A 57,671-nucleotide genomic window follows, 5' to 3' on the forward strand; every position below is an offset into this window, starting at 1 on the left:
TTGGTCGAACATAATGATGATGGCGAGGTTACTAGTATCGCTTATGACCGTGTTGCTATCGCTTTGTTACCCGCTTTATCAAATATGAGAGAAGAACTAGCTGAACTGAAGTTTAAGATGGAAGTAATTATGGAGGGGAAAAATGAGTAAGTTAGTGGATAATATCAATGTTAGAAATATTTCAAAAATTCAAGAGGACAAAGTTCTAATTTCGTTTAACTATAATGATGAAGAAATTAACTTCAACGGTAAAGTCACATATAAAGGGGACATTGATACTGTGAATTTACAAACTGCTAAGCCAATTATTTTAAATAAACTAAAGACGATTTTGGAGGAGAACTAATCATGGATGTTTCAGTAGAAGAATTATATAGTGCAGTACTACAGGAGTTATCAGATGTACAACAAGAGAATCGAGCCTTAAAAATTATGAATAAAAAGCTGAAAGAAGCAGAACAAAATGAAGCGCCTAATAATGATGAAAATTAGGTGCTTTTAATTTACACAAAAAAAGGAGTATGGGAATGAAAATTGAAAAGACAACTCAGTTTAGCGCAGATTTGAAAATTGACGAAGAATCGACGTCATTTGTCACTTTTAGTGGGACAGTAGATGCGGATGGTAAGCCAAACGTCAATTTCTATATTAGTGATATGGCCATTTATATGGCGCATACAAATGAATTTATGTCTGCCTTTACAAAATTCCAAAGTGAAGTATTTGATTATTCGAATGAAATGCTTAAAAAAGAGACACCTAGTAAGGAGGCGTAATGGACGTTTTACAACATATGGCACAATCATTTGACAAAGGATGGACCTCGCATTATTACATGCTTTTAGTTGGCTTAGTGTTTGCCGATTTATTTTTGGGATTCAGTCGGGCTATATCGCTTAAAAAATTTAATTCAACAATTGGATTAGCGGGGATTACAAAACATGTCACTGTTTTGGTAGTTCCAATGTTGCTCTATCCGTTTGTAGATGTGATGGGTTATGGATCAGTTGCAGATGGAATTATTGCATTTCTAGCCTTATCAGAAGGTGGGAGTGTGTTAGAAAATTGGATTGCGATGGGGCTACCGTTTAAAGAAGAGTGGCGTCGATTCTTTGATGAAAAGAAGTTAGAACAAAAAGAACGTGTGGGAACTGTTCATACAGATGAAGAACTACCACACGAAAACGATAAACGACTTTAAGGCTACCAACTAGGTAGTCTTTTTTTATATAGGAAGGAATTTAGTATGGCAGATTTATATTCAAAAACAGTAACGAGCAAGAATTCAAAGGCTATGTACAATGGTGGCTTACGTAGTGGAGCTGTTCGATACATTGTTATTCATCATAATGCGACAACTAATAAGGATGTTGCAATGAACACTTGGGTCCAAGGTACTGGATCATATACATCAGCACACTATGAAATTACAGATAATGAGATTATTGGATGTGTAGGTGAAAATTATGTTGCCTATCATTCGGGTGGAACAGGGGGAAGTGATGTCCCTAAGATTGCAAACATCAATCAACTTTCCATTGGATTGGAACATGTCAATTCAACTGGTGCACCTACCTGGGGTGTTTCGGATAAGACCTTGCGTCAATCCGCTAAATTGATTGCGGATATTTGTAAGCGATACAACTTACCAATTGACCGTTCAACAATCAAAACACATGGCGAAATTACGGCAACAGCATGTCCCGGGGGCATGGATGTTAACAAACTGGTGAAGTATGCTAAGGAAGCAGCTGGACAAACAACGTCTGAAAATGACGTTGAGTATATGCGTAAATACGGTAATGTAACTTGGAATAAGAAATGGTTCCAAATTGACGAGACGGCAACAATTTCAGGATTGAAACAAGTATTATCATATACTTTGGCTGGCGGAAATATTAAGAAACCAGCTAAGAATGAAGTTTGGTTGAATAATGGTATTCCGGTTGATGGCATTATTCGTGACGGAAATAAGTTACAATTTAAGCAAGATCAGATGAAAATTGTGGATTACGACACAGCAAGTAATGGAATCGCAGTAATGGTAGCTGGGTATAAAGTTTGGGTAAGTGCAACAACTGCTCGAAAGGCATAACAGAATAAAATTAAAAGCCTAGTAGGTATCTCTTAATTGAGTTACTTACTAGGCTTTTTTATTTTGTGGTCAAATTGTGGTCAAAACACCCTAGAACCCTGATGCATAAGCATTTCTAAAGTTCAACAAGAAGTATGGTTTGAAGTAATCATACTTTCTTATAAACGCTGGTATGACGGTATAAACGCCGTTATATCAGCGTTTTTCTTTTGCCTAAATGAGTTTCAAACGGTTCTAAAAAGTTCAAAAAAAAGTGGTCATTTGGTGGTCATTTAAAATGTTTCGCCACATTTTTGCCACAACTGGCAAAAAACTATTTTTCTTTATCTCTTTTATCTTATATCAGATGAAATTAAGCGTATTTGTTTGAAGGTATGTATTTCTAATCTCGTTAGTATCTTAATTTTCCATAGTAATAATGCCGTTATTTACGATTAAAGGGTGATAATAGGCCACATGAAACGTGATTAATTTAACGTTTGTAGATGCTATTCTAATTATCAGTCGGCATATTGCACGTTTTAGGGTAGTTGTAAGCGTAATAATAGTATTGTTGAAAAATAATTAATTCAACACGGACATGCAGAAATCACTCTGTGTGTTTTTTTATTCCAAAAATTCGGGGCCCCGTTTCTAACGGAAGGATATTTGGAGGAAAAAATGACTTTATACGCAAATACTTTAGCCTTTTCACGAGCCGATGGTAGCATTGACGACAGCATTTATACGGATGCTGAATTAAAACAATTAACAACCATTGCATATGGTGATCAATTTAATGGGAATGCTAATTTTGAACGCGTTTATACGGAGCGCGTTTATAAGAATGGCACAAGTAAGTATAGTAACTTAGTTGGTGCAGATGGTGTATTGAAACTTTATAATGATTCCAAAATGTTACCAAAGGCTGCTGAGTCAGCAGTTGCTGATTTTTGGAATCATGTTGCTGGGGAAGAAGTTGTCCGATTTGTCAATGTTGTTGAGAATAGTGATGAGGTTATTCATGATGTTGCTGGGGATAACGGAGTTCTAGGTGCACAAACTTACAATGGGAATGGATTAATTATGTATCCGGATTCTTGGCATATTGATCATTTGACCGCGGAACAGCAAGAAAATTATCATATGGCAACCGTGATTCATGAAATTGGACATGCATTAGGAATTCCACATTTAGGCGGCGGAAATGATGGAACCAATGCAGCAAATGCAGTTAGATTTGGCAACGAAGTAATGGGGCCATGGTCTATCTTAGATCATCCGGACGGCATTCAAAATACCCTTGTTGATGCTGCTGCACTTGCAATTGCTGCATTGACATGGCGTAAGCCACGCAAGTTAGCAACATGGATTTTTAGTGATAATGCGAGCGAAAAGTATGTGATATACAAAAATCGTGGGGTTAAAACTAATCTTTCAATGAAGCCATCAGTCAAAAATGACTGGGGTGTTAAGTTTGATTGGAATTTAATTCAATCGCCAATTGTGACATATCGTACGATTGCTAAAAACTACAATTTGTATCAATTTGAACCAGAGCAAATTGATGGTAAGACTTATTCAGTTGCCAAGCAAGTTGGGTACACGGGTAATCCTAATCAATATCGAATTGGTATGACGATTAAGATTTTAGCAGTTTATCCGACTGATGATCCACGTGTGCGGGTTGTGCGCTTCAAGGATGGGGATGAAGAACTGACCATGTATGAAGCGGCTTTGGATCAACCAGTTTAATTTAAGGTGAAGTCGTAAGGTAGATATGTAGCTTAATGGTAAAGCATTATCGTGTGATATGTATGCAGGTTCGATGCCTGTCATATCTATTACGCTAAGGCATCATAACGCATGAAAATATTATTTGAACATTCATAAAGCAGATGCTCATTGGCCAAGTGAATAAGTGTCACTTAAAGAACATGTCGATTTCTGGAAACGGATATGTTTCGGGAATCTTGAGCAGTTAAACGAAAGCAGGTAAGTAGGATGGATGAATTAGATTTAAAAAATTATCAATTAGGAAAGCAGCAGGTTTTAGGGGCCTATATGGGTCTTGGTAATAATAACCATATCAAGACTTATTTAACACCGATGGTCGCTGATAAAGCAAACCCTTTTGATTTAAATGATGTCCGACAAGAGAATATGGATGTTATTTTTGATGGAGAAGAAGCGTTTAGTGGTGATGTGCCATGTGCAAAAAAAGAGATGAATTACGCGCGTTTAGAGTACCGTTGGGTGCAAGCCGAATCAGTTAATCGATTGTTTGAACGCCTGACACTGACAAGTACGCCAGATCCGCAAGTGTGGGTGCGTAAGCATACGGGGACTACTTGGAGTCAATGGGTTTCGATGACGCGTAATACGAATGTTGAAAAGTTTGAAAACTTTACTAAAACAAAAACAGCAACCATTGCGAGTGATTATTTTGATCGGCCAATGCAACTGTCCTTAAAGTCAGGAGTTTTAGTTTTGACTTTTGGTGGGTACTTGACCAAAAAGGTCAATGGTGGTGATTATACGATAGCTGATACGAGTTCATTAAAAGACTTTCCGCTACCTAATTTGCGATATCAAACAGCGATTGTTGATGTATCTTATCCAGACTCAGCCGGTGGTGTTTTGGGATCGATTCGTTGGGATGAAAAAGGAAGAATTAATTTGAATTTGAATAAAGCATTTGAGGATAAACCCAAACCAACTCATTATCTCGAATTTGGTTTAACAGCACTAACAAATCAAGACTTTACGTCTTTAATGTGACCCCTGCGGCGACCGACTTAACGATTGGGGATGGGTTAGTTGGCCAAGGGGTTGCGTTTTCTCCAGAATATTATGCCATGGTTACGGTTAGCAAAGAGAAAGATACCGCATTGTTACTCTATAATAAGAAAACAAAGAAGCAATTTGTTCTAGGAGATTTTGGAAAACATGATTCAGGACAAGTGGGACACGCCAATGATGTTAGCTTTTTAACACCGACCATGCAAAACGAAAAATATTTAGCTGTTGCACACATGAAGGTGGGTGGCATTGTACCAGTGATTAAGATAATTGGTGAAACAAATGCACGTGTTGTGAGTCAATTTAAGTTAGTGGACAGTCAGGGGGCTCTTTTGCCGATTGGTGTGACCAGCACAGAAGTTATCGGTAATGAACTATGGGTATCAGGGGCTTATTCTGGTGTAAAAAGTTCTTGGTGGCATGGATCATTTAATCCAAAAAATCTAGATACAAACCAAAATATTGTATTAACGCGAGAGTGTTTGTACCAACCTGAGCGTAGGGATATTGATATGTTAATTGGTACCTATGAGCCTCAAAACAGAGGCGGACAATCTGATTTTATTCATGAAGGGTATCATTATAAAGTGACGACGACAAAAATGGAACTGAACACAATCAGTAATGATGAGATGAATGGGCATGAAGTGAGACGTTCGATTGGGAATCCATATGGACAACTGGTTGTGCAGATGAAAAAGCCAGATAATCCGAATCAGGCGCCGAAGATAACGGGGCGTTATTGGTATCAGGATGCAGAGTGGGATGGTGATCGCCATTTGATTTCAAATGAGTTTGAAAAAGTTTTTATTGAAGATGGCATGGTCAAAGTAAATAATATTCGACGCTATGCGAATGGGGCAAACAAAACAGTTATTACGACCCTAGGCGCATTATAGTGTGAAAAAGAAGGTGGTTAATTGATCAATTAGCCACCTTCTTTTTGCCGTTCACGTAAAGAATGTTTGCGACGTAAAAGCCAATAAAAATATTGTTTATTTATATTTTTGTGATTTTTTTAATCAAAATAAAAAAGGTTCACTTTCATTTAGGAAGTGGCCAAGTTATACTGAAAGCAATCAAATAGAAACGGAGGATGTGATTATGAGTTTGAAAGATCAAGTTAAAGGTACTGCTGATGAATTTTCAGGTAAAGCCAAGGAAACAGCTGGTAAAGTGACGGGTGACAAGCAAACAGAAGCAAAAGGTAAGGCTGAAAATCTTGCTGGTAAAGCTGAGCAAGCCTTCGGTTCTGCGAAAGAAAAAGCAGCTGAATTGACAGGAACGATAGCTGACAAAGCAAAATCATCGTTAGATGAAGGGACAGATAACGTTAAAGATTCAGAATAGGGGGATGCATTATGCATACAATATGGATGCTTATTATCGGGGCAGTGATTGGGGCCATTGGTGGTGCGATCACAAGTAAAGGCGCTTCAATGGGATGGATTGCAAATATTGCTGCTGGATTAGTTGGATCATGGTTAGGTGAAAGCCTACTGGGTTCATGGGGGCCTAGTTTGGCAGGAATGGCATTAATTCCATCAGTGCTTGGAGCAATGATTGTTGTTATTGTTGTTTCATGGTTAGTTGCTCGAACAACAAATTAAATGTATGAAAAAAAGGATACCGATTTTCGGTATCCTTTTTTATGCGTTAAAAAGCGATAAAAAGTGCATAATTCGATTTTTTATGCATTTATACATGGAAAGTTTGCGTAAATATACATTTCGTGGTAAAGTAAGTCATTCTAAAAAATAAGAGGCATGATTATGGCAGAACAAACACAACCTGAAGAATTATCAAGAGGTCTATCTCAAAGACATGTACAAATGATGGCGATTGGTGGAACCATTGGAACAGGATTATTCCTGGGCGCTGGTGATACAATCAGTCTGACAGGACCTTCCGTTTTATTGGTGTATCTGATTACGGGTGGTTTTCTATTTTTCATGATGCGAGCAATCGGTGAAATGCTCTATGTTGATCCAGATTCTAGCTCATTTGTTAGTGTCGTATCGAAATATTTAAGCCCAGAATCGGGTTATTTTGTTGGGTGGTCATATTGGATTACCTTGATTTTACCAGCGATGGCTGAATTGACAGCGATTGGCCATTATGTGCAATACTGGTTACCGAATGTGGCAACTTGGAAAACGGAATTAGTCATTATGGCCATTTTGATTATTCTGAATTTAACAGCAGTTAAGTTTTTCGGTGAAGCAGAGTTCTGGTTTGCGTCAATTAAAATCATTGCCATTTTATCGATTATCGCAGTCGGTGCCTATATGATTATTACAGGATTTAAAACACCCGGAGCACATGGCGGCCAAGTTGGATTCCAAAATATTACGAACGGCTTTTCGTTCTTCCCAAATGGATCAATGAATTTCTTGCAAGCTTTTCCAATGGTGTTCTTTTCATTTGTTGGGATTGAGTTTGTGGGATTGATGTCAGCAGAGACGATTAATCCACGTGTTGTCATTCCAAAAGTCATTAACAGTGTTCTGATTCGAATTTTGGTCTTTTATATTGGTGCCTTAGCTGTAATCATGGCTATTTGTAATTGGCGCTATTTACCAGCTGGTGAGAGCCCATTCGTTATGGTCTTTCAATTGATTGGGTTGCATGGTGCAGCCGCAATTATGAACTTTGTCGTGTTGACAGCAGCTTTGTCAGCATTGAACACACTTATCTATTCAGCAGGTCGTGATATTTTTGCATTGGCCCAAGAAAATGATGGCCCAGTTGAACGTTTCTTTACAAAACTATCAAAGACGGCTATTCCGGCCCGTGCAATTCTGTTTTCAGCTGGTTTGATTTGTGTAACGCCACTAATCAAGTTGATTCCATCGTTGACATCTGCATTTAACTTTTTTGCTTCTGCAACCGCAGCCATTACAGTTGTGATTTATACGTTAATTATGTTGGCACATCGTCAGTATAAAAAGAGTGATGATTATTTAGAAGACGGATTTAAGATGCCGGCGTATCAAATTACAAGTCCATTAACAATTTTATTCTTCGTTTGCATTTTCTTAATGCTATTCCTAACACCATCAGATCGGATTGCCGCATTTGCTGGGATCGCATGGACTGTGTTGTTTGGAACCTTTAGTTTTTATTATGTAAAACGTCATTAAAAGCACATTTGTGCTTTTTTTTGTGAAATAGTGTAAAATATTAGAAAATGATGAGATTGAAAGGTGGCTTTATTTATGACAGAACTAACAGGTACAGATTTACGCAAGAATATGAAAGAGCAAGCACTGCTTCAAGAAAATATGGCTTTGGCAGAATGGGACCAATTAACTGGGATGCCAGTTGAAGGGAACGAATTTCGTGCGGAATTAAGTAGTTATTTGAGTGGTCGTTTCTTTCAAGTTGCAACAGGCGCTGAAGCTGCAGATTTAGTTAAATATTTTAAAGAAAATAAGGAAGCATTAACGGCTGATGAACAAGCTTTGTTTGATCGTTATGTAAAAGACTATGAAGAAGTCGCAGCAATTCCTGAAGATGAATACGCAGCATTTGGTCATTTGACTTCAGAGGGACAAGACGCATGGACTAAAGCACGTGAAGCAAATGATTATCAAATTTATGCACCCGCGCTAAAGGCATTAATTGAAACCAAAAAGCAATTTATCAAATATTGGCGAAAGGATGAGGCAACCCCTTATGATGTCTTATTAAATCAATTTGAGCCTGGTTTGACTGTTGAAAAATTAGACGGTATTTTTGATAAGCTTAAGCAAGGAATTATCGACTTACAAGCTGATTTAAAGGCGAATGGAACGGCACCTCAAGCCGATTTCTTGAATCGTGATATTCCAGTGACATTACAACGTGAATATGTGTGGGATGCCGCACAACGTTTGGGTTACGATGCAAACAAGGGGCGTTTAGATGATACCATTCATCCCTTCATGCAAGATTTGAACCGAAATGATGCTCGAATTACAACACGATGGAATAAGAATGATTTCCAAATGGCTGTATTAGGCATTTATCATGAAGCTGGACATGGCATGTTCGCACAAAATGTTGCTGAAAAATGGGACTATACACCATTTAACAAAGGAATTTCAATGAGTATTCATGAATCACAATCTTTGTTTAACGAAGTGATGTTGGGCCGTTCAAAAGACTTTTGGCAACATGAGTACCCAATTATGCAAGCTGCTTTTGAAGGCCGCTTAGACGATGTGGCGTTTGATGATTTCTATAAAGGCTGGATGCTTTCAAAGCCAACATTAATTCGAACAGAAGCAGATCCAATTACGTATCCTTTGCATATCATTATTCGTTACGAAATTGAAAAAGCTATTTTCAATGAAGACTTCAATGTTGCTGACATTGAATCACTTTGGAATGCTAAATATGAAGAATATCTTGGTATTCGTCCTGAAACAGCAGTTGAAGGTGTATTGCAGGATATCCATTGGGCTGGTGGCGACTTTGGGTACTTCCCATCATATGCGTTAGGTCATCTTTATGCTGCACAGTTCTATCACACATTGACCCAAACTTTTGATGTACCAGCGCTCCTTCAAGCAGGGGATTTGCAACCAATCATTGATTGGCGCCGTGAACATGTTTGGCAGTTTGGTGCTTCAAAGAGCCCAGCAGCGGTGCTAAAGGATGCAACTGGGGAAGCGTTAAACCCACAATATTGGTTGGATTTGCAGCGTGAGCGCTATGCCGACGTCTATGATATCTGATAAGCTTACTTTTTGTAAATAAATTTTGTCTAAAGTGTTTACTTACTTTTTGTAATGTACTATACTAAGTCTTGTAGAGAACGAAACACATTAAAGGAGTTTTTAATCATGGCAGAAAATACATTTTTAGATTTACAGACAGCACGTCGTTCATTTTATGCATTGGGGCGTAATGTAGATTATTCAAACGCTGAGTTGGAAGAGATGTTCAAAAACACCATTAAGCAGACACCAAGTGCTTTCAATAGCCAAACTGTACGAGCAGTTTTTGCTTTTGGTGAGCAACAAGATGCTTTGTGGGATATGATTATTGAACGTATGCGTCAAGTCGTTGGTGATGCCGATGCCTTTGTTAAGACTGAAGAAAAATTGAATGGTTTCAAGAATGGTTATGGAACTGTTTTGCTTTATACAGATACTGATGTCGTTAAGAACCTTGAAGAGAATGTTCCAGCCTATGCTGCTAATTTCTATGATTGGTCAGAGCAAACGCTTGGTATTTCAGCTTATTCATTATGGTTGACAGCACGTGAGCACAATCTTGGTGGAAATCTACAACACTACAACCCAGTGATTGATGAAGATTTGCAAGCAGCCTTTGATATCCCTGCAAGCTGGCGTTTGCGTGGACAATTTGTCTTTGGTTCAATTGAAGCCGAAGCAGGCGATAAAGACTTCATGAATGATGATGAGCGTTTTATTTCATTAAATAAATAATAGTTGATCAGGTAAAAGACACTGTGATGATTTTTTTCATCGTTACAGTGTCTTTTTATTTGAATTTTAAATTTGTTTTACATTAACGAAGGTACTAAGCCGGTTGTTTATGAGCGTGATAGAATTAGGGCATTAATTCACAAGCAATTGAATCGGGGGAAAACATGTTTAAGCAGTTGAGATTTTTGAGTGCGCTATTTTTAGGATTGACATATGCAACCGGCGCAAGTGCGGCGGTAATCACGCCTGATACTCAGATGGGGGCGGCCGTCACAATCCAAGCGCAAACAGGTCAAGTGTTGGCCGCGAAAAACGAGAATGAGCGGTTACCCATTGCATCACTATCAAAAATGATTGTGCTCTATATGGTTGAACAAAAAATTGCAGAGGGTGATCTAGCGATGGATCAAGAAATTAAGGTCCCTGCTGACCTTGCCACATTTAGTCAGGATGCAAGTATTGCCAATATACCTGTATCAACTGATCGAACATACACGGTTAAACAATTGTCTGACGCAATGATGGTTGCATCATCTAATTCAGCGGCAATGGTGTTAGCCAATTTAGTTGCTGGCTCACAAGAGAATTATTATCATCAGGCTGACCAGCTCTTGGCTAAATGGGGCATTAAGGATCCAAAAATTTATTCGGCGTCTGGTTTGGCTAATGGTGATTTGCGGGCTTTTAAAAATAAGCAGATTAGTGATAATGATGAAAATAAGTTGTCTGCCCGGGAAACGGCAATTGTTGCACAGCATCTGGTGAACGACTATCCAGATATTTTAGAAATTACGAAACAAAAGCAGGCGTATTTCCCGGATAAAGACGGTCAAAATCAAACCATGGAAAATACAAATATGTTACTTGGGAACAAAAACTATCAGATTGATGGCTTAAAAACAGGCTTAACACCACACAATGGTAGCAATTTGGTCACACATGGTTATGTTGATGGACAACCGGTTATTACAGTTGTATTGAATACGAACAAATTGCCACGTGAAGCAATTGGAACTGAAACGGTCCGGATGTTAAATCAAATTGTCGCGCAAACAAAGCTGGTTACGCCAACGGTTGATGAGTCGGTTAAAATTGATAATGCCAAAGGTGACAAAGGGATGGTGGCAGTCACAACAAATTCAGATGCCAAATACTTTGTGAATGATGAAGGTAAGCAAAATGTTAAGATTTCAAAGATTAAGCCTAAATCAGATGCAAAAGCCCCCCTTAAAAAAACGGATACGATTGCCACGGGTCAGTTGAATTTTTCAACGAAGACAGATGACGACTTTGTTAATGACAAAAGTTCGAATCTAAAGCTTTTCCCAAAGCAAGATGTGGCACAAGCAAACTGGATTACAACCATGATTCAAAAAGTTTCTTAGAAATTTTGTTGACAAAAAGTAAAAATGAAAGTAATATTAAAAACATTAAATCAGTAGGTGATTAAATTGTATGTCAGAGAGGTCGTGTATTGCTGGGAGCGACGCAGGTTTAACCACTGAATTATTTACATGCGAATAACTTATCAAAGAGGTATCGGGCTTATTTAGCTTGGTATAATTTTGGGTGGTACCGCGGATTAGTCGTAACTAATATCGTCCCAACTATGTTTAGGCATAGTTGGGACTTTTTTTGTATCTAAAAAGGAGGAATTGTTCGATGGGGTATTTGAACTAAAACAGTCGTCAGGTGGGTTGATTCGATATTGTCTTTAATTAGCAAATTAGACCAACAAAACACAATTTAACTAAATGGAGAAGTATCATGCAATCAAAACATCGTTTTTTATCAGTCACAATTTTAATGGCCGCGTTGGTCACAATTTTTGGCGTTAGTATCATTGGCTTTCATTTGCCACCATTTGTGCCGTTATTCGCCGCAATTATGCTTACCATGTTATTTGGTAAATTAAATGGCTTTACCTGGAATCAACTGCAAGACCAATTATTAAAAGGAATTCAAACGGGACTTGCACCACTATTCTTATTCTTATTGATTGGAATGCTAATTGGTTTGTGGATGGCCATCGGGGTTATTCCAACCTTACTTTGGACGGGGCTTAACTTGGCCAATCCAAGCTGGTTCTTACCAGCAGCATTCTTAATTCCAGCAATTATTGGAACGGCTATTGGTTCTGCCTTTACAACCATGGCAACGGTCGGGGTTGCATTGATGGGCGTTGGATTAACTTTTGGTTTTCCAGCACCTGTCTTAGCCGGTGCAATTGTTTCAGGTGCAATCTTTGGTGATAAGAGCTCACCTTTGTCTGATTCAACTAACTTGGCCGCCTCAATTTCTGGAACAGATTTATTTGACCATATTAAAAACTTAATGTGGACGACGTTACCAGCTTTCTTTATTTCTTTAGTGGCATTTGCCGTAATCGGATTACGCCATCAAGAATCAGCTAGTTTATCAAGTTTAACAGCACTTCAAAATCAATTGAATCCAAATTTCTGGATGCTATTATTACTTGTTTTGTTGTTTGTAATGGCTTGGTTTAAAATTCCAGCGATTCCAACATTGATGATTAATATCGCTATTTCAGCAGTCATTTTCTTACAAAGCCATTCATTAACTGCATTGAATGATACTTTGGTTAATGGATTTACAACAGCCTCACAAGACCAAACCTTGCAGGCCCTTCTAAATCGTGGGGGGATGCTATCAATGATGCCAACCGTGATTATTATCATGTTAGCTTTGGCCTTAGGTGGTTTGCTCTCAGAAGAGAATATTTTGCAAGACTTTATGGCACCAATTATTGAGCGTATTCGTTCACAAGCAATGACGATTACAGGTACTTTGTTAACTGGAATTCTTGCGAACTTCATGATTGGTGAACAATACTTAGCAACAATCTTGCCAGGACAATTATGGAAGCCAGTTTTCAAACGTGTGAAGCTATCACCATTAGCGCTTGGTCGTAGTTTAGAAGATTCTGGAACGGTTGTGAACTACCTGGTCCCTTGGGGTGTAGCTGGTAGCTTTGCTGCTCAAACATTGAATGTTCCTGTTACAAGCTTTGCCGTCTTTGCTATTTTCGCTTGGGTTTCACCAATTTGTTCTTTGCTTTCAGCCTGGACTGGAATTGGCGTTAAGCAAGCAGCAACTGAAGAAGGTTAATTAAAAAAAAGAGCCGCATGGCTCTTTTTTTGTTTATCAATTTAAGAAAAAACACGTCGATCCTTTTAAAGGTCGACGTGTTTTTTGCTGTTAGTCAAATAATTGTAAATATTTACCGTAGCCGGCATCAGCTAACTGATCCTTAGGTACAAAGCGTAGGGCTGCAGAGTTAATGCAATAACGCAAACCACCTTGTTCTGTAGGTCCGTCATTAAAAACATGGCCTAAGTGTGAATTGGCATCTTTTGAGCGAACTTCAGTACGAGGACGCAAGAGCTTGTAATCAGCTTCTTCAATTAAATTGTGATCATCAATTGGACGTGTAAATGAAGGCCAACCACAACCAGCATCATATTTATCAGTGGAACTGAATAAGGGCTTACCATCGACGACGTCAACAAAAATCCCATCATCCCACCAATCATCATATTTTCCGCTGAATGGACGTTCAGTAGCGGCATTTTGTGTGACATCGTAGGCTTCATCGCCTAAACGTTGCTTAAGTTCTTCTGCTGATTCATTTTCTGACATATTAGAACCTCCTAGGTTGTTCAACTTGGCACTATCATACCGCTTTAACTAATAAAAAGAAAGTGGATTAACGGCGAATTTTGGCAATTAAAGCACTACCAGCTAGTGCGACAGCAACAAGGCAAACTGTATCAAATGCTGATATACCGACATATGTATCGGTGTGTGGTGTTTTAACGCTAATTTTCAATAAGTCCTTATCCATATGGCAATTCCTCTTTTTCTAAATCGATGATTTGTTCAAAATATGGGTGATAATTGGCTGTTAAGTCAGCAAAGGCACTATTCGCAAAAATCGTAAAGGTTTTATAGGTAGGACCTTGCGTAAATAATGTGTGTAAAATATGTTGCTTTTGGGAATCCCAAGTGCGACTTTCAAAATCATCAATAATGACAATGGTTAACATTGGGTTAGGGGTGTTTAGATTTGTTTGTAACTGTTGTTCAAGTTGGTCGAAAAATGTGTTTGTCGGTACGAGTCCTTCAAAAAGATGATCGTGATTGTTGAAATCACTGATTTCGGCATAAGGTGTGTCATCATTTTCTTCATAAATCCAAATTTTTCCAGGAATATCACCGGCATCGTTTTGCCACTGTTGAATGACTTTACGGATTGTTTGGACCATTTGTCCTTGATCACCGTTTTTAATTAGCGTGTTTTTAAAATCAACCATACTTGTGTACCTCCAGTTTTGGAATGATAGTTTTCAATAGTATAGTCGAATTTGGCTTGAAAAGAAATAGATATAAAAATAAAAACAGTTCAGACGATAAGTCTGAACTGTCAATTGTTTTAAAGGGGTGGGAGTGCTTGTTGGGCGAGCTGATGGGCACCGTGATTTTGTTTTTCAGGGATCCAATTCACAATGACATTTGCATATGGTTCTAATTGCGTATTAATATGCCTAAGCTCATCCATAAAATGCTTCGCATAGCCTTTGCTCAAGGCATCAATAACAATTTTAGAATCGCCATTCAGCATCAATGTATCATCAGCTTGCGCCATATTTGCGACACACTCTAATGCAAATGCCATCGCTTTAAATTCAGCCAAGTGATTATTCATTTCAGGCAAGCTACGTTTAAACTGAAATTGTTGCTGTTGCGTTAAAATGAGAACGCCAGCGGAACTTGGACCATTCTGTCCGCGAGTTGCTGCATCGACATATATTTTAAAAATCATGCTTTATTTATGTGAATCATGGGTTTGAATTGATGATGAAGCGGGTGTACGTTCAACGTTTTGATTCATGTTTTCAACGTAATTGACACCACCACCAATGAGAATTAAGGCAACACCAACCCAACCTAAAACGGCCATTGTTAACGACTGTTTTACGCGATCATGGTGACTGATTAAGATATTAATTACCCAGATTAAGATTGCAATCCATCCCAAGATTGTAAAGCTCATACTTAAAAGTTCAAGTTTCATAACTGCCATCCCAAATTTATTTTCTTAATTTCATTATAAGCAAGCTATATGGCAAAACAGGCGTTTAATCATTACATATTCATGTCAATAAACTTATTTTTGTCATAATTTGGAAATGGAGCAGTTAAGCTTCTTTAATTGTTAAGCATGGTATAATACTGCAGAGAACACATTGAGGAGAAATTTATGCGTGGTTATTACCAAATTGCGGGGTTGCCAGGACGTGTGCTTTGGTCGTGGTTACTGATGTTGCCAGTCGCTGGTATTATTATGTGGCTTGAAGCAACAAAATTTAATCAAGTGACAGCTATCTTGTTTTTAATTTTTTTGGCGATTGCTGGTGGTATATTCTATCGGCAACGAGTGGAATTAAGCGAAGATAGTTTGCGTTTACGTCCGGCTTTCGGCGTCCATTCTGATTGGATTCTGTTGACCGAAATTAAATATGTCCAATTTACTAAGCGAACAATTTTATTTACTTATGCCGGAGAGCAATATGCATACTGGCTATCACCAAGTATTCATGCGGCTTTGAAAGTAAAGTTAGCGGATGCGACGCACCAATTGAAGGAAGATTATGACACAAGAGCAATTAACGATTGAAAATCAAACAGGACGCTTGGATAAAGTCGTCGCAGATGCATTTGAGCAGTATACCCGAACGCAGGTGGGGCATTTTATTGCTGACGGACAATTGACCGTCAACGGTGCTAGCAAGAAGGCTAATTATAAAGTTAAAGCTGGGGATGTCATTAGCTTTGACATACCTGAACCGGAAGTGTTGAAAGTTGAAGCCGAGGATATTCCATTAGATATCGTCTATGAAGATGATGATTTATTGGTTGTTAATAAGCCTCAAGGTATGGTGGTGCATCCGGCAGCGGGACATCCCTCAGGTACATTGGTGAATGCATTGATGTATCACACAAAATTATCAGATATTAATGGTGTTATTCGTCCAGGTATCGTGCATCGAATTGATAAGGATACCTCAGGGTTGCTAATGGTCGCTAAAAATGATTATGCCCACGAAGCCTTATCGGCCCAGTTGAAAGATAAGAAAAATTTGCGACAATATTATGCTTTGGTGCACGGTGAATTTAAAGAAAATAAGGGAACCATTAACGCGCCATTAGGCCGTTCAAAAGCAGATCGCAAAAAACAAGCTGTTGTTGCTGATGGACGAGAGGCCGTGACACATTTTGAAGTGGTTAAGCGTTATGTGGGATTCACGTTATTGCGGGTAACTTTAGAGACGGGGCGGACCCATCAAATTCGTGTACACATGCAATACATTAATCACCCAGTTGCTGGAGACCCGCTATACGGGCCTTCTAAGACATTGGCAGGGAATGGGCAATATTTGCATGCTGCAACCTTAGGCTTGACGCAACCAACTTCTGGTGAGGAATTACAATTTGAAGCGCCGTTACCAGATTATTTTGAAACAGCCTTAGCGAATTTGACACCCTATTTTGATGAAAATGACACGATGAACCAGTAACAAAGTGTGTTAAAATGATAGCGGAAGTATCTTCTTAAAAACATCCTGTGAGGTGTAAAGGGGGTAACGCATATAATAAATGATTTATGAACTCGCGTTATTCACTGTTTAAGGTGAATAGCGCCTTTTTTTATGAATGAGGAGCATATGATTAATGGTTAAAGAAATTGTAGATGCAATGGCAATGCAACGTGCACTAACACGCATTACGTATGAAATTATCGAAAAAAATAAGGGAATTAATAATCTGGTAATTGTTGGAATTAAGACGCGTGGCGTCTATATTGGTAATCATATCGCAGAACGTTTACAACAATTGGAAAGTGCTGAAATTCCAGTGGGACAATTAGATATTTCATCATATCGTGATGATTTAAATGAAATTACTGATAAGCAACCATTAGATGTGAATGTTGATGGCAAGCGCGTTATTTTGGTCGATGATGTGTTGTATACCGGTCGTACAATTCGGGCTGCTTTAGATGCTTTGATGGATAATGGACGTCCTGCTGTGGTTAATTTGGCAGTATTAGTTGACCGTGGACACCGTGAACTACCAATTCGGGCTGATTTTGTTGGAAAAAACATTCCAACGTCAGCAATGGAACGGATTCAGGTGAATGTGGAAGAAATTGATGGACGTGATTCAGTCGAGATTGAATAGAGAACGTACTAACGTAAGCGTTTGTACAAATAAGGTAAGGTAGAACGGACATGACAAAACGATATTTAATATTAGAAGACGGGTCCATCTATGAAGGTGAAGCGTTTGGCGCACCAGCAACAACGTTTGGTGAAATCTTTTTTCACACAGCAATGACCGGTTACCAAGAAATTATGACGAATCCGATTTATCACAATCAAATTGTGGTGTTCACAGTGCCGATTATTGGCGCAGCAGGGATTAATCACCGTGCGGATGAAGCGATTGGCCCAATGGTTAAGGGTGTCGTTGTGCGTGAAATTGCAGAAGTCTCAACCAATCGTTTACAGACAATGACGGTGCATGAATTCTTACTCCGGCACAATGTACCGGGGATTTCACAAATTGATACCCGGGCATTAACACGCCATTTGCGTGAAACGGGTAGTCAAAAAGCATCAATTGTCGATTTTCCAGATGATCATGCTTTTGATCAACTACGGGCACTTGTCCTGACTAATCAAGAGGTGCAACAGACGTCGACGCCACGTGCTTACGTAAATCCAGGCGATGGGGCAAATGTTGTCGTTTTGGATTTTGGTTTGAAGAATGGGATATTACGGATGCTGAATGATTATGATGCGAACGTAACCGTGTTACCCTATAATGCAACTTTAGATGAGGTGTTGAATTTAGATCCAGATGGAATTGTTTTGTCATCAGGACCAGGTGATCCACATGCAGTCCCAGAGTCGATTCTAGAATTAATTCGAACTTTGCAAAAGCAATTACCATTGTTTGGAATTGGACTTGGCCATGAGCTGTTTGCGTTAGCGAATGGTGTTGACGTGGAAGTGATGCCAATTGAACATCATGGGATGAACCATCCAATTCGAGAATTAATTACCAATCGCATTATGTATGCCACACAAGCGCAAGGCTATGAAATTAGCACGAGTTCAATTAAGGGTACAGATGTCTTTGTAACGCATGTGGACTTGACGGATGGATCAATCCAAGGATTGCGACACCGTAATTATCCTGCGTTTAGTGTGCAGTTCTTTCCTGATACAGCACCAGGACCAGTTGAAGCGGTCGAACCATTTGATGATTTCATGGATATGGTTACAGTACGCCGAGGAGGGTAGTGTATGGCAGATAAAATATTATTAATTGGTGGATCAGCGAATGGTTTTGGCCGAGAAACTGAAAGCGATGCTGCAAGCTATCAAATGGTCTCAGCGTTAATTCGAAGAGGTTACGAGGTCTACTTTATTGATGATAATCCGTATAGTTTTACGGCAAGTCGTGATGATGTACATGTTGAAGTTTTAGAGTTGACGGCTGATAATCTCGTTAAAGTGATTATTGCAAACGGTATTACATCAATTGTTGCGACGGTTGGTGGCGCTGTTGCGACACGTTTAGCCCTTGAGGTCCAAGAAATTTTAGGCGATCAAGGCCCTAAAATTGTTGGATTAACGAGTGCTGTCTTGTCGGCGGCCCAAAACACCAAATATTTGCAAGAACGGTTGCAACAATGGCATTTGCCGGCTGTTAAAACGCGGTTGGCTAGTACGGCTAGTGAAGTTTTTGATGCGGCCCGTGAATTGGAATTTCCAGTTGTGGTCCGTTCAATTGCGCCACAAGGGCAAGCGTTACGTATGCAAGCTGAGGACGCCGAAGAACTCGATCAGGTGGCAGAATTAGCATTGGAACGTTCTTTAACGCACCAAGTAAATGTCGATAAAAGTATTCGAGGCCACAAAGAAATTGCGATGGTCGTAATGCGTGACTTACGCGATACGAAAGTCTTAATTGGTGGGGTTGAAGATATGGATCCAGTGGGTATTCATACAGCTGATTCCATTTCAATTACACCAATTCAAACCTTATCGGACCCAGTCGTTCAGACGTTGCGCGAAACGGCTTTTAAAATTGCGCGTGGATTCAATGTGCATGGTCTTTTACAAGTCCGTTTTGCTGTTAATCCCGAAGATGACAGCTACGTGGTAACACGTATTATTCCTTATTATGATCGTAAAGTATCATTAATTGAGGGCGCAACTGGCTATCCAATGGTGCCGGTCATGACGGGATTGATGCTAGATGAACGTGTTGAGCGTGTCCACATTTCAAGTCGTTATGCCGAGCACACAGCGTTTTTGGAACCAACAATGGATCATATTGCCGTTCGATTCCCTGTCTTTACATTTGGTGAATTAGAACTAGGTGGTATTGAAACGAATCGTCGTTTGGATACGATTCAAAAGTCAGTTGGTGCTTCAATTGGAGTGGGACGTAGTTTGGAAGCAGCACTTGAAAAAGCTTTGCGTGCGGCCCACTTTAGTAATCGTAGTTTTTCGCCTGATTTAATGGGTGAATTAACGGATAGTCAAGTGATTGAGCAATTGATTCATCCGCAAGACAATCGTATTTTACTTCTATTAGAAGCCATTCGACGTGGCTATACTGTTGATGAACTAGAAGAATTGACCCATATTGATGCGTACTATTTCTATAAGTTAGAACGGATTATGAAGCTTGAAACTGAAGTGCGTCAGCACCCTTGGGATATGGAAGTGTTGAAAAATGCGAAGTATTACGGATTATCAGACGGCTTAATCGCAAAATTATGGGGTTCAGTCTACGATAGTGTTCGTCGTTATCGTTGGGATAATAACATCCTACCAACATACAAAACATTTGAGCCGTCAGCAGGTGAGTTTGAGGAATCTGTGTCACAATTTTATTCAACGTTTGAAGTTGAAAACGAAAGTGAACGTTTAGGTCAAGAAACGATTCTTATTATCGGAACAGGGGCCTTTCGTTTAGGGGATGGTGCTTCCGCTTCTTATGTGTTGGCGACAATGATGGATGAATTTAAGCGTCAAGGTTATCAAACAGTATTGGTGAATAATAATCCCTATGATTTGACATTTATCCCGCAATTGAGTGATAAACAATATTTCGAACCGCTTGAAATTTCAGATATTATGAATATTATTGAGGTTGAACAACCAACGCGGGTCGTTGTACCAGGAAATCGAATTAAATTGATTAACAGCTTAAAGGCAACGGGATTGGATGTTCAGGTTATTCCACGTGAAAAATATTTGGAATCAACATTAACCGAACATAAAGATCAATTGCTATATAATTATTTCTATGATGGTAACGAGCTGCATCCAATTGTCGTTAGTCATCAAACCAATCGACAAATTAAAATTGAAGAAGATGAACAATCGCATTTAGCACAGGCGATTACGCCTGAGATGCCTTTTGACGAAGTTGGCTTATATCAATTTGTTTGTGAAGCATACGATGAAACATCAAATGTGATGCAGGGACGGATGCGCCCAATGCCATTTACACATGTGGCCTTTTTAGATAAAGTGAGTCAACATGATTGGTTACGTATGCTTGTAAGGTATATGTTAAATACACCAACAGAAGCTGATATTACTTTGCTTGAAAGTTTACCTAATTTTGAATGGGCATACCATCGGGCAACGTTGCGTTATCAAGATGGCGAGTTTAAAGAACATCTGAACATTCAAAAGACTTTGGATAATGGTCAATTTGCAATGGCTGCCACGTATGAAGTAGAATAACTAAGCTTAAATTAATAATTTATGGTACACTAAAATAATAGTTAAAAAATAGAAAGAGGCCCATGAATATGTGGAAAAAAGTATTAGCTGTATTAGTTGTAGTTGGTGTTGGAGCCGGACTTGCAATCTGGGGCGCCGGACCAAAAACAATTGCAACATCAGATGAGGGAAATGTAACCGAATCTAAATACTATAAGCAATTAAAGCAAACGCCCGTTGGGCAACAGACGTTAGCTGACATGGTTGTGACAGAAGTCTTAGACAGTGAATATGGTAAGAATGTTTCTAAGAAAGATGTTGATAAGAAATATGATGAAACACGTAAGGAATTAGGCGACCAATTTGAGCAACAATTAGCTCAAACAGGGATGTCAGCTCAAAATTATCGTGATTCAATCAAACTTGATTTATTGAAGCGTGAAGCTGTTAAGGCGAACACCAATTTTTCAAAGGCAAGTCTTGAAAAGATCTATAACGATTACCAACCTAAGACAAGCGCATCTGTAATCTTGCTTGGTAGTGAAGATGATGCCAAAAAGATTATTAAGGAACTTGACGACAAGGATGGCGACTTCAGTAAGCTTGCTAAGAAGTATTCTGGTGATACAGACAGTAAGAAGAATGGTGGTAAGCTAGACGATTTCGATTCAACAAGCACAAAGGTTGATTCGAACGTTAAGAAGGCTGCTTTTGATCTTGAAAATGGTAAGTATTCTGAAAAGCCAGTTAAGGCTGCTTCTAACTCAGGTTACTATGTTGTTAAGCGTAACACGCAAGAAAAGAAGCCTTCATATGATGATATGAAGAATGATTTGAAGAACTTGCGTGTTGATGAAATTATGTCTAATGAAGATGACGTGAATGTGATTATTGGTAAGGAACTTGGTAAGGCAAATGTTAATATCAAGGATCCTGATTTGAAGAATGCATTGGCTAAGTATACACAAGCTGCTGCTTCAGATGCTGCTGATAAGCAAAAGAAGAACGATAAGTAAAATTAATGAAAACCCATAACGCTGGTGATGCCACGTTATGGGTTTTTATTTTTTATGGAAGTGTTGTTCGCTTTATTTATGTCGAAAATGAGAATTAAAATGGTTAAGTTCGTAAAAATAAAGTATAATATCAGATATAAAGTTTTGTAATTCGTGTTTAAAAAGGAGCGCAAATATGCTGGAACGTTATACTAGTCCTGAAATGGCCAAGGTATGGTCACTACAAAATCAATATCAAACATGGTTAGACGTCGAAATTGCAGTTACGGCTGGTTGGGTCGCTGAAGGGCATGTCCCACAAGCTGATTTAGATGCGATTCGGGAGAAGGCTAAATTTGACCCCGAAAGAATTGCTGAAATTGAAAAAGAAACGCGCCATGATGTGGTGGCATTTACACGAAATGTTTCCGAATCATTAGGTGATGAACGTAAATGGATTCACTATGGATTAACGTCAACTGATGTTGTTGATACGGCGCAAGCATTACGTATCAAACAAGCTAATCAATTGATTAAACAAGATTTGGTTGCTTATCGCGACGAATTGGCTAAGCTAGCGCGCCAGTATAAAAATACTGTCATGATGGGTCGTACGCATGGTGTCCATGCAGAGCCAACAACATTTGGTTTAGTAATGGCTCGTTTTTACCAAGCTGCTGTGCGTGATATTGAACGCTTTGATCGCGTCGCTGCTGAAATGGAAACAGGTAAATTATCTGGTGCCGTGGGAACTTTTGCTAATGTGCCACCGCATGTTGAAGAAATTGCCATGGATGAACTTGGTTTAACACCACAACCAATTGGTTCACAAGTGTTGCCACGTGACTTACATGCTGACTATATTTCTACAATTGCCGTGATTGGAACGACTTTGGAAGAATTAGCGACTGAAATCCGTGGATTACAACGTTCAGAAATCCATGAGGTTGAAGAAGGCTTTAAGGGTGGACAAAAAGGTTCATCAGCAATGCCACATAAGCGTAATCCAATTGGTTCAGAAAACATTGTTGGATTATCACGTGTTTTGCGTGGCTATTCTGTGACAGCGATGGAAGATGTTGCATTGTGGCATGAACGAGATATTTCTCATTCAAGTGCAGAACGTATTATCTTGCCTGATGCAACGGCAACGCTTGACTATATGTTACATCGTTTGACTGGTATTTTAGAAAACCTACAAGTTTTCCCAGAAACCATGGAAAAGAACATGCAACGCACCTATGGTTTGATTTATTCACAACGTTTGCTATTAAAGTTAGTGGATAGTGGACTATCACGTGAAACAGCTTATGATACAGTGCAACCTTTGACTGCACGTTCTTGGGACGAGCAATTACAATTCCGTGATTTGGTTGAAGCAGACGCAACAATCAATCAACAACTTTCAAAGGATGAAATTGCAGATGCCTTTGATTATCATTGGCATTTAAAGCATGTGGATGATATCTTTAATCGATTAGGTTTGAACGATTAAAGCGATTACAATCTATGTTAAAATAAAAGAGACATCTTATTGATGTCTCTTTTTTATTAATGATTGCATGTGAATGGTGGTGACCAAGTGTTAAATACAAAAAAATATGATTATTTGGTAGTAGGAGCAGGTCCGTACGGGGCAATTTTTGCACACGAAGCTGCTAAATTAGGAAAACGTGTTTTAGTAATTGAAAAGCGCGATCATGTTGGTGGAAATATGCATACGCATGTTGAGCATGGCGTAACAGTTCATGATTATGGTGCACACATTTTTCATACTGATAACACAGAAATTTGGCAATATATTCAACAATTTGCGGAATTTAATGGTTTTCAAAATCAAGTGATGGCTAACTATAAAGGTGAATTGTATAACCTACCATTTAATATGAATACATTTTATGAGATGTGGGGGACCAAAACGCCAGCTGAAGCGCAAGCCAAGATTGAAGTTCAAAAGCAAGAGGCATTAGGGCAACTTGGTAATCGCACACCGCGTAATTTAGAAGAACAGGCAATTTCTTTAATTGGAACGGATATTTATCAAAAATTAGTTAAAGGTTATACCGAAAAACAATGGGGACGCAAAGCGACGGAACTACCGGCGTTTATTATTAAACGTTTGCCAGTTCGTTTTGTTTACAATAATAATTACTTTAACCACCGCTATCAAGGGATTCCGATTGGCGGCTATACGCAAATTTTTGATCAGTTGCTAGATCACCCGTTGATTGATGTTCAAGTGGGAACAGATTTCTTTAGTCAACGGGACGCCTATTTAGCTGAGTTTGATAAGATTGTTTATACCGGTATGATTGATCAATTCTTTGATTACCAATATGGTGAGTTAGCTTATCGTTCATTAAAGTTTGAAAAAGAAATTATGGATGTTGATAATTATCAAGGCAATGCCGTGATTAATTATACTGATGCTGATACACCTTACACGCGTGTGATGGAGTGGAAACATTTTGATGGTGCGTCTGATGATGGTGTTTCAGTTGTCACACGTGAATATCCACAAGCTTGGAATCGCGAAAAAGAAGCATATTATCCAGTTAATGATGAACAAAATATGGCTTTATATAAACAATATGCACGCTTGGCGCAAGATCTGTCTGGGCAAGTTGTGTTTGGGGGCCGTTTAGGTCAATATCGTTATTATGATATGGATCAAGTCTTTCATGCAGCGTTAAATCTCGTTCGACAAGAATTTAAATTGCCAGCAGATTATCATTTCAGTGAATAACATGCAGCTAGTGAAAACGGATTCATGCGGTGTGTTATAATAGAGTTCAAGTTGTGTAAACAAAGTAAGTGAGGAGCATGAACATGAGTTGGCAAGAAAATTTTGAAGTCTGGCAAGCACGAACTGACTTACCAGAAGATTTGCAAGCTGATATGCAACAATTGGCGCAAGATGATGTTGCAGCTGAGGATGCATTTTATCAACCATTATCATTTGGAACGGCGGGGGTGCGTGGCCTTATGGGCGCTGGAATTAATCGCATGAATATCTATACTGTGCGTCAAGCCACCGAAGGTTTAGCCCGCTTAATGGATGGTCTTGGAGATGATGTTAAGACTCGTGGAGTTGCAATTTCATATGACTCACGTCATCACTCTGCTGAGTTTGCAAAAGAAGCTGCGCAAGTATTAGGTGCGCATCAAATTAAAGCCTATTTGTTTGAGTCGTTGCGTCCAACCCCAGAATTGTCCTATACAGTTCGCCATTTGAACGCATATGCAGGAATTATGATTACGGCATCACATAATCCAAAGGCTTATAATGGCTTCAAAATTTATGGTGAAGATGGTGGACAAATGCCACCAAAGGAATCTGATATTATTACGCAATCCATCCGTGAAGCTGATATGTTTGAAATTCCAGTTGCCAATGCTGATAGCTTAGAAAGCGATGGCTTATTGGCAATGATTGGTGCTGGGATTGACCATGATTATCTAGAAGAAATGAAGGCCGTTACGATTAATCGTGAATTAACCGAAACAGTGGGACAAGATATGAAGCTTGTGTACACGCCTTTACATGGAACGGGTGCGCAAATTGCTGGACCAGCACTTGAAAATGCTGGATTCAAGAATGTCACAATGGTTCCAGAACAACAAGCACCAGATGGGGATTTTCCAACTGTTACTTTGCCAAACCCTGAAGATCATGCAGCATTAGCGATGGGAATTGAATTAGCCGGTAAGATTGGTGCAGATGTTGCGATTGCCGTCGATCCAGATGCCGATCGTATGGGGGTGGCGGTTCGCCAACCAGATGGTAGCTATACATTGCTAACTGGAAACCAGATTGCTGCCGTGATGTTGAACTATATTTTGGTTGCTAAAGCTGATGCCGGAACTTTGCCAGCCAATGGCGCAATTGTTAAATCAATTGTTTCTTCTGAATTTGCAACAGCAATTGCCAAGCATTTTGACATGGAAACAGTGAATGTGTTGACTGGATTTAAGTATATTGCTGAACAAATTCAACTTTATCAAGATACCCACGTGCATGAGTTCTTGTTTGGATTTGAAGAGTCATATGGTTACCTGGTTAAGCCATTTGCCCGTGACAAAGATTCAATCCAAGCAACTGTCCTTTTGGCTGAAGTTGCTGCCTTTTATAAGTCACAAGGCAAGACTTTATATGATGGCTTACAAGAATTGTTTGCCACATATGGTTACTTTGTCGAAGACACACAATCAATGACATTCTCAGGAATTGATGGTGCAGATAAGATGGTCCAGATTATGGCTAACTTCCGTAATGAAACACCAACTAAATTTGGTGGTATTGCAGTCACGCAAACTGAAGATTTTTCAGTGCAAACTGTGACGGATATGCAGACCGGTAATGTGTCAGAATTAGATTTACCAAAAGCAAATGTCTTGAAGTATTGGCTTGAAGACGGTAGCTGGGTAGCGGTTCGTCCTTCAGGAACTGAACCAAAGATGAAATTCTATGTCGGTACTAAGGGTGATACACAAGTAGAAGCTGAGACTGAGTTAACGGCAATTCAAGCAACAATTCAACAATTAATTGCTGATTAATGTAAAAAGACAGTCATTTGACTGTCTTTTTTTGTCTCAAAGCAAAAGGAGATGCGATGGAACAATTATTAGAACATTTGGCAACGGTGGGGCAACGACTTGTGACGGAAAAGCCCTTACCAGGAATGAGTATTGGTTTGGTAACGCCACAAAACCAGCAACAAGCTTGTTATTTAGGTCAAATTGATGACCAGGCCATGCACCCAGTGCAAGCAGAGACGATTTATGATTTAGCATCATTGACGAAATTATATACGGCTTCAGCTTATTTACATCTAGCGCTAGACGAAAAATTTGATTTAGATCAACCGCTAAAAAAGGTGCTGCCCAATTTTAATCATCCCCAAATTACGTTTAAGCAAATTTTAGGTCATAATTCGGGATTGCCTAGTAGTGTACGTAAGACAACTCATTTGACCAAGGCAATGTTAGAAAATGATTTGTATACTCGGGAATTGCTGAATACACCTGGCACAGAAATTCACTACTCTGACGTCGGTTATATGTTATTGGGCAAAGCTTTAAGCAAGGTAATGGGTATGTCATTAGAGCAGGCCATGCAAACACTGGTTATTGCGCCATTACAGTTAAAGGAAACCGGTTATCGTACGAATGCCATGCCTGAGTTTATGGCCATACCAGAAAGTCGTTTTGCTCCAACTGAGATTAATCCGGACCGTGGCGGTGAATTACGGGGAGAAGTGGATGATTTCAAAGCTGAATTATTGGGTGGCGCCGCAGGTCATGCAGGGATTTTTAGTACACAAGCAGATACATTGACGTTCTTAAGTGATTGGTTACGACCAGAAATGGTGGCGTTACTGCGTGAAAGTCGATTTGATTTTCGCACATTAGGTTGGCATTATTGGCGCTTTGGTGGTGAGGATTTTCCATCAGTTGAGCAAGACTGGTTATATCAGACTGGTTTTACGGGTACGATTATGGCGTTGAATTTAAAAACGAATCAAGGGCTTAGCATCTTGAGTAATCGCGTGTATCCCAATCGACAAGTGTATGACTGGTGGCGTGTTGATCGTTATCAAATGCCACAAGCTTTTTTTGCCCAATAAAACATTAAGCTAGATTTGGTTTAAATCCGTTATAGTGTATACTAAATGTATTACTGAACAGAAAAGAGGATTACAATGGGAATTTTTATTATCATCGCCATTATTGCCATCATCGCGATTGTATGGATTAATATTTATAATGGATTAGTTAAATCACGGATGTATACACAAGAATCTTGGAGTCAAATCGATGTACAATTGAAGCGTCGTAATGATTTGATTCCAAATTTGTTGGAAACCGTTAAGGGTTATGCCCGTTTTGAGAAGAGTACCTTGGAAAATGTGATTGCCTTACGTAACCAGATTGCGCAAGTACCTGATGGTGACCATGAAAAGAAGATGGATCTATCAGATCAAATGTCATCAAGCTTGAAGTCAATCTTTGCGGTTGCTGAATCATATCCTGATTTGAAGGCATCGGATCAATACAACAAGTTAATGGAAGAATTAGCAAATACAGAAAACAAAATTGCTTATTCACGCCAATTGTTCAATTCATCAGTTTCAAGTTACAATACGAAATTGCAAACTTTCCCAACTAACATTGTGGCGTCAATTCACAGTTTCAAGCCAGCAGCTTTCCTTGAAACACCGGAAGAAGAAAAGCAAACAACTAAGATTTCATTTGATGATCAAGGTTTATAAGCTTAATTGAGTGAGGTAAAAGATGCTTTTTGATCAAATTGCAAAAAATAAACGAAAGACAGTCGTGCTCTTGTTTGGCTTCTTCTTATTTACAGCAATTGTTGGCGCGGCTTTAGGCTACTTTTTAATGAATAGTTTTCAGGCCGGCATTATCATTGCCGTGCTTGCGGGTGGTATTTATGCATTTTATATGACGACACAATCAACAGATGTTGTGATGTCGATGAATAATGCGCAAGAAATTACAAACGCAGATCAAGCGCCCGAACTTTGGCATATTGTTGAAGACATGGCCCTAGTCGCTAAAGTACCAATGCCACGCGTATTCATTATTAATGATGCAAGTCCAAATGCTTTTGCGACTGGAAATAAGCCTGAAAATGCAGCAGTGGCTGCGACGGTTGGTATTTTACAACAATTGGATCGTGAAGAATTGGAAGGCGTTATGGCGCATGAAATGACGCACGTTCGAAATTACGATATCCGAATTCAAACAATTGCAGTCGCACTGACATCAATGATTACGATGCTTGCTAATTTTGGAACAAGTTTTTGGGGTTGGCGTTCACGTGATCGTGACCAATCAAGTAATGTATTTGGAATCATTTTATCAATTGTTGTGATGATGTTAGCGCCATTGGCTTCAACGATTATCCAATTAGCGATTTCACGAAACCGTGAATTTTTGGCTGATGCCGGCGCCGTTGAGCTAACACGTAATCCACAAGGGCTAATTGATGCTCTGACGAAAATTTCAGGGAGTCAACCGATGTCCGAGGAGAACGTTGCACCAAGTAGCGCAGGCCTATATATTGGTGATCCACTTAAAACACAAAGTCGGATGAGTCATTTATTTGACACGCATCCACCTATGGAAGACCGGATTGCGGCATTACGCAAGATGTAAATTGTTCATAAAAAAGAGTTCAGCAATGAACTCTTTTTTTATATACACAAAAGTGTGTTATACTAGATGCTTGCTGGTTGTCGAAAAGACCAAAAGGAGAAAATGATGAAAAAGAAAGCACCCGTTGTTAAAAATCAAGAATTTGAAGCAACAGTTATTGACTTAACTTATGATGGAAATGGGGTCGTTAAATTTGACGATTTTCCAATTTTCGTAACAAATGCCGTACCTGGCGAAAAAATTATCGTTGGTGTTACAAAAGTAACAACCAATTATGGTTTTGGTCGTGTGGTAAAACGACTTGTTGAATCTGCTGATCGTAATGCTGACATTGACGCAAAGGTTTTGCAATCAGGCGTCGCACCATTGGCACATTTGACTTATGAAGCACAATTAAAGCATAAACAAAAGCAAGTTGCTGATGTATTCAATAAGCAACACGTGGCAGTTAATGTCGCACCAACAGTTGGGATGGATGATCCATGGGGTTATCGTAATAAAGCCCAAATTCCAGTACGCGAAATTAATGGTGAATTAACGACTGGTTTCTACCGTCGTGGTTCACACCGTTTGCAACCAATGGAAGATTTTTATATTCAAGATCCTGAAATTGATAAAGCAATCGTTGTTATCCGTGATATTTTGCGTAAATACCATGTGGCAGCATATGATGAACAAAACCATAAGGGTGTCGTTCGAACAATTATGGTTCGTCGTGGACACTACAGCCATGAAATGATGATTGTTTTGGTAACACGTGCCAAGCGTCTACCAACATCTGAATTTATTATTAATGATATTCGCGAAGCATTACCTGAAGTCGTTTCAATTATTCAAAACGTCAATCAAGAAAAGACCAATGTTATCATGGGTGACCAAAATAAGGTGCTTTGGGGCGAAAAGGCCATCAAGGATACTTTGTTAGGAAAGACTTTTGCGATTGGGCCAAATTCATTCTATCAAGTGAATCCAGCTATGACAGAAGTTTTGTATCAAACAGCAGCAGATAAGGCTGACTTAAAGCCAACCGATGTGGTTATTGACGCTTATTCTGGAATTGGAACAATTTCATTAACGATTGCTGATCGTGTTGAATCTGTGCTGGGGGTTGAAATTGTACCTGAAGCGGTTGATGATGCGAAGCGTAATGCTGACTTAAACGGTATCAAGAATGCCAAGTTTGCCCTAGGTAAGGCGGAAGAGAAGATGAGCCAATGGGCTGCTGAAGGTTTGAAGCCGGATGTTATTTTCTTGGATCCTCCACGTAAGGGATTGACACAAGAATTGGTTGATGCCGCAGTTGAAATGGGACCACAAAAGGTCGTTTACATTAGTTGTAATCCAGCAACTTTGGCTCGTGACGCTGCGTTGTTCGTTGAACAAGGCTATGAAGTCACTGGTGATGTACAACCGATTGATCAGTTCCCACAGACAACCCATGTGGAATCTGTGACTGTGCTTGAACGTAAAGCTTAAAAATCAAAAAAGATAGCTAAGTTGCTGATGAGGGTAGCTTAGCTATTTTTATATTTTGTGCTAATTTACTGAACTAAGCAGGGTTTAAAGCCAGATAAAGCTTATCAATGTTATAATATTAAAGACTATTGACGTATTTAATGGAGGAATATCATGTTGAAATTAGGTGTTATTGGTACAAATTGGATTTCAAAAATGTTTGTCGATGCAGCTGAAGCAACACAAGCATATACTTTAACAAGTGTTTATTCACGACGTGAAGCATCAGGCCGTGAATTTTCAGAAAGTGCTGCAATCTATACAGATTTAGAAGCCTTTTTCACTAGTGGTATTGATGTGGTTTATATTGCTTCTCCAAACAGCTTACATTTTCAGCAAGTCGCACAAGCTATCGAACATGATGTCCAAGTAATTGTTGAAAAATCTGCTTTTTCAAATCCAAAGGAATTTGAAAAGATTTATTCTATTTTGCGTGAACATCCAACGGTGCATTTATTTGAAGCAGCACGTCATATTCATCAAGATAACTTTAAGGCGATTGAAGCACAAGTTGCTGATATGGATGTTATTTCGGGCGCAACGTTTGTTTATGAAAAATATTCATCACGTTTTGACGCATACTTAGCAGGGGAAGAACCCAATGTTTTGACACGTACATTTAGTGCAGGGGCTTTGACCGACCTAGGGGTATATCCAATTTATGCCATTGTAAAGTTGTTTGGTTTACCTGAGGATGTTTACTATTTTGCAACTAAATTAGCAAATGGTGCTGATGGACGTGGGACTGCAATTTTGCGTTATGCCGATTTTGATATCACAGCTCAGTTTGGTAAGATGGCTAATAGCTATCAACGTTCAGAAATTTTGGGTCGTAAAGATACAATTTTGATTGATAATATCGCTGAATTGGGTGATGTGACATACGTGGATGCTGATGGTAAATCTGTTGAAATCAGTACAACTGCACCCGAAAATCCAATGATGGCAGAAGCACAAGTGTTTGCTGATATTATCAATGATCCAGATGCGCATACAGATGAATATGAAGAACTATTTATGTTGAGCCAACGTGTAAATATGGTGCTCACACAGTTAAGACAGTCAGCGGGAATTGAATTCCCAGCTGACCATGCTTAATTCGCAAGTAAGGAGAAAACATGCGATCAGAATTTGAAGAAAAACTTCAAGCCAGTGGTTTTACGGAATTAACGCCCATTCAAAAAGCGGTATATGAACCACTAAAATCAGGTGCATCGATTGATGCTTTGGCCCCGACTGGGACCGGAAAGACATTGGCTTTTACTTGGCCTTTGTTAGAAAATGTTGCAGCCGACGATGGGGAACAGATTCTTGTTTTAGCACCATCACAAGAATTGGCCATGCAAACAACCCATGTGATGCGCGAATGGGCTAGTCTATTGGGCTTTAAAGTTTTGTCATTGACCGGTGGCGCTAATATTAAGAATCAACTTGATCGTTTAAAAAAACATCCAGAGATTTTGGTTGGAACACCAGGTCGTGTCGTTGAATTATTAAATAATGGCAAGCTCAAATTGGGCCGTTTACGTTCATTTGTTTTAGATGAAGCCGATGAATTATTGAAAGATGATACGGCTAAGCAAGTTGATGTCATTTGGGATTATATTGATGATCCTGACATGCAGGTGGCATTATTTGGTGCGACGGAAGTTGATACGACGGTTGCAGCAGGTCTATTTGATCGTGAATTTGAACGTATTGATCAACGTGATGTCCCAATGCCCACGCAAATTCAACATGAATTCTGGTTGACTGCCAGTGACCAACGTAATAAACGCTTGCGTCAATTGGCTTCCCAGAAAAAAATGCAAGCGATGGTATTCTTTAATACCACAAAGCAATTAAAAATGACGGCTAATTTTTTGGCGCATGAACATATTGGTATGGCGACATTAGTCCGTGGTGATTCAAGTTCAACCCGTGAGCGGGCTATGCGTTCGTTCAAAAACGGGGATGCAAAGTTCTTGTTGACGACTGATGTTGGGGCCCGTGGCTTGGATGTACCTGACTTGCCAATTGTGATTAATTTTGACTTACCACGCGATGGTGAAACTTACACGCATCGTTCTGGCCGTACAGGTCGTATGGGTAAAGCTGGGTTAGTGATTACATTTGGAAATGATCATGATGCCCGTGACTTGAAGCGAATGGTTGCAGTTGATATTGAAGTCGTAAAAGGACGTCCACGTTTGCTTGATGGTGAAAAACAAACATCACGTAAATCAAATACACGTTCAGCACGTCCGGCAACTAAAGCAACTGCGCCTAAGCAAAAGCAGGTGCAAGCATCAAGTGAAATTGATGACGCACCTATTGAAAAAGTAAGAAAACAGAAAACAGCTAAGGCCAAGCCAACTGAAACGACCATGTCACGTGAAGATCGTTTTAAGAAAGAAAAGAAGGCTAAGCGTAAGCATAAGAAGGACAAAGGACGTCCGAAAAAGAAAGCATAGAGAAGAGTTACACATTTACAATTGTTAACACATTCACATAGTGCTGTAACTATGTTATATTTAAGGTATTAAAATTAGTTAATGTGTGAGGGTAGCGAGATGAGCGAAGAGAAAGAAAATATGCAAACCGCAGGAAAAGATATTCCGCGCGCGACGGCGAGACGTTTACCAATTTATTATCGATATTTAAAGATTTTATTGGATTCAGGAGTAACCCGTATTTCATCAAATGAATTATCAAAAGCTGTGAAGTTTGATGCAGCCACGATTCGTCGTGATTTTTCATATTTTGGTGCGCTAGGAAAGCGTGGATACGGATATGATGTTAAAGAATTAATGGAATTCTTTGGTGACATCTTAAATCAAGACAATTTAGCATCAGTGGCATTAATTGGGGTTGGTAATTTAGGGCAAGCTTTGTTGAATTTTAACTTCCATCAAAGTTCAAATGCGCGTATTTCTGCTGCTTTTGATGTGAATCCTGAAATTGTGAATACAATTCAGTCAGGTGTGCCGATTTATAGTACAGATGATTTGGAAAAACAAATTCAAGATCAACGCATTGAAGTCGCCATTCTAACTGTGCCAGCTGAAGTCGCGCAACAGACTGCTAAGCGGCTTGCTAATGCAGGCATCCAAGGTATCTTGAATTTTACACCTTTGCGATTAGATGTTCCTAAGGAAGTCCGCGTGCAAAACGTTGATTTGACGAATGAATTACAAATTTTGTTATATTTCATCAATAATTTCGAAAAGGACGAAAATTAATTCGTAAGTGTGTAAAATATGGCGAAAAAAGAACAACGAACGAAAAGTAAACGGCGGTGGTGGTCGACCGTGCTTTATTTTATCTTAATCCTAGTGGCGTTAGGTTTGATCTTTCATAATCAAATAGCTTCTTTTGCCATAAAAACTTTTCAACCTGAGGTCACAACATCATCAGTTAAGAAAAGTGAAGCGAAAAAGAAAGATGCGAATTATGATTGGTCAGCAGTGAATACGCTGACAGCGCAACAAATATTAAAAGCACGTGTCAATGCTGGACAGGTTGATTTTATTGGGTTTGTAACAGTCCCAGAAATTGGTTTGTCTGTGCCGATTGCGAATGGTGTCAGTGATACGATTCTGTCTTTGGGGGCTGGAACCTTAAATGAAGCGCAACAGATGGGGACTGGAAATTATGCCTTAGCTAGCCACTTTATTCAAGGAGATTCTGGAAAAGACATTTTATTCTCACCAATTTACTATAAAGGTAAGGTGGGTCAAAAAATTTATTTGACGGATATGAAGAAAGTATATGAGTATAAAGCAACAGAATATACCACAGTGAAGCCCACTGATGTACAAGTTGCTGATCCAATCCCTGGACGAAAAATGATAACCCTGATAACATGTGATTATACGGCTGAACGTGGCCGTGTTATTTTGCAAGGTGACTTGCAAAAGGAAATGGATTTTGATGATGCACCATCAGATGCATTGAAATCATTTGAACAAGATAATCGTTGGATTAAGTAGAGGAGGATATGATAATGGCAAAGCGTAAGAATAAGCAGAGCAAGGGTCGTTTCTTTGCACTCGTTGGTCTTGGTATGGCTGTTTTTAATTTATATCAAGCACTGCAAGATTATCGTAAAAAGTAATAATAATAAAAAAGCGTGCCAGCTGGCACGCTTTTTTTTATTATTAATTATTGAATGTAGATGAATTCAGCGGCATGACGTGTGATTTGCAATTCACGTTCGTCATTGTGCAAAATAAGTGGGCCATCAAAGGGCAGCCGTTCTTTAACACGCCACTTTGAATTGAGTGGTAAACCAATTGTTTCCACGTAACGTAAAAGCTCTAAATCTTCAGTGAAAGCATGAATAATCACATCATCACCATCTTTAGCATCATATAAATCTTTTAATTGTTCGGGCTCATAATGGTAATTAGAGTCAGGGATTGGTAGGCCTTGCGGACTGTATGCTGGATGCTCAAGGAACTTATCTAGCGCATCCATTAATTGGCCAGTTGCATCATGATCTAGATGGTCAGCATTGTCATGGGCGACAGAAACTGGTAAGTCCAAATCTTTTGCAATAAATGTCTCAAATAAACGATGTGAACGGATTAAACGAATCGCAGTTTCACGTCCAGTCTTAGTCAAAGTGACCCCATAGTAGGGGACAACGTTAACTTCGCCTGTCTCTTGAAGCTTAGTTAGCATATTTGAGACAGATGAGGGCGTAACGTGGAGATGTTCTGCAATTTGATTGTTTGAAATCTTTGTAGATTCATCACCACCACTGAGTTCTAAAATTGTTTGTAAATATTGGGTTTTTGATACTGAATCACTCATAGAATTTCTCTTTCTTATAAACATTAAACTTGTACACTTTTAGTATATCATATATTTACCGTTATTTTTAATTTTCATCGTGGCTAATTATTTTTTATTGCAAAGTGAATAAAAAGGTGTTAAATTAAAAGTGTCCCAAAAGTGAATGTGATTTAGGAGGAAGTTTAATGAATACAATGCTAAATTCAACTAACGTACCGAATATATATGATTTTCTCAAAGAGAATTATGGCTTTAGTCAGCCGGTAGTGATGCAACTAATTGAGAAATTACGGACAGCACCAAATAGTGAAATCTATGTTGGACGGGTGACAGGTAGTTCAATCTATCGGATTGCAGTGGGTGATTTGAATCTACCCTATGTGCTCAAATTTAGAACACCTACGGAACGTGATCGTTTCATGATGTCATTTGAAAAAATTTGTACGGACATGGGAAGGCAGGTAATTAAATCTTATTAATTAGAGGTGCTAATTCTTAAAATGGATAACAATGACTTAATTGGTATATTTTTTAAGGACATGTCACATTCAAATAAGCAGCTAATTATTTTTAGCTGTTTTTTTATTGTTCTTTTAACTTTTTTCATGTATATTAAGTGACAATAAATAAGTAATACTGGGGGATTCAACAAAATGAAGTTAACTTTTAATGATGTTGCACAAGAGAAAATTGCCAAGCATTTACATGATTCAACGAAAATCGTACTGGACTTTGATGATGGAGTTGGACCATTTTCTGATGCTGCAACATGTACGCTTGATTTAGCCTTTCATTTGGTATTTGCGCGTGAAGATCAACTAACAGCTGATTTTGATGAAACCATTGATAGTAATCTAGGTGCTGTCTATGTTAAGGGATATTCAATGCAACAAATGGATGAAAATATGACTTTGAGCGTTGATAAGTACTTAAACATTAGTCTAAAGGGTGATGGTGGTGCACTTGATGACCACGTTATTCTAATGGATGTACAAGATAAATAATTCAGCAAACGCACTGCCTGAAGGGTGGTGCGTTTTTGTTATACACTTATTTAAAATAAGCGTATAATAGGATTGAAAAGAGGGGTGATGACATGGATTTAGAATTTTCAGATGATGTTATGATGCGGATAAAAAAGCATCTGAACGCAGATACAGTGGTCGTTTTGGATTTTGATGATGGGGTTGGTCCGTTCTCAAAGGTCGGTATTTGTTCTTTAGATACGGCTTTTAAATTGGTCTTAACGACTAAAGCGGCTGCGACACCTGAGTTTGATGCGGAAATTGAAAGTAATCTGGGGCAAGTCTTGATTAAAGATTATTCTAAAGAGCAATTAGATCAGCAGATGACAGTAATACAAGATGATAACTTAAATTTAGTCCTAAAAGGCGCTGGTGGCATTTTGGATGGACATATGCAAATGATTGATTTACAAAATAAATAACACTAAAAAAGGACACAATCGCTTTAGATTGTGTCCTTTTGATAATCATCAATTTAGTTGTTAAAGACTTCAGCACGCATCCGTTCAAGACTAGGATTGTTTAAAATCAAATATAATAATCCCGTTTCTATTGGCAAGAAAACAAGTTGTTTGATTAAACGAGCTGTAAAGACAGTCTTTAGTGCGTTGGGATTGTTCCAAAGATTTTGAAGGGTTGCCACCCAAACCGTGTTTAAGAACAAATTAACGATAATAATGACTAGACCCGTTACAATGAGGATTCGCATTAGACTTAGCTGCTTATGTTGATAAAAGCCAACTCCATAGATTAAGGCACCAACAATGGCTGAAAATGCAAAACCAGGGAAGTAAGCATAGGCACTTGATAAGTTGCTTAGAAAATCGCTGATAAACGCGACAAACATCCCCCAGATGGGCCCATACCACTTACCAATAAGGGCGGCAGCAATGAATGAAAAGCCGAATTTAAGTGTATCCGGACCGAAAGTAAAGCGACTTAAGATGATTAGCAAGGCCGTTAATAGGCCCAATAAAGCTAATTGCTTTGTGTTAAGACGCGGGAAAAAAGACTCTAATGTTTTCATGTTGAAAACACCTCCTAATAATAGTGGAGGGTTTCACTAGTAACAGTGAATGTGGTAATAACATCGCGAAGTATATACTCCTTCGTTTGTGGCTCACATTCCGTTTCCACAACACTTGACGCGTTAAAACCTACCCTGTGTGACAAAACAACAGTCTTGAGTATAGCACGTTTCATACTAATTCGTAAAAAAACTATAAAAAGTTTAATTTAGTAAAATCAATAGGTAAAACATTTCAGTTGAATATGGTAAACTAGAAAAAAGTTGTGAAAAATTTTTCAAAACGTAAAAAAATAAAACCAATGAGTGAGGGTGCAACATGCGAATTTACATTCCTGCGACTTTGGCAAATTTTGGTCCCGGAGTTCAATCAATCGGATTTCCATTAAATGTCGGAGTCACAATTGAAGTGGGCGAAGAGACGGAACAGTGGCGTGTGCAACACCCTTTTGCCGATAGGCTAACACATGATGAAACCAATTATGTCGTTCAAATTGCAATGAACCTGGCGCCGAATATTAAACCCCATGCGTTGACAATTACCTCAACGTTGCCTACAACTAAAGGTCTTGGTTGGCAAGATGCTTTAATTTTAGGTGGGATTGAATTAGGAAATCAGCTTGGTCAATTGGCATTAGATGATTTTACAAAATTAACTTTGGCGGCGCGGACAGCGAAACAGCCGGCACATGTTGCGGCGGCTTTATTAGGACAACCGGCAGTGAGTTATTTACAGGCTGGTGATGTTTATGCCAGTGGCTTTGTCTGCCCAACATATGCTGGAATGCTGTATATTCCAGATGAAATTGAAGCAATCAGCTTTGGGAATCCTGAAACAATTGACTATGACCAAGGCGTTGCAGCAGCAGCCGGCGGAAATATGTTAATGGCAGCTTGGCAGAATCAACAAGTTGAATTAGCGGGTCAACTATTAGAAAATGATCGCTTGCAGCAGATGTTTACAAAAGATAATCATGCCTTACAGGCCATTCGACAAGCGGCGCATGCTTTAGATATTTATGGAACGGTCTTGGTTGAACAAGGGCCAATTATTGCAACATTATTACCGCAAGCACAAGTGCAGGATTTCAAGGATGTGTTGGCATACGTTGAGTTACCAGGTCATTTTGAAGAAATCGAAATGACAGACACAGGATTATCGGTAGGAGAGTAGGTAGAAAAATGAAAAAAGCTTCAATTAAAGATGTTGCGCGCACAGCGGACGTCTCAATTGCAACCGTTTCTCAAATTTTAAATAATAAGGGAGAACGTTTTTCGCAAGCAACACGAGATCGTGTTTTTGAAGCACGTGACGCTGTGGGTTATGTGCCCAATGCCAATGCACGCAGTTTAAAAAAGCGTGATTATACATTAATTGGGGTGATTGTACCGACTTTGAAATTGCCATATTTCGGCGCTTTTGTACAAAGTTTACGTGATGATCTGCCTGAAAACGTGTCTCTGTCAATTATGTCAGGAGAACGGGAAGCTGCAGATGAAGCCGTAGATCGATTAGTTGAAGCGGGGGCGAGCGGAATTATTATCGTGAGTCAATTGGCAGAACCAGAGACTGTGGCACAGACCTTGAAACAACGACATATTGCCATGGTGGTAACGGAAAATCATGCTAATTTGAAAGATGCCGATGCTGTTTTCTCAAAGGATCGTATGGGTGGTCGCTTAGCAGCCGAACATTTAATTGCGCAAGGCCATGAACGGGTCGTATTACTGGGAAATCAAGTGTTTACTGACAATTTAACTTATCGTGCCGAATCATTTAAGGAAACCATGCTCGAGGCCGGGGTTAAAGTCAGTGAAATTACAACGCACAATCTGTCTAAGCAATCTGGCCAAGCGGCTGCAATGGCAGTTTCTATTTCTAAGGCCACAGCCGCTTTTGCCCTAAATGATGATTTGGCAATTGGGCTAATTTCAGGTTTAGCTAAATTAAATTGGCGAGTACCTGACGATGTTTCAGTTGTTGGTTTTGATGACACTGAGTATGCAGCATTTTATCAACCAGGCTTAACCACGGTTCACCAAAATGTGAGTTTGTTAGCCCAAACATCACTTAACTTTTTGATGCAACGGATTGAAAATTTTCAAATGGCACGCCAAGACATTGCCATTGATGTCGATCTAATTGAACGTGCATCAACACGTTCTCTAAAATAAAAATTTAATTGGGAGGTATTGATGATGGCAAGTATTCGTCAAGACCATCCAGAATTTGTATTTTTAACGTTAGAAGAACAATTAACGCAACTAGCAAAGGATGGGTGGCACCAAGGAGCAGTAAAGCTCTATCAAGACGCGATTATGCGTGTGTTGGAGATGGATTTGATGGATCCACAAGCAAGCCAAATGCGACTTTGGTATGATGCCCATCGCGTAGGTTCTGAACTATTTCATAAGATGCTGGTAGCGGAGTATCGACCTAGTCAACGGAATGCGACCGAACGCATCGCTGTTTTGGAAAATGTATTAGGCTTTCAAGTGGATGTCGATAATTTTGTTCAAATGACGCGATTAGGTTTTTGGTCTGAACGGAATCATACACCGTTGTTGTATTATTTGCATATTGACGACACCAAACATTTACGGAACTATGTTAATTTTGCAGGGGATGTTGCACGATTAATGTATGCTAAATACCAAGTGCGTCAAGAGCGCTTTTTTGGACGTCCATCAATGAGTATGTTGTCCGATGTGATTGATCATCAATTGCGCTATTATTTGGGCAAACCAATGATCGATTTTGTGCGTAAGCAACAATTAACGAAAAGTAACTTTATTGGCCTAATTCATGATGTTTGTGGTCGACGCGTGCGCTATCCAGATGCCCAATATCATAATCGTGGTGTTGCGGATGCGTCTAATATCAAAGTGGTCTTGCATGATTATCATCTTGAATTTATTTTTGATAAACAAGATCATTTGATTTCTTTATGGAATGCGTTGGAGCAACATCATCAGATAGAAGATGACGGGTCCGTTCGTTTTAATCAAGATGCGACACAATATACGCTGTTAGAATTACAGGCCATTGCCAATACAGAATCATTTAATTATGCAAACCATGGTGGTAAAGTTCATGATTTACTAGATGGCGAACCTGCAACGCGTGGTCGAAATTTTGAGCCATATTTAAGAGATTATGCGAAGCGTCAATTTTAAATGAATTGTTTCTGAGAAAAATTTGAAAAGCATACACAAACAGAACAAAAATGTGTATACTAATGATTAACGGTATAAATACCGTACGATTTTATTTGTTGAAAATATAATTGTACGGATGTAGCGAATATCCAGAGAGATATGTCAATTGACCTGTGAGTCAAGAAGGAGCCAAACATGCAAAATGTAAAACCAGCACTTGCTGAGCAACACAACACACAATTAGCTAAGATTTTACCTTCACCAATTCGTGTGATTGATGCAGAATTTTCAGAAATCCCAAATTTGATTAAGTTAACTTTGGGTGAGCCTGATTTTGCTGTACCAGAGCACATTAAAGAAGCAGCTAAGCGTGATATTGATTCAGATGATTCTCATTATGCGGCACCAGCCGGTCATCTTGAATTACGTGAAGCAATCAGTGATTACTTGGTTAATCGCTTTGACACGCCTCGTTATGAACCAAACGGGGAAGTTGCAGTGACTGTCGGCGCATCTGAAGCATTGTATGCAACAATGGGTGGGCTCTTTAACCCAGGTGATAAGATTATTATCCCAACCCCATCATTCCCAATGTACGATGCGATTGCTAAAATTTTGAGTCTTGAAATTATCGAATTGAGCACAGCTCCTGATTACCGTCTAACGCCAGAAAAATTAGCACCTGTTTTGGAAGCCCATCCAGATGCTAAGGGGATTTTGTTGAATTACCCTTCAAATCCAACTGGTGTGACTTATGATGCAGCTGAAGTGCAAGCATTGGCCGATTTGTTAGGACAACATGATTTGGTTGTGATTTCAGATGAAATTTATGCTGAATTAGTTTATGATGCACCACACACATCAATGGCTAAGTTATTGCCAGAGCAAACGATTTTGGTTAGCGGTCTTTCTAAGTCACATGCCATGACGGGTTACCGCATTGGATACGTTGCTGGACCACAAGCTTTGTTGCAACACGTTACGAAGATGCACCAATTCTTAGTGACAACAGCACCAGGACCAATGATGGCGGCAGCCATTGAAGCTTTGAAGCATGGATTACAAGATGCAGAAGAGATGCGTGATGCTTATCAAGCACGTCGTGATTTGGTATTAACAGGATTAGAAGCAGCTGGGTTTGAAGTTGCACGTCCTAGCGGTGCCTTTTATATCTTTGCAAAAATTCCGGCTTCAATTGAAATGGATGATTTGGCATTTGTGCGTGACATGGCTGAAAAGGCTTTGGTCGGTGTTGCGCCCGGATCAATTTTCGGTGCCGGTGGTGAAGGGAACATTCGTCTATCTTATGCTGCTTCAACTGAAGATTTAGAAGAATCAGTTCGTCGGATTCAAGCATATATGGCTGATAAATTGAATTAATTAAATGAATGGTAAACAGTTCGGTGCTTGGCATCGAACTTTTTTTATTAGCTATATGTTAAATATTGAGCAAAGTTAAGCTTGGTTTAACATGCGATTGACATTACGCATGCTATAATAATTGCAAGTTATAAAAAGTAGAGGAGACGCATAATGAGTAATAGTGAATTTGTACAACCATTGAGCGATATGGTTTTAAACATGCCAGAAGATCATCTGACAGAATTTCAAAAGATGGTAAGTGGCATTCCGGATTTAGTTCGTTTGACTTTTGGAGAACCTGGTTTTGATACAGATGCAGCCGTGAAGCAACAAATGATTGAATCAATTGAAACTAATCAGTCGCATTATGCTGAATCACAGGGAGATTCAAAATTACGCGAAGCTGCCTTGGCCTATTTTAATGATAAGTATGATTTGCAATATGATGATATTTCAGACATCATCATCACTGCTGGGGTCTCAGAAGGAATTAATGTTGTGCTAATGACATTATTGAATCCCGGTGATGGTTTGATTCTACCTGAACCGGTTTACTCGGCTTATTATGGAGCTTTGGAAGTTGCGCGTGGGACAAAGGTAACGCTTGATACTCGTGAGGATGGCTTTAAAGTGACACCAGCTAGTGTTGAGAGGGCCATTGCAGAGGCGACAGTTCCGGTTAAGGCGATTTTACTAAATTACCCTAATAATCCAACCGGTGTGACTTATACGCAAGCCGAATTAGAAGACTTGGCAGTTGTCTTTAAAAAGCATCATTTATGGGTGATTTCAGATGAAATTTACTCTGAGTTAACCTATGATCAACCACATATTTCATTAGGAACAATCTTGCCAGAGCAAACGATTGTTTTGAACGGACTGTCAAAATCACATGCGATGACGGGTTATCGCATTGGATTTATTCTTGGACCACATGCCTTTATTCAAAAAGCACAAATGATTCATGAAACACTGACTTTCTCATTACCAAAGGTGATCCAAGATGGCGCAACTGCAGCGTTAACATTAGCTGCCGATGCACCATTGGCCATGAAACAAGCATATCAACGTCGTCGTGATTGGTTGATTCCAAAGCTTGAAGCAATGGGATTTGAAGTGATGGAACCAGCTGGAACTTTTTATGCGTTTGCCAAAGTTCCAGCGCAATTTAATGGCGACGGGGATGCATTTGCCAAAGACCTTGCATTCAACGGAAAAGTCGCTGTTATTCCTGGAAGTGCCTTTTCAAGCACAACTAAAGATTATATTCGCATTTCATATGCTGCTTCTGATGATAATTTACATGAAGCCATTGAGCGGATGCAGGCATATTTTGCTAAAATGAATTAATCGATAATTTGTAGGGGATAGGAAATGATGAATGAACAGTCTCAAAAAAGCCGGCATCTAGTTTTGACGGCGCTCTTTATGGCGATTATTTTGGTGCAGTCGTTAGTTCCGTGGTTAGGAACGCTACCAATTGGTGCCTTCTTCTTGGGTGCATCAGTTACAATTATTACATTTACAGTTGCAATTGGTGCGCTGGTACTTGGTCCTAAAACCGGGGCGTTGTTAGGGGCAGTGTGGGCAGCCTATTCATGTTGGCATGCTTGGACGTCAGTTCCAAGTATTGGTGCCTTGATGTTTCGTAATCCATTAACTGCTTTTTTGCCACGAATGGCGGTTGGCTTTTTGATTGGCTTTTTGTATTGGCATTATGTCCGTAATAAGGATTGGAAGCAGCAACGTTGGTATTTAGCTGGTTTAGGCGGCTTAGCGGCCTTTATCAACACAGCCTTAGTGCTTGCAATTACTTGGATTAGTTTTACGGTCATGGATACCTCATTTACTGGGATTCCAAATACTGGTTTGGCGCAATGGTTAATTACCACAATCGCTGGGTCAAATGGTATTTTTGAAATTATTGCTGGTGCTATTATTGTGCCACTTATTGGTATTCCAGTATTGAAAAGTGCGGATAAAAATAATTTATTACATTAACGCGATAGAAGCTTCCGATAAAAAGGAAGCTTCTTTTTGTTTAGATTCGTTCTAAATTAGTTGACTTAAGAATCATTCTAAGTTAGAATAAATCTAAATAAAGCAGGAGGATGAGTTGAGATGGCACAGAGTTTAGCAGAAAAAAATAATTTAATTCGTGCAGCAGTGATGGGGGCCAATGATGGTATTTTGTCAGTTTCAGGGATTGTTATTGGTGTTGCGGGGGCGACGATTGATTCGTTTGCAATCTTTATTGCCGGATTTGCTGGCGCGTTAGCGGGTACCGTTTCGATGGCCATGGGTGAATATGTTTCTGTTCACTCACAAAATGATGCCCAAATTCGGGCTGAACACGAGCAGGCGCAGGCCCTCAAAACCCATTATGATGATGAAGTTAATTTTGTGATTAAAAAGTATGAGGGCTTAGGGATTGATCATCAACTAGCGACGCAGGCAACTCACGAAATGATGGCCGACAACGCATTGGAAACATCTGTTCGTGAACGACATGGATTTACTTTACATCATGAAGTTTCAGCATTTGGTGCTGCAACGGCATCGATGATTGCCTTTCCCTTGGGATCAATTTTACCAATGGTAACAATTGTTAATTTGGCACCTAAGATTCGCATCATTGGGACGGGGCTAGCGGTGTTAGTTGCTTTGGCAATCACAGGTTATATTGCAGCACAATTTTCCGGTGTTAACCGATACAAAGGCACTTTACGTAATGTGATGGCTGGTTTGTTTACGATGATGATTACCTTTTTTATTGGTAAATTGATGGGACGGTAGGCGAAAAAATGAAACATGAACAACAAATGACGATGGAAGAAAAGTTAAATGCGGTAAGAGCAGGTGTGCTTGGTTCCAATGATGGTATTTTAACGGTTGTTGGTGTCATCTTCTCAGTGGGAGCCGCAACAACAAACCACTTTACAATTCTAATTGCAGCGGTGGCCGATTTATTTGCATGTGCGTTATCAATGGCTTCAGGTGAATATGCATCCGTTAGTGCCCAAGCTGATTCTGAAAAAGTCATTGTGGCCAAAGAACAGCAACGTGTGCAGCAAAATCCCCAAACTGTAATGACAGATATCCAAGATTTCTTTATTAAGCGTGGCGTAACAATGCAAACTTCTGCTGCAATTGCAGCAGATTTGATGCAAAAGGCCCCTTTGGAGACAATCCTAAAAACAAAATATGGCATTCAACTAGGTCACTATGTGAATCCTTGGGAAGCGGCGCTGGCTTCAATGGTGAGTGCAACGGCAGGCGGTATCTTCCCGCTACTTGCAATTTGGTTGAGCCCAGACAATATTAAATATCTCGTTACGATTTTGGCAACGGTTTTGGCAGTTGCATTAACCGGTGCGTTGAGTGCTTATCTGGGACATGGTTTTCCTAAAAAGGCTATTTGGCGTAATATTTTATTGGGGATTTTAACGATTATGATTCACTATGCCATTGGAAAATTATTTTAAAAATAAACGACAGCACGACATCGAATCGATGTTTTGCTGTTTTTTTAATTTTATCGGATTGGTTTAATGACAGGTTATGATTGTTTGGTATAATTAAGGTTACTAAATAAAAAGGTGGGCATGTGTTTTGACGCAACAGTATGGGTTAATCGGTCGACAAATTCAACATTCATTGTCACCAAAATTACAAAACGCAATGTTTGCACAAGAACATTTGGATGCCAATTATACTTTATTTGACATTGAATCAAATTATTTTGAAACCAATATCACACAGTTGTTATCTCAATTAAGTGGTGCCAACGTCACGATGCCTTATAAACAGCAAATTATGCCGTATTTGGATGATGTTTCTGATAGGGCAAGGGAAACGGCGTCTGTTAATACACTCTACTACGATCAACGTGGACGTTTAATTGGCGATACGACGGATGGCGCTGGCTTTTGGTGGGCTGTTGCTCAATTACCTTTAACGCAGACAATTAACCAAGTGCTTTTAATTGGTTGTGGTGGTGCAGCTCGTTCAATTATGGCGGCGAAACCAAATGAAATTAACTTGACTGTAGCAAGTCGCAACAGTGAAAATTTTAGCCGTAATCAGGTCGTTGTAGATCGTTTGTTACAAATACCATTACAGGCATTAAGTGCAATTTCATTGGCAGATTACGATTTAATTATTGATGCAACACCGGTCGGGATGTTTGATGAGACGTCAATTCTAACGACACAACAGATTGCGCAAATACCTAAAACGGGAATCGTGATTGATTTAAAATACAATAAAAAAATCACACCATTGATGGCCTTAGCACAACAACATGTACCAGCGTTTAATGGGCTTGGTATGCTAGTTGGTCAAGGTGGTTTGAGTCATGAATTATGGACGGGATATCGTCCTGAGTTATCTGAATTAATGAAAGTAATCGATGAGGGGTAAATTATGCAAATGCTAACAATGCCGGATTCAGCAGCGGCAAAAAAACTGTATGACAAACTAAAATTGGCAGCGCCAGATGCAACAATTTTGTTTGACCAAGACTGTCGTCTAGCCATTGATAATCAGCATATGCTTGATGAACTCGAAATAAAGTTAGATTCAGATGTAAAAGTCGATGAAAAGATGCCAGCAGCTATCCAAGCTTCACGTCAATGGCATCCTGAAGACACAATTATTAAGACCGCACATACCCGCTTGGGTGGCAATCAGTTTACTTTAATTGCTGGGCCGGATTCGATTGAAAGTGTCGACCATATTTTTGCAATGGCTGATGCTGTTAAACACACCGGGGCAACCATCTTACGCGGTGGTTCATTTAAGCCACGAACGAATCCGTACAGTTTTCAAGGGTATGGTGAGGCTGGATTAAAAGCACATCGGGCTGCAGCTGACGCATTTGAATTAGATATGATGACGGAAATCATGGATACGCGTGACTTTGCATTGATTGACGGTTACACGGATATCTTTCAAGTGGGCGCACGAAATATGCAAAATTTCAGTTTGCTAAAACAATTAGGGGCACAGCAAAAACCAGTCGGACTAAAACGTGGTATGTCCGCTACGATTGATGATTTGTTGAATGCGGCAGAATATATTTTGGCTGCAGGTAATCCGAATGTATTCTTGATTGAACGTGGGATTCGTACCTTTGATCATCAATATACGCGAAATACATTAGATATTGCTGCTGTACCGGTCTTGCAAAAATTAACGCATTTACCCGTGTTAATTGATCCGTCGCATGCAGCGGGCGCGCATGACTTAGTTGCACCGTTGGCTTTGGCAAGTGCCGCGATAGGTGCGCAAGGGTTGATGATTGAAATTCACGATCATCCCAAAGAGGCACTGGTTGATGGTGCACAAGCTATTACACCAGCAGAACTTGAAAAAATTATGCAACAAACACAAGCAATCCGATTAAGTTTGAAGGAGGGTTAAATAGATGGTAAAGGTCAATCTTAAAAATCATCCCTATTCTGTTGATATTGAAATGGGGGGCAGTAATACAATTGGTGAAAAAGTCAGCAAAATTTGGTCAAGTCGTCAAATCTTGATTATTTCAGACACCAATGTTGCGAAATTATATCTAAAACCGATTGTCATGAATTTGCGAAATGTTGGATTTACGGTTAGTACAGCTGTGGTTCCAGCGGGTGAGCAATCAAAGAGTATTGAAATGGTACAAACAATCATTAAACAAATGAGCCGTGATAAATTTACACGTTTTGACGGCGTGATTGCGTTTGGTGGTGGCGTCGTGACTGATTTAGCTGGTTTGGTTGCATCATTGTACATGCGCGGAATCGGTTTGATTCAAGTGCCAACCTCAATGACCGCTCAAGTTGATGCGAGTGTCGGCGGAAAAACGGCCGTGAATCTCGGGGATGTTAAAAATGCGATGGGTACTTTTTATCAACCTGACTATGTGTTAGTTGATCCTGCTTTATTACAATCATTATCAGATCGTGATTTAGTTGAAGGTTATGCTGAGACGGTGAAAATGAGTTTATTAGCTGGTGGCGACTTTGCCACATTGACGGGGCAAATTACGGATGTTGCACATTTAAAAGAGCAACTGGTGCCTTTAATTGAACAATCAATTACTTACAAGCGGGATATTGTTGAGCAAGACGAATACGATGAGGGGCAACGCCAAGTGTTGAACTTTGGACATACTTTTGGACATGCAATCGAATTAATGTCAAAAGGTGCTTTGCGTCATGGTGAAGCAGTTTCAATCGGGATGGTGGCAATCACAGACCGACTTGAACGTGATGGTTATACCCAAGCAGGCGTGAGCGATGAAATTTTAAATCGCTTGTTGCCAGTTGGTTTACCTGTATTTTCAGCTGAAATTGGTGAAGATGAATTCTTTGAACTTCTCTTGCATGATAAGAAGCGTTCAGATGATCGCATTAACTTTATTGGTCTAGCAAAAATAGGTGAACCAATTGTTGTTAAGAAAGATATTCGCAAGTTAGAGAGCTTTGTGAAAGGATAGTAGAAAATGCGTTATATGACAGCTGGGGAAAGTCACGGTCCCGAAGAAATGGCTATTATTGAAGGGATTCCTGCTGGCTTGCATTTAACAGCTGAGATGATTGATGCTCAGTTGGCACGCCGACAACATGGTTATGGGCGTGGTGAACGCCAAAAAATAGAACATGATGAAGTCCATTTGTTAAGTGGTGTTCGGCATCAAATGACGCTGGGGAGTCCAATTACGCTCAATGTACACAATCGTGATCATAATAACTGGGCTGATATCATGGACCCCAATCAAGCGGCAACAGCTGAAAATAGCACACGTAAGGTGCTACGTCCACGACCTGGGCATGCGGATTTAGTAGGTGGGATTAAATATGGTCATACCGCTGATCTACGAAATGTTTTGGAACGGTCTTCTGCGCGTGAGACGGTTATGCGTGTCGCTGTAGGTGCGGTAGCCAAGACACTTTTACATGAAGTTGGGGTAGATGTGCATGGTTTTGTCCGAAATATTGGCCCAGTGCATACAAACATGGACTTATTAGCGGGGATGACTGATTTAGAGGCCGTCCGACAGCAGACTGAACAATTTGAAACACGCACGCTAGATGCAAATACGGATGAAAAAATGCGGGCCTTAATTGATCAGACAAAAATTAATCGTGATACTGTCGGTGGTTCAGTTGAAGTGATTGCAACTGGTGTGCCCGTTGGTTTGGGCTCTTACACAACAGCAACAGCTAAACTTGACGGACAAATGGCCCAAGCGGTTATGAGTATTAATGCGTTTAAAGGTGTCGCATTTGGTGGTGGTTTTGAAAGTGTCGAAGCCTTTGGTAGTGAGATGATGGATGAAATCTATTGGGACGCTGATCGTGGTTTTTATCGTGGTTCGAATCACTTAGGTGGCTTTGAAGGCGGTATGACGACAGGTGAACCCATTGTTGTGAAAGCCATGGTTAAACCAATCCCAACCCTTTATCGGCCGATGCAAAGCGTCAATATCCAAACGCATGAGGCCAATCGAGCCTCAATTGAACGGTCAGATACGACTGCCGTACCAACAGCAGCTGTGATTGCAGAAGCAATGGTAGCCATTAAGTTAGCAGAAGCCATGTTAGATAAATTTGATGCCGATCAGCTGGCGCGTTTTAAGCAACAAGTGGCTGAATATCGAGATGAGGTGCGAAGTTTATAAACAATGCCAGATAAAATATTAAACACACGTCCAGGACGTCTAATTGGAAGAGTTCAAGTACCAGGTGATAAAAGTATTTCACATCGTGCAATTATGTTTGGGAGTATTGCACAAGGTGAGACTGTGATTGAAAATATTTTGCAGGCTGAAGATGTACAAACGACCCAAAGCGTGTATCAACAACTTGGTGTAAAAATCGAAGCGACGGATGAACATTTAAAGATTCAAGGGCGTGGATTTTCTGGCTTGCAAGAACCGGTGCGTGCATTGGATTTTGGTAATTCAGGGACAACGTTGCGGTTATCATTAGGTATATTAGCAGCTAGGCCTTTTGCGATGCATTTAATTGGTGATGCGAGTTTGAGTCAACGCCCAATGGCGCGCGTCTTAGAACCTTTGGGGCAGATGGGGTTACACATCTCAAACGATGCTAAAACATTACCGTTAAATTTAGAACCAAATGCCCAATTAAATGGACTTGATTATGTTTTGCCGGTTGCATCAGCCCAAGTCAAAAGTGCGTTAATTTTTGCGGGCCTACAAGCACAATCTGCCACAAATATTGTGGAACCGATTGCGACGCGTGATCATACGGAACGCATGTTAACGGCTTTTGGTGGTACAAGCTTACGACATGACAACACCTTAACAATTCAGCCTGAACAGACATTGCATGGTACGACGCTGCAAGTGCCAGGTGACTTTTCATCGGCTGCCTTTTGGTTGGTAGCTGGTTTGTTGGTGCCTGATAGTCACATTGTTTTGCCAAAGGTTGGATTAAATCCAACACGAACCGGACTCATGCAATTGCTTGAAAAAATGGGCGCGCATTTTGAGTTAACGGATGTTTTACATGATAGTGAGCCAATGGGTACAATTAGCGTTACTACGCAAACATTGCAAGCTATTCAAGTGACCGAAGTTGACATTCCAGCTGTGATTGACGAAATTCCCTTGTTAGTGCTTGCCGCGACACAAGCCCAAGGTGTCACTGAAATTCGTGGTGCTGAAGAATTACGTGTTAAAGAAACTGATCGAATTCAAGCAGTGACGCAAGAATTACGTAAGCTTGGGGCGGATATAACGGAGCATCCGGATGGCTTTACAATTTGTGGGCCAACACCTTTGCATGTTGTTAATAAAACACAAGTTGACAGTCATGGGGATCATCGTATTGGCATGATGTTAGCGATAGCTGCTTTAATGACGGAAGGTGCGGTTAACCTAAGCGGAAGCCAAGCAATTAATATTTCGTATCCAAGATTTTTTGAGGATTTAGCGACATTATGGAATGAATAGGTGAATAAGTGATGTTATCAGCAATTTTAATTGGATTTATGGGGGCTGGAAAGACGACTGTCGGTAAAACTTGGGCCGCAGCAGAAGGGCTCCCGTTTTATGATACCGATGATTTAATTCAGTCACATACCCAGCAAACGCCAGGAGAAATTTTTGCCGAGCAAGGTGAACAAACATTTCGGGCTATCGAACATCAAACGTTAAAAGAAATGTTGGCGGTATCGGAAGGTGTGTTAGCAACTGGTGGTGGTATTGTTGAAAATGAAGCTAATTTAACTTTGTTACAAACAACTGAAATTCCAGTTATTTATTTAAATGCAAAATTTGGAACAGTGGCAGAGCGACTAATGGATGACCAAACGCGACCACTATTACAGACACAGTCGTTTACGGATTTGGCGCAAACGTATCAACGGCGCAAACCGAAGTACGAGCAGAGTGCAGATCGTGAAATTGTCGTAGATACATTGAGTCCCGAAGCAGTGGTGGCCTTATTACATGCGTGAATTATTAAAGATTGGGGCAGTAAGGGCAGAGCAAACGCGTCCGTTAGTTGCAGTGCCGTTTCAAGTTAAAGATGAACGGGATTTTGATGAACAGCTTAATCAGTATAATCAGTCGCAAGCTGATGTGATTGAATGGCGTCTTGATTGTTGGACGGATTTAAACCAATTGATTGCAGCTTTGCCGATATTATTACAACGCTTTGAAAAACCGATCTTAGTGACCTACCGTACTGTGAGTGAGGGTGGTCAAGCGGAGTACAAAGAGGATGTTTATCGGCAATTGTATACTGTTGCCATTCAAAATGGGGTGGATGCAGTTGATATTGAACTGGAGCACTTAGCAGATGCTGATGCTGTGGTCGAACTTGCTAGACAATATGAAGTGACGACGATTGGGTCCAAACATGTGTTTAATGTAAGCAATTTTGCAGTTGCGCAATATCTGGAAGCAGCGGTATCAGAGATGGTGGATGTTGTAAAATTAGCAATCCTACCAAAGACACCAACAGACGTGAATGAACTGTTACAGGCGACGAAACAAGTTAGTTTACAGACTAAAAAACCATTGATTACGATTGCGATGGGATTACTTGGTCAGAAATCGCGCTTAGATGGATGGCGTTATGGCTCGCAATTAACTTTTGCTAGTTTGGTTGATAAGTCTGCGCCGGGGCAATTAGATCTAAAGACTGTCCTGCAACATCTTAATGCTATATAAATTAGAAAGAGACCGACTTTAAATGATGTCAGTCTCTTTTTTTACGTTTGTTAAAAAAACGTAACAATGAATTTATGTAAAGATTTAAATGCACATGATTACTTAAAATATCCAAAACAATGCAATGAAGAGCGCTTTTATACAAAATTAATCAGTAAAAAATCATATTTATTCAAATTTCCTAGCTCAAAGATTTATATCAAATGTCACTTTTTTGTCATAAATGGTTGACGATGATTTATGTTTTTGTTAAGCTAAGCAATAGATTTAACGGAATCTTATTTTTAGGTTTATGAGGAGACTAGGTTATGAATAAAAAGCACTTACTTGTAGCATCAGCTGCATTGGCTGCAATGGTGGCAACAGATGGCGCAACAACAGCGCACGCTGATGAAAATAAAGCAAATGCCCCAGTTGCATCACAAGCAACTGAAGGTACAAAGACAACAGATTCAGTTCAAACACTAACATCAGAGGATGCAGTTGACGCAACAGATAAGTCAGATGTTGAAGCTGATGAAGAAGCAGAAGCAGAAACTGACGCCAAGGATGACGCTGAAAAGGCAGAATCTGAAACTGACGCCAAGGATGATGCTGAAAAGACAGAATCTGAAGCTGACGCCAAGGATGATGCTGAAAAAACAGAATCTGAAGCTGATGCCAAGGATGATGCTGAAAAAACAGAATCTGAAGCTGATGCCAAGGATGATGCTGAAAAGACAGAATCAGAGACGGAAGCAACAGACGAAGCTGCCAAGCCAAAAGTTAATGCACCTGTAAAAGAAGCGCCAAAAGCTACTCAAAAGAAATCAACACCTGCTAAGCCAGCCCAAAAGAAGTCAACACCTGCTAAGCCAGTAGCATCTGCAAAAGCTGCTGATAAGCAAGATTTGTATGACGCAAAGTATATTGAAATTGGTGATCGTTATTACGAATTGACTGAGAGTATTTGGGATATGGTAATCGAAGACCCTTATTTCCTTGAGGATTTGTCAGATTCTGAATTGGATGACTTTTTGAATACGTATTACTACAATGTTATTGATATGTACAATGAGTTACTAGCGTTTATCGAAGCAAATGGTGCTGATGACGATCTACTTGAAGCACTTGCAGATATGGAAGAATACCTCTACGATTTTGAAGATATTTTCGATTATGTATTTGACGATTATGTTGAAGAAGACGAAAATTCAGCTGATCAAGGCCAAGGCGTTTCAATTAATCCAGAGGCCATTGGTGCCACAAATCATAATACAGCCGATACACGCATGGCTAAGTACCATGGTCAAGCCAATGCTTTGCCTGAAACAGCTTCAGACCAACAAAATGGTCTTGCAATTGCTGGTGCTGCATTGTTAGCTGGACTTGGTGCGCTAGGTTTTGCCAAGAAGCGTGCTTAATTAATCAATTTAAAAAGTGAGTATTTCCGATTGGAAATGCTCTTTTTTTTGTAAATTTTTTGTACAAAAAGGCTTTGAATGTTTTACATCAGATTTACATTGCTCTGTCATACTGTATTTGTTACTTAGTTACAGCGGAGAAGGAGAATAATTGATGACAGTTTCAGTGCAAAAAAAGATGTTTATCATTGCGAGCGTTGCATTTGTCTTATTGATGACGATTGCAGGTTTGTGGGATTTGCAGATTAGCAATGCCTTTATTAATTACAATAGTGTGTTTGGAACGGTTTTTCAGACCTTGGGTGAATTTCCGGTCTATATGGTATTGGTATTAAGTGGTGAAATTGCGATGGCTTACGGATTTCAAGTTCGTGACAACCCACTCTTTTCAAACAGTTTAATTTTTGGTGGCCTTGGTTTGGCAGCCTGGCAACTACAAAAGTATTTAGAAGAGATTGAAAGTTACAGCTTAGCTATTTCAGATAATTTAGCTCATAACAAAGCCATGGGCTTAGCAAATAGTGATAGTGGTGAAGCTAGTCTGTCGCTAGCGATGACATACGCAATTTTATTTTTTGCATTTATTTTGGTAACCTTGATTGTGCAACGCTGGCTAAGCAAAAAGTCAGCACAAGAAATGAAGCAATTAATGATTGTCGGTGTTTTTGCTTCAGTTACTGTATTCTTAGCATTTGAAGTTAATATTGCATTGAAGGACCTTTGGGGCCGTGTACGTCCATATGAATTAAATGGTTCTCAATCTGATTTTACAGCTTGGTATATTATTAATGGGCCAAATGGACATCGTTCATTCCCATCTGGGCATTCAATGGCTGCGACGTTGATGATTTTGTTTGCTTGGTTTACAACTGGAAAATGGCATCGTTACATTTGGAACTTTGGAATTGTTTTTGCTGTTTTGATGTATATTTCACGTGTCCGAATTGGTGCGCACTTTATGGGTGATGTCACTTTCTCTGGATTCTTAACAGCATTCATTATTTTCATTATGTGGGGACTTTACAAGTCAGTGATTGCACCAACCGATCAAGTTGGTGGTGGTCGACTTTATTAATTAATAAATAAATAAAAACCGTCATGATTAAATTCATGACGGTTTTTATTTTTAAGTCAGTAGGCTCAGGATGAGATAACTAGCGATTAAGATTATCGCCAAGCCCCATTGCCATTTAGGTAAGTTGTCGTGATAAGTAATTGTGCGGTCGGCACCTTCAGAAAAGCCGTGTGAAGCCATTCCTTGGGCTAAATCATCTGACCACTGCAAAGCACTTAAAATCGCTTTAAAGTACAACTGTGGTTGCCAGAGATGGTAGGTAATGCCGCGTAAATTAGCTGAATAACGAATTGTCTTAACTTGGCGCTGGATGCGTGGTAATAAATTAAAAGCAGCGAATAGTCCGTATGCAAAAGTGGGTGAGAGATGTAAATGATTGATGAAACTCAATAAAATATCTCGGACCTGTGTCGTTAATGTTAACGTCATACCTAAGAAGATATAAGCAAAGAGACGACTAACTTGTAGAAAGGCTTGATGCCAGACATCGCCAGTTCCAAACGCAATAAAAGACCAACCAGTCCCAAAGGCTAAAGGTAATGAGATTAACATGACAAAGCTAATGGTTTTAAGCGATGCGCGATTAACCATGAGATAGCAAAAAGCAATGAAACAAACGGCTAAATTACCAGCTAAAGATTGGGTAAATGCCATGGGCAAGCCAATTTCTAAGATAATGATGAGCATGACACTTGGATTTAAGGTCATTCTGGCACCTCCTGAGTAATTTCTTGATTGCTCAGATGCCATTCATAGTCAATGAAATCGTCTAAACCATTGCGTTGGTGTGAAATCATTAAAGCCGATAAGCCGTTATCAGTTAGCGTTTGTTTAATTAAAGTGAGCATGGCTTGCACGGAAACGTGATCGAGACCAGCTAAAGGTTCATCCAATAAGAAAATGGGTTGACCCATCATCAACATACTTAAGACTTGAACCTTTTTTTGTTGCCCTCCAGATAGTTGATAGAGGTTAGCGTTTTTAAAATCAGCTAAATTTAATTGGCTTAAAGCTGATTGAATCCGCGCTTCGGTCCAATAGTCTGGCAGTAGTGTATGTTTTTTTGATAAGGCTAACTCTTCAGCAACAGTTAAATCGACGAATTGATCGATGGCATCTTGAAAAATGAGACCGATCCGCTGGGCCCACTGTTTAATTTTAAATTTTTGACTATCTTGTGCATCCCACATAATGGTACCGGTATAGTCAGTTTGATGTGAAATAGCAGCAAATAAGGTGGATTTACCCATACCATTAGCGCCCGATAGGAGGCCTAACTGGGCTTTTGGTAACTGTAAATCACTTGGTTTTAAGAGCGTACGCTTTTCAACGGACAGACCAACCTGGATTAATTTAAGTGGGCTGAGTGTTTGATAAGCTTTAGTCTTAAAAGTATGTGGCCCCACTGCATCTGCAATTAGGACGCTTGCGTCCGTTTGAGATAATTGATGATTTTCTGGATTGATTTGATAAATGGCATCTACCAAATTTGTATAGCCAGATAAATCATGATCCGCCAAAATGATTGTCTTTTGGTGTTGCACCTGTAACTGCTTGAGTAATTGCAATAATTCTAGACGTGCAGCGGGATCCACATTGGCAAATGGTTCATCTAATAGAATATAGTCACTACCAAGGGCTAGCACTGTGGCCAAAGCCACTTTTTGCTTTTCACCACCGGAAAGCGTAATGATTTTTTGATTAGCCAAACCAGTAATATTGAGTGCTTCTAAACTAGTGGTTACCCGATCCGTAATTTCACTCGCTGGGAGTTGGATGTTTTCAAGGGCAAAGGTAATTTGTTCGGCCGGAGTGGGCATTGCAAATTGCCGGTTTGGGTTTTGAAACAGCATGGCAATCCGTTTAGCGCGTTCAAATGGCATCACAGTATCGACAATATAATCATCTAAACGAATCTCTCCGGTAAGGATTTGTCCACCAAAATGGGGGAGTAAGCCAGCCATGGCTTTGAGCAAAGTTGATTTTCCAGAGCCAGATGGACCAATTAGTAAATTAAAACTACCAGGGGTAGGCGTCCAATTGATATGGGCTAACTCTGGTTGTTCCGGATTATTATAACTAAAACTAAAGTCTGAGACGGTCAATGTAGTCATAAGCGTTTACTTGATTAAACCTGTACGATCTAGCAATTGCTTAATCCAATAAACAAGGATCCCAGCAAAGAACCCGATTGATACCAAACGGATTAAGAAGAGACCAATAATCATCATTGGTTGATAATGCAGGTAACCATTACTAAACAAATCCCAAGCGAATGTCACGATGGTTGAAGTCACAACAGAAAGGGCGATACCTAGCTTGTCCCAGTTCTTGTAACCTGTGGCTGTGAAACCAAGTTCGCTACCAAGACCTTGGATACTACCTGATAACAAAGTTGAAGCCCCCCAACTTGAGAAGAGTAGCATTTCAACAGTTGCAGCAAGTAACTCACCTAAAAATGAGGCCCCGACCTTTTTCAAAAGGACTCCGGCCATTGGTCCGGCCATAATCCAAACACCAAGGGTTAAGTCATTGGCGAAAGGCTTAAGTGGTGTTGCAGCTAGGGCATAGTACATATAACCCCAAACTTGGTAAATGATTCCGAAAAAGATAGCAATAATTGCTAGAAAAATGACGTCGCGTAAGCTCCAATGAGCTTTGTTTTGTTGCACTGTTTGCATGACAGGCAACCTCCTTAATTGTATTCGAATCAAACAAGTGGAGACAAAAAAACCGTAGTCAAAACTGCAGGGCAGTTTTAACTACGGTGTTTGTTTACAAATTGATTGAAAAAGGCCATAGGCCGCT

At 39.7% G+C, this 57,671-nt stretch carries 62 protein-coding genes, 1 tRNA gene and 1 riboswitch; of the genes, 53 read left to right on the plus strand and 10 right to left on the minus strand.

The genetic code is table 11. The annotated features are described in order from the left end of the window. Positions 1 to 142: 142 nt before the first annotated feature. From IV67_RS03455 to nhaC, 16 genes are all read left to right on the plus strand, one after another. Complete coding sequence (locus IV67_RS03455) at positions 143 to 346, plus strand: hypothetical protein (protein WP_057787044.1); 204 nt, start codon at positions 143 to 145, stop codon at positions 344 to 346. A gap of 2 nt (positions 347 to 348) precedes the next feature. After that, positions 349 to 492 (plus strand): hypothetical protein, encoded by a 144-nt coding sequence (locus IV67_RS09250; RefSeq protein WP_157050286.1) that lies wholly within the window; start codon positions 349 to 351, stop codon positions 490 to 492. Between the two features lie 35 nt (positions 493 to 527). Beyond that, positions 528 to 776, plus strand: a complete 249-nt coding sequence (locus IV67_RS03460) for a hypothetical protein (RefSeq protein ID WP_057787150.1) — start codon at positions 528 to 530, stop codon at positions 774 to 776. After that, the gene (locus tag IV67_RS03465; protein WP_057787152.1) at positions 776 to 1,201 is read left to right on the plus strand and encodes a phage holin family protein; all 426 of its coding nucleotides are present in this window, start codon (positions 776 to 778) and stop codon (positions 1,199 to 1,201) included. Before IV67_RS03460 ends, IV67_RS03465 begins: the two co-directional genes overlap by 1 nt. A 45-nt stretch (positions 1,202 to 1,246) precedes the next feature. Further along, positions 1,247 to 2,095: a peptidoglycan recognition protein family protein gene (locus tag IV67_RS03470; RefSeq protein WP_057787154.1), complete on the plus strand. Its 849-nt coding sequence runs from the start codon at positions 1,247 to 1,249 to the stop codon at positions 2,093 to 2,095. A 660-nt stretch (positions 2,096 to 2,755) separates the two neighbouring features. Continuing rightward, positions 2,756 to 3,829, plus strand: coding sequence for a zinc metalloprotease (locus IV67_RS03475; RefSeq protein WP_057787155.1), 1,074 nt, complete (start codon positions 2,756 to 2,758; stop codon positions 3,827 to 3,829). Between the two features lie 21 nt (positions 3,830 to 3,850). After that, positions 3,851 to 3,918, plus strand: a tRNA-OTHER gene (locus IV67_RS09255). Positions 3,919 to 4,078: 160 nt separating this feature from the next. Continuing rightward, entirely contained in the window at positions 4,079 to 4,855 is a 777-nt protein-coding gene (locus IV67_RS03480; protein WP_057787157.1) for a hypothetical protein, read from the plus strand. Continuing rightward, positions 4,852 to 5,775 carry a hypothetical protein gene (locus IV67_RS03485; protein ID WP_057787159.1) on the plus strand — a complete coding sequence of 308 codons (924 nt, stop codon included), beginning with the start codon at positions 4,852 to 4,854 and terminating at the stop codon, positions 5,773 to 5,775. Before IV67_RS03480 ends, IV67_RS03485 begins: the two co-directional genes overlap by 4 nt. Before the next feature lie 205 nt (positions 5,776 to 5,980). Continuing rightward, entirely contained in the window at positions 5,981 to 6,226 is a 246-nt protein-coding gene (locus IV67_RS03490; RefSeq protein ID WP_057787161.1) for a CsbD family protein, read from the plus strand. Between the two features lie 11 nt (positions 6,227 to 6,237). Continuing rightward, positions 6,238 to 6,486, plus strand: a complete 249-nt coding sequence (locus tag IV67_RS03495; protein ID WP_057787163.1) for a GlsB/YeaQ/YmgE family stress response membrane protein — start codon at positions 6,238 to 6,240, stop codon at positions 6,484 to 6,486. Positions 6,487 to 6,648: 162 nt separating this feature from the next. Next, positions 6,649 to 8,019 carry an amino acid permease gene (locus IV67_RS03500; RefSeq protein ID WP_057787165.1) on the plus strand — a complete coding sequence of 457 codons (1,371 nt, stop codon included), beginning with the start codon at positions 6,649 to 6,651 and terminating at the stop codon, positions 8,017 to 8,019. 75 nt (positions 8,020 to 8,094) lie between these two features. After that, a complete protein-coding gene (locus tag IV67_RS03505; protein WP_057787167.1) occupies positions 8,095 to 9,597 on the plus strand; it encodes a carboxypeptidase M32 in 1,503 nt (500 codons plus the stop codon). 108 nt (positions 9,598 to 9,705) lie between these two features. After that, a complete protein-coding gene (locus IV67_RS03510; protein WP_057787169.1) occupies positions 9,706 to 10,314 on the plus strand; it encodes a nitroreductase family protein in 609 nt (202 codons plus the stop codon). Positions 10,315 to 10,478: 164 nt separating this feature from the next. Beyond that, on the plus strand, positions 10,479 to 11,699 hold the full coding sequence (locus IV67_RS03515; protein WP_057787171.1) for a serine hydrolase: 1,221 nt from the start codon (positions 10,479 to 10,481) through the stop codon (positions 11,697 to 11,699). Positions 11,700 to 12,081: 382 nt separating this feature from the next. Next, positions 12,082 to 13,443, plus strand: coding sequence for a Na+/H+ antiporter NhaC (nhaC, locus tag IV67_RS03520; RefSeq protein ID WP_057787173.1), 1,362 nt, complete (start codon positions 12,082 to 12,084; stop codon positions 13,441 to 13,443). A gap of 90 nt (positions 13,444 to 13,533) precedes the next feature. On the opposite strand, the gene msrB is transcribed toward nhaC, so the two are convergent. The 5 genes from msrB to IV67_RS03540 all read right to left on the minus strand — a co-directional run bounded on the left by msrB (position 13,534) and on the right by IV67_RS03540 (position 15,418). Next, a complete protein-coding gene (gene msrB, locus IV67_RS03525; RefSeq protein WP_057787175.1) occupies positions 13,534 to 13,974 on the minus strand; it encodes a peptide-methionine (R)-S-oxide reductase MsrB in 441 nt (146 codons plus the stop codon). A gap of 67 nt (positions 13,975 to 14,041) precedes the next feature. After that, positions 14,042 to 14,179, minus strand: a complete 138-nt coding sequence (locus IV67_RS09260) for a hypothetical protein (RefSeq protein WP_157050287.1) — start codon at positions 14,177 to 14,179, stop codon at positions 14,042 to 14,044. Beyond that, a complete protein-coding gene (locus IV67_RS03530) occupies positions 14,172 to 14,648 on the minus strand; it encodes a hypothetical protein (RefSeq protein WP_057787177.1) in 477 nt (158 codons plus the stop codon). The genes IV67_RS09260 and IV67_RS03530 overlap by 8 nt, the downstream gene beginning before the upstream one ends. 119 nt (positions 14,649 to 14,767) lie before the next feature. After that, on the minus strand, positions 14,768 to 15,157 hold the full coding sequence (locus tag IV67_RS03535) for a ribonuclease HI family protein (protein ID WP_236698247.1): 390 nt from the start codon (positions 15,155 to 15,157) through the stop codon (positions 14,768 to 14,770). Between the two features lie 3 nt (positions 15,158 to 15,160). Then, positions 15,161 to 15,418 carry a hypothetical protein gene (locus IV67_RS03540; protein WP_057787180.1) on the minus strand — a complete coding sequence of 86 codons (258 nt, stop codon included), beginning with the start codon at positions 15,416 to 15,418 and terminating at the stop codon, positions 15,161 to 15,163. Positions 15,419 to 15,595: 177 nt separating this feature from the next. On the opposite strand from IV67_RS03540, the gene IV67_RS03545 reads away from it, so the two are divergent. The 17 genes from IV67_RS03545 (at position 15,596) to IV67_RS03625 (ending at position 34,809) form a co-directional block, all read left to right on the plus strand. Further along, complete coding sequence (locus IV67_RS03545) at positions 15,596 to 16,012, plus strand: EbsA family protein (protein ID WP_057787182.1); 417 nt, start codon at positions 15,596 to 15,598, stop codon at positions 16,010 to 16,012. After that, positions 15,987 to 16,913, plus strand: a complete 927-nt coding sequence (locus tag IV67_RS03550) for an RluA family pseudouridine synthase (protein WP_057787184.1) — start codon at positions 15,987 to 15,989, stop codon at positions 16,911 to 16,913. The genes IV67_RS03545 and IV67_RS03550 overlap by 26 nt, the downstream gene beginning before the upstream one ends. Before the next feature lie 154 nt (positions 16,914 to 17,067). Beyond that, positions 17,068 to 17,577, plus strand: a complete 510-nt coding sequence (pyrR, locus tag IV67_RS03555; RefSeq protein ID WP_057787186.1) for a bifunctional pyr operon transcriptional regulator/uracil phosphoribosyltransferase PyrR — start codon at positions 17,068 to 17,070, stop codon at positions 17,575 to 17,577. A 50-nt stretch (positions 17,578 to 17,627) separates the two neighbouring features. After that, complete coding sequence (locus IV67_RS03560) at positions 17,628 to 18,704, plus strand: carbamoyl phosphate synthase small subunit (RefSeq protein ID WP_057787188.1); 1,077 nt, start codon at positions 17,628 to 17,630, stop codon at positions 18,702 to 18,704. 3 nt (positions 18,705 to 18,707) lie between these two features. Further along, positions 18,708 to 21,170 (plus strand): carbamoyl phosphate synthase preATP-grasp domain-containing protein, encoded by a 2,463-nt coding sequence (locus tag IV67_RS03565; protein ID WP_057787190.1) that lies wholly within the window; start codon positions 18,708 to 18,710, stop codon positions 21,168 to 21,170. Positions 21,171 to 21,238: 68 nt separating this feature from the next. Continuing rightward, the gene (locus IV67_RS03570; RefSeq protein WP_057787193.1) at positions 21,239 to 22,165 is read left to right on the plus strand and encodes a peptidylprolyl isomerase; all 927 of its coding nucleotides are present in this window, start codon (positions 21,239 to 21,241) and stop codon (positions 22,163 to 22,165) included. Between the two features lie 175 nt (positions 22,166 to 22,340). Beyond that, on the plus strand, positions 22,341 to 23,639 hold the full coding sequence (gene purB / locus IV67_RS03575; protein ID WP_057787194.1) for an adenylosuccinate lyase: 1,299 nt from the start codon (positions 22,341 to 22,343) through the stop codon (positions 23,637 to 23,639). Between the two features lie 87 nt (positions 23,640 to 23,726). Beyond that, on the plus strand, positions 23,727 to 24,890 hold the full coding sequence (gene glf, locus IV67_RS03580) for a UDP-galactopyranose mutase (protein ID WP_057788239.1): 1,164 nt from the start codon (positions 23,727 to 23,729) through the stop codon (positions 24,888 to 24,890). An 83-nt stretch (positions 24,891 to 24,973) separates the two neighbouring features. Continuing rightward, a complete protein-coding gene (locus IV67_RS03585; protein WP_057787196.1) occupies positions 24,974 to 26,701 on the plus strand; it encodes a phospho-sugar mutase in 1,728 nt (575 codons plus the stop codon). Between the two features lie 56 nt (positions 26,702 to 26,757). Continuing rightward, positions 26,758 to 27,771 (plus strand): serine hydrolase domain-containing protein, encoded by a 1,014-nt coding sequence (locus tag IV67_RS03590; RefSeq protein WP_057787198.1) that lies wholly within the window; start codon positions 26,758 to 26,760, stop codon positions 27,769 to 27,771. A 75-nt stretch (positions 27,772 to 27,846) separates the two neighbouring features. Then, positions 27,847 to 28,416 carry a LemA family protein gene (locus IV67_RS03595; protein WP_057787200.1) on the plus strand — a complete coding sequence of 190 codons (570 nt, stop codon included), beginning with the start codon at positions 27,847 to 27,849 and terminating at the stop codon, positions 28,414 to 28,416. A 22-nt stretch (positions 28,417 to 28,438) separates the two neighbouring features. Next, positions 28,439 to 29,323 (plus strand): zinc metalloprotease HtpX, encoded by an 885-nt coding sequence (htpX, locus tag IV67_RS03600; protein WP_057787202.1) that lies wholly within the window; start codon positions 28,439 to 28,441, stop codon positions 29,321 to 29,323. 105 nt (positions 29,324 to 29,428) lie between these two features. After that, the gene (gene rlmD / locus IV67_RS03605) at positions 29,429 to 30,799 is read left to right on the plus strand and encodes a 23S rRNA (uracil(1939)-C(5))-methyltransferase RlmD (RefSeq protein WP_057787205.1); all 1,371 of its coding nucleotides are present in this window, start codon (positions 29,429 to 29,431) and stop codon (positions 30,797 to 30,799) included. Between the two features lie 153 nt (positions 30,800 to 30,952). Next, entirely contained in the window at positions 30,953 to 31,936 is a 984-nt protein-coding gene (locus tag IV67_RS03610; protein ID WP_057787207.1) for a Gfo/Idh/MocA family protein, read from the plus strand. A gap of 20 nt (positions 31,937 to 31,956) precedes the next feature. Next, on the plus strand, positions 31,957 to 33,291 hold the full coding sequence (locus tag IV67_RS03615) for a DEAD/DEAH box helicase (protein ID WP_057787209.1): 1,335 nt from the start codon (positions 31,957 to 31,959) through the stop codon (positions 33,289 to 33,291). A 99-nt stretch (positions 33,292 to 33,390) separates the two neighbouring features. Next, positions 33,391 to 34,059, plus strand: a complete 669-nt coding sequence (locus tag IV67_RS03620) for a redox-sensing transcriptional repressor Rex (protein WP_057787211.1) — start codon at positions 33,391 to 33,393, stop codon at positions 34,057 to 34,059. Positions 34,060 to 34,077: 18 nt separating this feature from the next. Further along, positions 34,078 to 34,809, plus strand: a complete 732-nt coding sequence (locus IV67_RS03625) for a class A sortase (RefSeq protein ID WP_057787213.1) — start codon at positions 34,078 to 34,080, stop codon at positions 34,807 to 34,809. 172 nt (positions 34,810 to 34,981) lie between these two features. On the opposite strand, the gene IV67_RS03630 is transcribed toward IV67_RS03625, so the two are convergent. Continuing rightward, entirely contained in the window at positions 34,982 to 35,635 is a 654-nt protein-coding gene (locus IV67_RS03630; RefSeq protein ID WP_057787215.1) for a metal-dependent transcriptional regulator, read from the minus strand. Positions 35,636 to 35,802: 167 nt separating this feature from the next. Here IV67_RS03630 and IV67_RS03635 point away from each other — a divergent pair, with 167 nt between their 5' ends. The 3 genes from IV67_RS03635 (at position 35,803) to IV67_RS03645 (ending at position 37,064) form a co-directional block, all read left to right on the plus strand. Continuing rightward, entirely contained in the window at positions 35,803 to 36,096 is a 294-nt protein-coding gene (locus tag IV67_RS03635; RefSeq protein WP_057787216.1) for a hypothetical protein, read from the plus strand. A gap of 174 nt (positions 36,097 to 36,270) precedes the next feature. Then, positions 36,271 to 36,621: an iron-sulfur cluster biosynthesis family protein gene (locus tag IV67_RS03640; protein ID WP_057787218.1), complete on the plus strand. Its 351-nt coding sequence runs from the start codon at positions 36,271 to 36,273 to the stop codon at positions 36,619 to 36,621. A 92-nt stretch (positions 36,622 to 36,713) separates the two neighbouring features. Next, a complete protein-coding gene (locus tag IV67_RS03645; protein ID WP_057787220.1) occupies positions 36,714 to 37,064 on the plus strand; it encodes an iron-sulfur cluster biosynthesis family protein in 351 nt (116 codons plus the stop codon). A gap of 53 nt (positions 37,065 to 37,117) precedes the next feature. On the opposite strand, the gene IV67_RS03650 is transcribed toward IV67_RS03645, so the two are convergent. Next, positions 37,118 to 37,669, minus strand: a complete 552-nt coding sequence (locus IV67_RS03650; RefSeq protein ID WP_057787222.1) for a folate family ECF transporter S component — start codon at positions 37,667 to 37,669, stop codon at positions 37,118 to 37,120. A 41-nt stretch (positions 37,670 to 37,710) separates the two neighbouring features. After that, a riboswitch (THF riboswitch) is annotated at positions 37,711 to 37,809 on the minus strand. Positions 37,810 to 37,988: 179 nt separating this feature from the next. Here IV67_RS03650 and IV67_RS03655 point away from each other — a divergent pair. From IV67_RS03655 to IV67_RS03735, 17 genes are all read left to right on the plus strand, one after another. Continuing rightward, positions 37,989 to 38,843, plus strand: coding sequence for a homoserine kinase (locus tag IV67_RS03655; protein WP_057787224.1), 855 nt, complete (start codon positions 37,989 to 37,991; stop codon positions 38,841 to 38,843). An 8-nt stretch (positions 38,844 to 38,851) separates the two neighbouring features. Continuing rightward, the gene (locus IV67_RS03660) at positions 38,852 to 39,844 is read left to right on the plus strand and encodes a LacI family DNA-binding transcriptional regulator (protein WP_057787226.1); all 993 of its coding nucleotides are present in this window, start codon (positions 38,852 to 38,854) and stop codon (positions 39,842 to 39,844) included. Positions 39,845 to 39,868: 24 nt separating this feature from the next. Continuing rightward, positions 39,869 to 40,846, plus strand: a complete 978-nt coding sequence (locus tag IV67_RS03665; RefSeq protein WP_236698248.1) for a DUF3114 domain-containing protein — start codon at positions 39,869 to 39,871, stop codon at positions 40,844 to 40,846. A 177-nt stretch (positions 40,847 to 41,023) separates the two neighbouring features. Continuing rightward, a complete protein-coding gene (locus IV67_RS03670; RefSeq protein WP_057787230.1) occupies positions 41,024 to 42,208 on the plus strand; it encodes an aminotransferase class I/II-fold pyridoxal phosphate-dependent enzyme in 1,185 nt (394 codons plus the stop codon). Positions 42,209 to 42,361: 153 nt separating this feature from the next. Then, positions 42,362 to 43,540: an aminotransferase class I/II-fold pyridoxal phosphate-dependent enzyme gene (locus IV67_RS03675; RefSeq protein ID WP_057787233.1), complete on the plus strand. Its 1,179-nt coding sequence runs from the start codon at positions 42,362 to 42,364 to the stop codon at positions 43,538 to 43,540. A 27-nt stretch (positions 43,541 to 43,567) separates the two neighbouring features. Beyond that, positions 43,568 to 44,191: an ECF transporter S component gene (locus tag IV67_RS03680; protein ID WP_057788241.1), complete on the plus strand. Its 624-nt coding sequence runs from the start codon at positions 43,568 to 43,570 to the stop codon at positions 44,189 to 44,191. Positions 44,192 to 44,311: 120 nt separating this feature from the next. Further along, the gene (locus IV67_RS03685; RefSeq protein WP_057787235.1) at positions 44,312 to 44,986 is read left to right on the plus strand and encodes a VIT1/CCC1 transporter family protein; all 675 of its coding nucleotides are present in this window, start codon (positions 44,312 to 44,314) and stop codon (positions 44,984 to 44,986) included. Positions 44,987 to 44,994: 8 nt separating this feature from the next. Beyond that, positions 44,995 to 45,675, plus strand: coding sequence for a VIT1/CCC1 transporter family protein (locus IV67_RS03690; RefSeq protein ID WP_083486661.1), 681 nt, complete (start codon positions 44,995 to 44,997; stop codon positions 45,673 to 45,675). Positions 45,676 to 45,802: 127 nt separating this feature from the next. After that, positions 45,803 to 46,612, plus strand: coding sequence for a shikimate dehydrogenase family protein (locus tag IV67_RS03695; RefSeq protein WP_057787239.1), 810 nt, complete (start codon positions 45,803 to 45,805; stop codon positions 46,610 to 46,612). Between the two features lie 3 nt (positions 46,613 to 46,615). Continuing rightward, positions 46,616 to 47,614 (plus strand): 3-deoxy-7-phosphoheptulonate synthase, encoded by a 999-nt coding sequence (gene aroF / locus IV67_RS03700; RefSeq protein ID WP_236698249.1) that lies wholly within the window; start codon positions 46,616 to 46,618, stop codon positions 47,612 to 47,614. Positions 47,615 to 47,618: 4 nt separating this feature from the next. Then, entirely contained in the window at positions 47,619 to 48,677 is a 1,059-nt protein-coding gene (aroB, locus tag IV67_RS03705; protein ID WP_057787241.1) for a 3-dehydroquinate synthase, read from the plus strand. 6 nt (positions 48,678 to 48,683) lie between these two features. Continuing rightward, positions 48,684 to 49,862 carry a chorismate synthase gene (gene aroC, locus IV67_RS03710; protein WP_057787243.1) on the plus strand — a complete coding sequence of 393 codons (1,179 nt, stop codon included), beginning with the start codon at positions 48,684 to 48,686 and terminating at the stop codon, positions 49,860 to 49,862. A gap of 3 nt (positions 49,863 to 49,865) precedes the next feature. Next, positions 49,866 to 51,161 carry a 3-phosphoshikimate 1-carboxyvinyltransferase gene (gene aroA / locus IV67_RS03715; RefSeq protein WP_057787245.1) on the plus strand — a complete coding sequence of 432 codons (1,296 nt, stop codon included), beginning with the start codon at positions 49,866 to 49,868 and terminating at the stop codon, positions 51,159 to 51,161. A gap of 11 nt (positions 51,162 to 51,172) precedes the next feature. After that, entirely contained in the window at positions 51,173 to 51,667 is a 495-nt protein-coding gene (locus tag IV67_RS03720) for a shikimate kinase (RefSeq protein WP_057787247.1), read from the plus strand. Further along, the gene (aroD, locus tag IV67_RS03725; RefSeq protein ID WP_057787249.1) at positions 51,660 to 52,385 is read left to right on the plus strand and encodes a type I 3-dehydroquinate dehydratase; all 726 of its coding nucleotides are present in this window, start codon (positions 51,660 to 51,662) and stop codon (positions 52,383 to 52,385) included. Before IV67_RS03720 ends, aroD begins: the two co-directional genes overlap by 8 nt. A gap of 308 nt (positions 52,386 to 52,693) precedes the next feature. Beyond that, positions 52,694 to 53,788: an LPXTG cell wall anchor domain-containing protein gene (locus tag IV67_RS03730; protein WP_057787251.1), complete on the plus strand. Its 1,095-nt coding sequence runs from the start codon at positions 52,694 to 52,696 to the stop codon at positions 53,786 to 53,788. A gap of 154 nt (positions 53,789 to 53,942) precedes the next feature. Continuing rightward, entirely contained in the window at positions 53,943 to 54,863 is a 921-nt protein-coding gene (locus IV67_RS03735) for a phosphatase PAP2 family protein (protein ID WP_057787253.1), read from the plus strand. A gap of 51 nt (positions 54,864 to 54,914) precedes the next feature. Here IV67_RS03735 and IV67_RS03740 read toward each other — a convergent pair whose 3' ends face one another. The 3 genes from IV67_RS03740 to IV67_RS03750 are packed head-to-tail and all read right to left on the minus strand — an operon-like array spanning position 54,915 to position 57,544. Continuing rightward, positions 54,915 to 55,571: an energy-coupling factor transporter transmembrane component T family protein gene (locus tag IV67_RS03740; protein WP_057787255.1), complete on the minus strand. Its 657-nt coding sequence runs from the start codon at positions 55,569 to 55,571 to the stop codon at positions 54,915 to 54,917. Continuing rightward, positions 55,568 to 56,977, minus strand: a complete 1,410-nt coding sequence (locus IV67_RS03745) for an ABC transporter ATP-binding protein (protein WP_057787257.1) — start codon at positions 56,975 to 56,977, stop codon at positions 55,568 to 55,570. The genes IV67_RS03740 and IV67_RS03745 overlap by 4 nt, the downstream gene beginning before the upstream one ends. Before the next feature lie 6 nt (positions 56,978 to 56,983). Then, complete coding sequence (locus IV67_RS03750; RefSeq protein WP_057787259.1) at positions 56,984 to 57,544, minus strand: ECF transporter S component; 561 nt, start codon at positions 57,542 to 57,544, stop codon at positions 56,984 to 56,986. Between the last annotated feature and the right edge of the window lie 127 nt (positions 57,545 to 57,671).

The organism is Weissella minor (assembly GCF_001437425.1).
In the GTDB taxonomy this organism is placed as follows: Bacteria; Bacillota; Bacilli; order Lactobacillales; family Lactobacillaceae; genus Weissella; species Weissella minor.

Excerpts from the sequence above, each read along its gene's own strand:
- IV67_RS03690 (WP_083486661.1), top strand. The coding sequence starts at position 44,995 with ATGAAACATGAACAACAAATGACGATGGAAGAAAAGTTAAATGCGGTA.
- purB (WP_057787194.1), top strand. The coding sequence starts at position 22,341 with ATGCTGGAACGTTATACTAGTCCTGAAATGGCCAAGGTATGGTCACTA.
- IV67_RS03615 (WP_057787209.1), top strand. The coding sequence starts at position 31,957 with ATGCGATCAGAATTTGAAGAAAAACTTCAAGCCAGTGGTTTTACGGAA.
- IV67_RS03665 (WP_236698248.1), top strand. The coding sequence starts at position 39,869 with ATGGCAAGTATTCGTCAAGACCATCCAGAATTTGTATTTTTAACGTTA.
- IV67_RS03740 (WP_057787255.1), bottom strand. The coding sequence starts at position 55,571 with ATGACCTTAAATCCAAGTGTCATGCTCATCATTATCTTAGAAATTGGC.
- msrB (WP_057787175.1), bottom strand. The coding sequence starts at position 13,974 with ATGTCAGAAAATGAATCAGCAGAAGAACTTAAGCAACGTTTAGGCGAT.
- IV67_RS03455 (WP_057787044.1), top strand. The coding sequence starts at position 143 with ATGAGTAAGTTAGTGGATAATATCAATGTTAGAAATATTTCAAAAATT.
- IV67_RS09260 (WP_157050287.1), bottom strand. The coding sequence starts at position 14,179 with ATGGATAAGGACTTATTGAAAATTAGCGTTAAAACACCACACACCGAT.
- IV67_RS03560 (WP_057787188.1), top strand. The coding sequence starts at position 17,628 with ATGACAAAACGATATTTAATATTAGAAGACGGGTCCATCTATGAAGGT.
- IV67_RS03730 (WP_057787251.1), top strand. The coding sequence starts at position 52,694 with ATGAATAAAAAGCACTTACTTGTAGCATCAGCTGCATTGGCTGCAATG.
- IV67_RS03595 (WP_057787200.1), top strand. The coding sequence starts at position 27,847 with ATGGGAATTTTTATTATCATCGCCATTATTGCCATCATCGCGATTGTA.
- IV67_RS03745 (WP_057787257.1), bottom strand. The coding sequence starts at position 56,977 with ATGACTACATTGACCGTCTCAGACTTTAGTTTTAGTTATAATAATCCG.
- IV67_RS03510 (WP_057787169.1), top strand. The coding sequence starts at position 9,706 with ATGGCAGAAAATACATTTTTAGATTTACAGACAGCACGTCGTTCATTT.
- rlmD (WP_057787205.1), top strand. The coding sequence starts at position 29,429 with ATGAAAAAGAAAGCACCCGTTGTTAAAAATCAAGAATTTGAAGCAACA.
- IV67_RS03680 (WP_057788241.1), top strand. The coding sequence starts at position 43,568 with ATGAATGAACAGTCTCAAAAAAGCCGGCATCTAGTTTTGACGGCGCTC.
- IV67_RS03550 (WP_057787184.1), top strand. The coding sequence starts at position 15,987 with ATGACACAAGAGCAATTAACGATTGAAAATCAAACAGGACGCTTGGAT.
- IV67_RS03650 (WP_057787222.1), bottom strand. The coding sequence starts at position 37,669 with ATGAAAACATTAGAGTCTTTTTTCCCGCGTCTTAACACAAAGCAATTA.
- IV67_RS03590 (WP_057787198.1), top strand. The coding sequence starts at position 26,758 with ATGGAACAATTATTAGAACATTTGGCAACGGTGGGGCAACGACTTGTG.
- IV67_RS03625 (WP_057787213.1), top strand. The coding sequence starts at position 34,078 with ATGGCGAAAAAAGAACAACGAACGAAAAGTAAACGGCGGTGGTGGTCG.
- IV67_RS03750 (WP_057787259.1), bottom strand. The coding sequence starts at position 57,544 with ATGCAAACAGTGCAACAAAACAAAGCTCATTGGAGCTTACGCGACGTC.
- aroF (WP_236698249.1), top strand. The coding sequence starts at position 46,616 with ATGCAAATGCTAACAATGCCGGATTCAGCAGCGGCAAAAAAACTGTAT.
- IV67_RS03660 (WP_057787226.1), top strand. The coding sequence starts at position 38,852 with ATGAAAAAAGCTTCAATTAAAGATGTTGCGCGCACAGCGGACGTCTCA.
- pyrR (WP_057787186.1), top strand. The coding sequence starts at position 17,068 with ATGGTTAAAGAAATTGTAGATGCAATGGCAATGCAACGTGCACTAACA.
- IV67_RS03735 (WP_057787253.1), top strand. The coding sequence starts at position 53,943 with ATGACAGTTTCAGTGCAAAAAAAGATGTTTATCATTGCGAGCGTTGCA.
- IV67_RS03480 (WP_057787157.1), top strand. The coding sequence starts at position 4,079 with ATGGATGAATTAGATTTAAAAAATTATCAATTAGGAAAGCAGCAGGTT.
- aroC (WP_057787243.1), top strand. The coding sequence starts at position 48,684 with ATGCGTTATATGACAGCTGGGGAAAGTCACGGTCCCGAAGAAATGGCT.
- IV67_RS03565 (WP_057787190.1), top strand. The coding sequence starts at position 18,708 with ATGGCAGATAAAATATTATTAATTGGTGGATCAGCGAATGGTTTTGGC.
- IV67_RS03505 (WP_057787167.1), top strand. The coding sequence starts at position 8,095 with ATGACAGAACTAACAGGTACAGATTTACGCAAGAATATGAAAGAGCAA.
- IV67_RS03645 (WP_057787220.1), top strand. The coding sequence starts at position 36,714 with ATGGATTTAGAATTTTCAGATGATGTTATGATGCGGATAAAAAAGCAT.
- IV67_RS03490 (WP_057787161.1), top strand. The coding sequence starts at position 5,981 with ATGAGTTTGAAAGATCAAGTTAAAGGTACTGCTGATGAATTTTCAGGT.
- IV67_RS03500 (WP_057787165.1), top strand. The coding sequence starts at position 6,649 with ATGGCAGAACAAACACAACCTGAAGAATTATCAAGAGGTCTATCTCAA.
- IV67_RS03530 (WP_057787177.1), bottom strand. The coding sequence starts at position 14,648 with ATGGTTGATTTTAAAAACACGCTAATTAAAAACGGTGATCAAGGACAA.
- IV67_RS03545 (WP_057787182.1), top strand. The coding sequence starts at position 15,596 with ATGCGTGGTTATTACCAAATTGCGGGGTTGCCAGGACGTGTGCTTTGG.
- IV67_RS09250 (WP_157050286.1), top strand. The coding sequence starts at position 349 with ATGGATGTTTCAGTAGAAGAATTATATAGTGCAGTACTACAGGAGTTA.
- IV67_RS03635 (WP_057787216.1), top strand. The coding sequence starts at position 35,803 with ATGAATACAATGCTAAATTCAACTAACGTACCGAATATATATGATTTT.
- IV67_RS03685 (WP_057787235.1), top strand. The coding sequence starts at position 44,312 with ATGGCACAGAGTTTAGCAGAAAAAAATAATTTAATTCGTGCAGCAGTG.
- IV67_RS03670 (WP_057787230.1), top strand. The coding sequence starts at position 41,024 with ATGCAAAATGTAAAACCAGCACTTGCTGAGCAACACAACACACAATTA.
- IV67_RS03470 (WP_057787154.1), top strand. The coding sequence starts at position 1,247 with ATGGCAGATTTATATTCAAAAACAGTAACGAGCAAGAATTCAAAGGCT.
- IV67_RS03640 (WP_057787218.1), top strand. The coding sequence starts at position 36,271 with ATGAAGTTAACTTTTAATGATGTTGCACAAGAGAAAATTGCCAAGCAT.
- IV67_RS03495 (WP_057787163.1), top strand. The coding sequence starts at position 6,238 with ATGCATACAATATGGATGCTTATTATCGGGGCAGTGATTGGGGCCATT.
- IV67_RS03535 (WP_236698247.1), bottom strand. The coding sequence starts at position 15,157 with ATGATTTTTAAAATATATGTCGATGCAGCAACTCGCGGACAGAATGGT.
- IV67_RS03465 (WP_057787152.1), top strand. The coding sequence starts at position 776 with ATGGACGTTTTACAACATATGGCACAATCATTTGACAAAGGATGGACC.
- IV67_RS03610 (WP_057787207.1), top strand. The coding sequence starts at position 30,953 with ATGTTGAAATTAGGTGTTATTGGTACAAATTGGATTTCAAAAATGTTT.
- IV67_RS03570 (WP_057787193.1), top strand. The coding sequence starts at position 21,239 with ATGTGGAAAAAAGTATTAGCTGTATTAGTTGTAGTTGGTGTTGGAGCC.
- aroB (WP_057787241.1), top strand. The coding sequence starts at position 47,619 with ATGGTAAAGGTCAATCTTAAAAATCATCCCTATTCTGTTGATATTGAA.
- IV67_RS03620 (WP_057787211.1), top strand. The coding sequence starts at position 33,391 with ATGAGCGAAGAGAAAGAAAATATGCAAACCGCAGGAAAAGATATTCCG.
- IV67_RS03475 (WP_057787155.1), top strand. The coding sequence starts at position 2,756 with ATGACTTTATACGCAAATACTTTAGCCTTTTCACGAGCCGATGGTAGC.
- IV67_RS03655 (WP_057787224.1), top strand. The coding sequence starts at position 37,989 with ATGCGAATTTACATTCCTGCGACTTTGGCAAATTTTGGTCCCGGAGTT.
- aroA (WP_057787245.1), top strand. The coding sequence starts at position 49,866 with ATGCCAGATAAAATATTAAACACACGTCCAGGACGTCTAATTGGAAGA.
- htpX (WP_057787202.1), top strand. The coding sequence starts at position 28,439 with ATGCTTTTTGATCAAATTGCAAAAAATAAACGAAAGACAGTCGTGCTC.
- IV67_RS03585 (WP_057787196.1), top strand. The coding sequence starts at position 24,974 with ATGAGTTGGCAAGAAAATTTTGAAGTCTGGCAAGCACGAACTGACTTA.
- IV67_RS03720 (WP_057787247.1), top strand. The coding sequence starts at position 51,173 with ATGTTATCAGCAATTTTAATTGGATTTATGGGGGCTGGAAAGACGACT.
- nhaC (WP_057787173.1), top strand. The coding sequence starts at position 12,082 with ATGCAATCAAAACATCGTTTTTTATCAGTCACAATTTTAATGGCCGCG.
- IV67_RS03515 (WP_057787171.1), top strand. The coding sequence starts at position 10,479 with ATGTTTAAGCAGTTGAGATTTTTGAGTGCGCTATTTTTAGGATTGACA.
- IV67_RS03460 (WP_057787150.1), top strand. The coding sequence starts at position 528 with ATGAAAATTGAAAAGACAACTCAGTTTAGCGCAGATTTGAAAATTGAC.
- IV67_RS03630 (WP_057787215.1), bottom strand. The coding sequence starts at position 35,635 with ATGAGTGATTCAGTATCAAAAACCCAATATTTACAAACAATTTTAGAA.
- IV67_RS03675 (WP_057787233.1), top strand. The coding sequence starts at position 42,362 with ATGAGTAATAGTGAATTTGTACAACCATTGAGCGATATGGTTTTAAAC.
- IV67_RS03540 (WP_057787180.1), bottom strand. The coding sequence starts at position 15,418 with ATGGCAGTTATGAAACTTGAACTTTTAAGTATGAGCTTTACAATCTTG.
- aroD (WP_057787249.1), top strand. The coding sequence starts at position 51,660 with ATGCGTGAATTATTAAAGATTGGGGCAGTAAGGGCAGAGCAAACGCGT.